Below are 57,671 nucleotides of genomic sequence, written 5' to 3'. Positions count from 1 at the left end.
GTAATCCCTTAAAGCCCTTCTCAGGTCGATGTAGCCGCTACCCATTAAGTTTCCTCCTAAGACATTAGTCGAGATTTTAGACCAGTTATAACTAATCTTAGACCATTAACCTTAATATATTGCTGATCCTCATTAACGTTGGGGAATGCCCGTGTCTGAACATGAAGAGCAGAAAGTCAGGTGCCCAGGATGCGGTAGACTCGCGCCTGCTATGAGATACTGCATATATTGTGGAACAAAGCTGCCGCAGTATGCTCCGCCCTTAGTCAGACCTGGAGAGCCTTTGCCTCCAGTACCGCCGACTGTTCCTCCTCCAACAACAAGGATGCAGGTTCAAGCCTCGTCAAAAGTGCCTCCAGCTGGTGGCGGGAAAGAGGAGGCAGCAGCTCTAATGGCTGAAATCGCGGCTTTATATGAGAGAAGAGTAGCACTTTTAGGATTGTTTCAGTCAAATCAGGTGTCCGAGAGGGTTTTTCTCAAACTGTATAGAGAATACTCGGAAAGGCTTAGCGGTCTTTTAAGCAAGAGAACTAACATGATCAATGAGTTAAAGAAGTCTCTGGACGAGAAAAACGTTAGGTTGAGTGAGATTGCAGTGTCACTTGAGGAGATCGAGATCCGTAGGAAGGTAGGCGAGATCGACGCTGAGACTTTTAGTCAGAAGTCTGAAGGGTTGAAGGCAGAACAGAAAAATCTTGAGGAATCCATAAAAGATCTTAGGGCGGAAGTTGAGGTGCTGGAAAAAATCCTCGGCCAAAAGAAAGCCGCTGATATTCTCAGCATGGAGACAAATCTTAAAGCGTTTAAAGAAGCTTTAGAAAAGTCCTTTAGAGATGGAAAGATATCAGAGGAAACATATAATATCGTTAAGCCTGGAATCGATGATACACTAAACCTTCTGGAATCCCTTACTAGGGAAAGAAAAGAAAAGGAGAAAGAATTGAGAGAAACGCTTGAAACACTTCAAACACGCTACAAGCTTGGAGAACTCTCATTAGAGGAGTTTGAAAAGACGAAGCGTGAAATACACGCAGAGATAGACAAGATATGGCAATAGCATCCAATCTTTTACTCTAGGGGTCGAAGAGTTTCAAGTACAGCTTAAGAATGTTCACCGGCCCCAACGCTTAACTTGGCTGATACCTCATGACAAGGTTTAAGGCTCTAACAGACGTCTGCGAGAGGATATCGGCAACAACACGACGCAATTTGGCAATCATTATCGCGGCGGATTTTATAAGAACGCTTGAGCCTAAGGAAGTCGAGCCTGCGATCTCCATGATGCTGGGCAGACCATTTCCGAGATGGGATCAGAGAGAATTAGACGTGAGCTGGGAAACGCTGAGCGGCATAATCAGGAATTTGATGGGTGTTAGCTGGAATGATTTTTTAGCCGCTTTCAGGGAGACAGGAGACATTGGAGCTGCATCTCAGAAACTGTTTGAGAGAGGTGTGAAGGCAAGGCAGACGGTGCTCCTCGAGAGCCCTCTCTCCATACTTGATGTTAGGCAAGTGTTCGATGCTGTTGCAGAGGCGACTGGCTCAGGTTCAAGGGAGAAGAAGGAGCGTCTTATCGAAGCACTTCTCGCACGTGCATCGCCTATCGAAGTGAAATACCTTGTGAAAATAATAATTGGGGAGATGAGAACTGGTTTCAGCGAGGGTCTAATGGAGTCAGCGGTGGCAAAGGCCTTCTCTATTCCGCTAGAGACCGTGCAAAAAGCAACGATGATAATGGGGGACATAGGGGAGGTTGCCGAGATCTGCCGGACGAAGGGCTTAGACGCGCTTTCAAGAATAGGCTTCAAAGTTTTCAGGCCTTTTAGACCTATGCTCGCTCAGACCGCGAACAGTCTAGAGGAGGCTTTGGAGGAGCATGGGGGAAAGACCGCGCTTGAGTTCAAACTTGACGGAGCGAGGGTTCAGATTCACAAATCAAAGGGGCGGGTCATGATATTCAGTAGAAGACTGACCGAGATAACGGGGAGCTTACCGGAGATTGTTCAGCTAATACGTAGGGAGATAAGGGCTGAGGAGGCGATAGTGGAGGGTGAAGTAATCGCCATCGGAAAAGACGGCAGCCCATTACCATTCCAGCATCTTATGCGACGCTTCAAAAGGATCAAAGACGTAGACTCGGTCATTGAAAAAATTCCAGTTAAGCTTTTTCTATTCGACGTCATCTCTGTTGAGGGTCAAAGTCTCATAGACATGCCCTACCATGAACGGAGAAGAAGGCTGCAGGAGATAGCCGGAGATATACCGTTGACAGAGCAGATTGTGGCTGACAACGTGCAGGTTGCTCAAAGATTTCTTAGTGAGTCGATTTCTAGAGGTCATGAAGGCTTGATGGCTAAGAGACTAGACAGCCCATATATCCTGGGTGCACGGGGCAAATTCTGGCTCAAAATAAAGGAGGTCTTGGAGCCATTAGATCTGGTGATAGTTGCGGCTGAGTATGGATATGGAAAGAGGCATAAATGGCTCTCAGACTATTACCTTGCCGCAAGAGACGAAGAAAGCGGCGAGTTCTTAACGGTGGGGAAGACGTTCAAGGGACTGACTGACCATGAGATTGAGGAGATGACGCAGAGGCTTAAAGAGATTGCATTATACGAGGATGGACATAAGGTCATCGTATCCCCGAAGATCGTTGTTGAGGTAGCATATAACGAAATACAGGAAAGCCCAAAATACAAATGCGGCATGGCTCTTAGATTTGCAAGAATAACTAGAATAAGAGATGACAAGAAGCCAGAGGAAGCTGACACAATTGGAAAAGTGAGGAGCATTTACCTAAGACAATTCGAAAAGAAGGCTCGAATCCAGTTGGCAGGATTAAACGGCGCCAAACATTATGCAGGAAGATAAGTCTTTAAACCCGCTGGTCGATTGTCCTTTAGCAGGTGGAAAATGTGGACGATGAAACAGTTAGTATTGCGAGATCTTTAGCCGTTTCAGGTGCCTTCAGGCTTGGAAAATTCAAATTGAAATCAGGCGTTGTCAGCCCTTACTACATTGACCTAGCTTGGCTTCTATCCTCTCCAGCCGACTTCAACAATGTCGTCAACATTGTTGCATCCCACATTAGAAAGGTTGCATGCTCATCGCCAATAAATAAGCTGGCGACAATAGAGCTTAAGGGCGCATTGGTCCTGCCAAGTGTTGCCTCTAAGCTGAACATGCCATGCATAGTAGTGAGGAAGGAGGAGAAAGCATACGGTTCAACTGGCCGAATTGCGGGCGGAGTGGTCGAGGAAGGCGATCGCTTCCTCTTCTTCGACGATGTCTTAACAGATGGGGAATCGAAGATCGAAGGAATGAGGCCGATTGAGTCTATGGGGGGAAGAATCGAGGCGGTTCTCGTAATAGTTGATAGAGAGCAGGGAGGCAGGGAGAGACTGGAGGGGCTCGGGTACACTGTTACCTCAATCACAACGATATCTGAAATAGTGGAAAATCTTTTAGGAATGGGTATGCTGTCTGCGGACAAAGCGGCTGAAATAAGAGAGTATGTGAGTAGTCTACGCGAGACATGAATTACACATATATGTGCGTAACCCTTTTGCCGAGAGGAAAAATAAAACATGTTCTCTACTCAAAAGTTATTTATATTAAACAGTAGACAAGGTGAGGGGAAAGGGATTAAATTGAACGTTGAGGGAAAGCCGTATTCTGCGAAAATTGGGGGGCCTACTGGAATTCACCCTTACAGTGTGAAGGTGGAGAGACGGCTCAGCGACCTTCTAGGATACTTCTCTGATGAGGAAACCGTAGGGAGGATCCTGAAGGAGGGAAAGGACCCGCTTATATACGAGGTGTATGAGATTCCACGTGAACCAGCTGAGGGGCTTTTCAACGTGGGGTGCACGGTGATTTATCCCGGGAAGATTGGCGATGAATACTACTTCACGAAGGGCCACTATCATGAGAAAGATAACACATGTGAAGTCTATCTTGGAATCCGAGGCGAAGGGCTGATTCTTATGCAGAGCCGTGATGAAGAGATTGCCCAAGCTAAGATCGAGCCGAACGTTTTGGTCTACATCCCGCCTGGAATGGCGCATCGCACAGTTAACACTGGTAAAGAAGAACTAGTTTTTCTGGCTATTTACCCGTCGGATTCAGGACACGACTATGAGACGATAAAGGAGAGGGGTTTCGCCAAAATAGTGGTTGAAGAGAAGGGGAAACCGGTCCTTAGAGACAACCCACGGTACAAAAAATACTTATGATGGAATCCTCAGCTTCGCGCCTTTTCCTTCATCCACTCATTACATATGCGGACTCCGTCGACCGCGTCTCTTGCAGCGGCATCAGCGCCTATCTTCTCCGCGAATTCAGGTGTTACCGGTGCACCTCCAATAATAATCTTTAAGCCGTCCCTTAAGCCCGCTTTTTTCAAGCTTTCTATCACATTCCCCATCTCCATCATCGTGGTAGTAAGTAGGGCCGACATGCCAAGAATGTCGGGTCTATGCGCCCTCACAGCTTCAACGAACTTTTCAGGCGTAACATCAATTCCTAAGTCGATAACCTCAAAATTTGCAGCCCTAAGCAGGGTGATGACAATATTCTTTCCTATATCGTGAAGGTCCCCTCTCACCGTGCCGATAACAACCTTGCCAGCTGACTTGAGATCTCCAGCCTTTAGGTAGGGTTCAAGTATTGTCATCCCCTCTTTCATTGTCTCCCCGGCCATGATAAGTTCGGCTAGGAAGTATTCTCCCGCCTCATACTTCTGTCCAACTATTTCCATTCCCTTAGCCATGCCTTCGACGACCGCTTTATATGCGGGTATGCCTGCAGCAAGGGCTTCCTGAGCAGCCGCCTTTACCCCCTCAATGTCCAAATTGACTATTGCATCCCTCAATTTTTGCAGAATCGCTTCTTCTTCAGGCAACTTCCCTCATCCCTGTCCAAAGTTTTCTTAATAATTCGAAGAACCATGCTTAATTATTTTTCGTCTCTTTGCCGCTCATCCATTATGGGATTATCCCAATCTTAATGCATTCTCCACTTCCCATCTTATTCAGCGCCTTCTCCGTCTCTTCGAGTCGCATCCGCTCCGAAATCAGCGGTCTTCCATTAAATCTTCCAGAAGATATAAGTTTGAAGGCTTTGTAGACTGAGAAGGGCGTATGATGGAATATTCCCTTCAATGTCAGATCCTCATAATGTATCCTTTCCGTGTCTAGCTTTATCGTTGAGCCTGAGGGGCATCCGCCAAAGAAGAGGGTTGTTCCAGCTTTTCTCGTCATTTGGACAGCCGTCTCCCAAGTTTCAGGTAGGCCGACAGCTTCTATTACGATGTCAGCGCCTAATCCATTGGTTAATTCTTTTACGCGGCTCACCTGATCCTCCTTGGAGGCGTTGATAAGTACATCGGCTCCAAGCTTCTCCGCGGTCTTCAATCTCTCCTCGCGAAGGTCTGTAACGATCACTCTTGAGGCACCCTTCATCTTTGCGAGTTGAAGGTGGATTAGGCCTATTGGGCCGCTACCTATTATCACTACTGTGTCGCCTAAGCCGATGTCGGCGGCTTCGCATCCGTTAATCGCGCATGCAAGCGGCTCAAGCAGCGCGGCCTCCTCAAATGAGACATTCTCAGGAATCTTGTACGTGTTCTGTTCAACGATGGGTGCTGGGACTAGAACATACTCGGCGAAGGCTCCGTCGACACTGAAGCCTATCAGCGTTTCCATCAGATGTTCGCATAGGTTAGGTTTACCAACCTTACAGAAGAAGCATGTGTTACAGGGGGCTGAGTTAGCAACTGAAACCCTATCACCAACGCGAAACCGACCTGCCGCCTTATCCCCCGCCTCTGCGATGATTCCAGAGAATTCATGTCCAAGGGTGACTGGAGGCTTGACTTTCGGGTGCCCCCTTTTATACATCTTAACGTCAGTGCCGCATGTCAACGCAACCTTAACTTCGACTAGAATATCTCTCGGTCCAACCTTCGGGATACCTGTATCCTCGACTTTGACGTATCCAGGGGCATGGAATCTAAATGCCCGCATCGATCTTCCCATTATACTTGTCCCAACCTTCTGGAAAGCTGCTCAAGAATTTAAGATTTAGGATCAATGCCCAGGCGTTGATACATTTTTATCGGAGAAAGATCCATTCTCGTCTAGCATACTTCTCTTTGCAGAGGACCCCAGATATCCTCGCCTCATCCATGGTTAGGCTGCTCTCAACTAACATTATTGAGAACGCTTTTTCAAACGACTTTTTCAGCCGGGATGTCACTCTCCAGATCGAGATGCTGCACCCTAGCTCATCTATCAGATTTGTTACGGGTCTTCTCCTACTACTGACATTTGAATTTTTATCCTGACTTGCTCTAGCCTTCAAGACTCTATTGAGAAGATCCAGGTCTGAGTTTACTAGGAGTGTTCCATGATGGAGTATTGTCCCCCTTCTTCTGGCCTGGGCGTTACCGGAAATCTTCTTTCCGTTAACCATTATGTCGCTTGGAGGGCTGAAAACCGCGCTTAACCCCAAATCTTCAAGAAAAGTGATGACACCGCTTACAAAGAACCTGTGGGAGCCGGCAACATCTAAACCCTTAATTGAGGGATGGTCCGCCTTGATAATTATGCTATAATTCAGGTTTCCATGGTCGTGGAACACTGTGCCTCCGCCTGAGAACCTTCTGGCAACCCTTACCCCTTCAACCTCGCATATGTCTAGATCGACCTCGGCCTCCACGCTTTGTGAGTAGCCGACAACCACTGCTTTATCATTTCTCCAGAACATGACCGTGGGCGGGGCTCTCATCTCCGCTACCGAATGGAATACAGCCTCTTCGATTGCCAAGTTCATCTCAGGCCTGTTAGGCGAAGCGAGATTCAGAAGCCTCCATTTCTCCATACCTTGCTCCATCTTTCGCATCCAGTTCCAGGTAACTATTTAATTCTAATGGTTGGTTAGTTATTATGTTATTGGATATGGAAGCGAGGTTCTTTGATGAAGGCTGTTGTGAAGGTGAAGCGTGGACCAGGAAATGTTGAGCTTATGGAAAAAGAAGTTCCAAAGGTGGGATTTGATGAAGTTTTGATCGAGGTTAAGTACACAGGTATCTGCGGCACTGACATCCACATCTATCATGACACAGCATTCTACACTCCCCCCGTTGTCCTGGGCCACGAGTATTCCGGCGTAATCGTCGAGAAGGGGAGTGGGGTTAAGGATTATGATGTAGGAGACCGTGTGACTTCTCCCGCGACAATACCATGCGGAAAATGCTATATGTGCAGGACAAACCATGCTAATCGATGCGTCGGAGACAAGCGTGTCCTTGGCTCTCATAGGGCGGACGGGACATTCGCCAAATACGTGAATGTACCCGCAAGCATCCTTCATAAAATACCTGAAAACCTGCCTTTCGATGAGGCGGCTATGGTCGAGCTTGTCGCATGCGTGGTGCGGCTCGTTTATGAGAGGGTGTGCGTTCAACCCGGGGACACCGTCGCGGTTGTTGGTCCTGGACCAGCTGGTCTAGTTGCGCTTCAGGCTGCAAAGGCGGCTGGCGCAGGCCTTGTTGTGGTAACTGGGATAAGGGCGGATAAGGAACGATTGGAGACCGCGAGAAGCCTCGGCGCGGATGTAACCGTGAACTGCGACGAAGAGGATCCTGTCGAATCGGTGAAAAGTTTGACTGATGGTTTAGGCGTCGATGTTGTTCTTGAGGCGAGCGGCGCACCTTCGGCTAGGAGGCAAGCGTTTCAGTTGGTGAGAAAATGCGGGAGAGTCGGGTTGCTTGGGCTCGGGAAACCATCAGAGATGGATTTAGACCGGATTGTTGAAGGAGAGCTTGATGTGAAAGGATCTTGGGGAACAGTGTGGACAAGTTGGCGGAGAAGTATAACGCTTCTGAGCCAAGGTAAGATTAGGCTAGCACCGTTAATAACGGCGAAGCTGCATCTTGAGGAGTGGAGTGAAGGCTTCAGGATGATTGAGGAGAGGAGAGCGCTTAAAGTTCTTCTGGCTCCATGAGAAATCAGGATGCACGCACAAATCACCAATTATCTCAGAAAAGGAGCTTTTATAAATGGCTTAAGCGAAGATTAGGGACATGTCAGGATCGGCTGGAAATCCCATATTTGACGTAGCAGTTATAGGTGCGGGTATAGGAGGGTATGTGGCCGCCATAAGAGCAGCACAGCTCCAGAGGAGCGTTGCTCTAATAGAGAGGGAGAAGGTTGGCGGAACCTGCCTGAATTGGGGATGCATACCTACTAAGACCATGCTCTCCATAATCAATCTGTTTGAGACAGCTAAGAATTTCGGCGATTTAGGGCTTAGGATGGAGGGTATAGATCTCGGCAAAGCTGCTGAGAGAAAGGATGCTGTGGTTAATAGGCTCTCAAGCGGCGTGCATTATCTGATAAAGAAGAATTCAATCAAACTCATTGAGGGCAAGGGAACTATAAAGTCAAGAGACACGATTCAAGTCTCAACCTCAAATGGAAAGGAGGAGACAATTAGAGCGAAGAATATAGTGATAGCCACGGGATCCAATGATGCCAGGCCGCCTGAGTTCAGGGTTGATGAGAAGTCAGTCTTAACAAGTCGATCAGCATTGAGTATTAGGGAATGTCCGGAAAGTCTCGCAGTGATAGGGGGAAGCATCATAGGCATCGAGATGGCCGTCATCTTCAACGGCTTAGGCTCCAAGGTTAAGATCATAGAGTCCGCAGCCTCTATATTACCCTCGTTCGATAGGGAGATAGGCGCGGCTTACCAAAGGATTCTGCGGAGGAAGGGAATAGATGTTGTAACAGGATCAAAGGTGGCGGCTGTGACCATTAGACCTGACTCCGGGGTTAGGCTGATGGTAACCTCTAACGGGTCGTCGACGGAGGTTGAGGTGGAGAAGGCATTGATCTCGATGGGAAGGAGGCCATCAACGGAGAATCTTGGTCTTGAAAATGTCGGCCTTCAAATGAGGGAGGGCTTCATATTAGTTGATAGGCATATGAGGACGAATGTGCCGAACATCTATGCGGTGGGAGACGTTACTGGAGGGAAGATGCTTGCTCATGCAGCTTTGGCAGGTGGAGTCGTCGCCGCTGAGAATATAGCTGGCTTAAACTCTGTCTTCGACCCTAAGATTATGCCTTCATGTGTTTACTGTAAACCTGAGATCGCCTCTGTCGGCCTTTCGGAGGAGGAGGCGAAGAGTCAGGGCTATGATGTCGCGGTTGGCAGGTTTCCGATGCTGGCCAATGGAAGAGCCCTATCGCTAGGCGAGTCTGAGGGCTTTGCGAAGATCGTATGCGATAGGAAGACAGGCGAGATCTTAGGCGTCCATCTGATAGGCCCAAATGTTACCGAAGTGATAGGTGAGGCTAGCTTAGCCATCAAGCTTGAATGTACGGTTGAAGAGCTGGGAAGCCTGATACATGCCCATCCAACTGTTAGTGAGACGTTAATGGAGGCTGCAAGGGCTGCGGTGAACAAGGCGATACATGCCTAAGATGGTTTGATACTTCAGCAATAGGAATCTTAAGAGGCATCTGGACATGTGTGAGAGGAGATGATAAGGCGCTTTTCAGTCTAAATCAACTCTGGTAGGATCTTATGAATGAGTATTTCTATGTTGTCGACGAGAATGACAATGTTATTGGATGTGCGAGTAGGGAAGCGTGCCACTCGGGATCGGCTCTTATCCATAGATCCGTATACATCTTCGTGTTGAACAGTAAGAATGAGCTTTTCATTCAGAAGCGTTCTATGACAAAGGATCTTTACGCCGGTTATTACACGGGATCTGCAACTGGACACGTTGACTATGGAGAGGACTATGAGACCGCGGCTAAAAGGGAGTTGAGAGAGGAGCTTGGCATAGATGCGCCGCTGAGGATGATAGGTAAGGTTAAGAGTTTCTCTGAAACGGAGCGTGAGATCTCCGCCCTTTTCATCTGCCACTATGATGGCGAGTTAAAATACAATAGGGATGAGATTGTTGAAGGTTTCTTTCTCAGCTTAGACGAGATAAAGCGGTTTATAGAAAGTGGAGAGAAGAAATTTGCATATGGGTTTAAGGTGGCATTCAAAGAGCTGTTAAGGCATATTGGAGCCGACAAAACCTAAAAAGATTAAGCCCGTTATATTAAATGCTGGTTAGAGGGCTATTTTTTGGCCGGGGACGTCTTTCTCCTTCTACATGAGAGAGTAAGGTCGGCTCTTAAAACCTTCGGGATATCCGAGCCTACTGAGCCACAGGCAGAGGCAATCCCCGCGATACTGCGCGGCGAAAATGTCTTACTGGTCGCCCCCACAGCAAGCGGCAAGACAGAGGCTGCCCTGCTCCCAGTATTCTCAAAGATCCTTTTAGATGATGAAAGAAGGGGGATCTCCGCCCTTTATATAACTCCGCTTAGGGCTCTAAACAGGGATCTGTTTGGAAGAATAACCAAGTGGGCTGATCTATTAGGATTCACGGTTGAAGTCAGACATGGAGACACAACGATCAAAGATCGCCAGAGGCAAGCTAAGAAGCCGCCTGACATCTTAGTAACAACCCCTGAGACATTACAGGCTATTCTGCCCGGAAAACTGATGAGGAATCATCTGAGAACCGTGAAATATGTGATCGTGGACGAGGTTCACGAGCTGGCTAGTGATAAGAGGGGAGCCCAACTTTCAGTCGGCTTGGAAAGGCTTGCCATCCTAACTAGCCGAGAGTTCCAGCGGATCGGGCTTTCAGCCACTATCGGCAACCCTGAGGAGGTAGCGGCGTTCATCGCAGGATCTGAGGGTAAAATCAGAACGGTAACAGTCTCGCTTCCAAAGAGCTGGAGCTGCTTCATAGAGCATCCTGCCCCCGTTGAGGAGGATTATGAGCTCGCTGAAGAGCTGAAGACTACGCCTGAAGCGGCGGCGCGAATTAGAAGGATTGGAGATCTAGTGAAGAACCATACGTCTACTCTGGTCTTCGTTAACAGCAGAACCAATGCTGAGATGCTTGGCCACCATCTGACCCGTATATCCCCGGACATTGCAGTTCACCATAGCTCTATCTCAAGGGAAGAGAGGGAGGCGATCGAAGATATGTTTAAGAGGCGAATGTTGAAGGGCCTTGTCTGCACAAGCACGATGGAGCTCGGCGTAGACATTGGCCATGTTGACCTGGTAATACAGTACCTGTCGCCTAGGCAGGTTTCTGCTCTTATCCAGAGGGTGGGAAGGAGTGGGCATAGGCTGGATTTGACGTCGAGAGGCGTGATCATTACGGCATGTCCAGACGATGCCCTGGAGTCGATAGCTGCCATCCGACTTGCCGTGAGAAAACTCGTGGAGCCAATAAAAATCCATGTAAATGCGCTTGACGTCTTAGCCCATCAGATTGCTGGGCTCCTCCTAGATCTAAGCGAGAGTAGGATTGATGAGGTATTCAACATTGTTAGGCGTGCATATCCATATAGGGGGTTGCCAAAGGATAAATTTCTTGAAGTTGTAAGATATCTTGCCCATTTAGGCCTGATAAACGTGGATGGAGATGTTTTGAGGAGGAGATGGAGGACTAGGCGCTACTACTACGAGAACCTCTCGATGATACCTGATGAAAGAAGATACCCGATTATCGATGTAGTGACGGATAGGAAGATAGGGACCTTGGGCGAAGAGTTTATGGCTTTGAGGGCTAGAATAGGCTTAAGCTTCATATGTAAAGGCAGGGTCTGGCGGATAGTTCAGATAGAGGATGAGACCGGCGATGTTTATGTCGTCCCCTCAGATGATCCTATAGCGGCGATACCCGGATGGGACGGCGAGATGATTCCTGTGCCTTTCCGGTTGGCGCAGGAGACAGGTAGACTCTTGGAAGAAATTGCTGAGGAGCTTAAGCTGGCCACACGTGTTGAAGAGGTGATTGAGAATCTAGCCGATAAGCTTTCGGTTGACCCCCATGTTATATGTGACGCTGTGGGAGAGGTTGATGAGCATATAAAACGTGGTATGCCGCTTCCCACCCATAGACGTATAGTTATAGAGGCATTCGACCGGTTTCTGATAGTTCACGCATGCTTTGGAGACGCTGTCAATCTGACTTTAGGATGCATATTCGACTCGGTCCTCTCGGATCATGAATTGATTGTAGGTTGGTGGAACGACTCCTATAGGATCTTAATTGAGACGCCGCGAGGAGTTGAACCATTCGTACTTGATAGGGTCTCATCCCTAATCTTTAATCTGTCGGATAATGATGTCAAAAAAGCTTTCGAGGAGTATCTGGAAGCCCGGTTCCCCTTTGCTGATAGGATGAAGTTTGTCGCTGAAAGGTTTGGGGCGCTACCGAGGGGTAAGATTCTCGGCCCGAAAAGGCTTGCTGAACTCCCTAAAAGGTTCAAACGGACCCCGATCTATGATGAAACGCTTAGAGAGGCAGCATTGGAGAGGGTGGATCTCGAGTCCGCAGTGAAGGTTATCTCCTCTGCAAGGTCTGGTGACATAGCGGTTGAGAAAATATGGGTGAGGGAGGCACCTTCACCGCTCGCCTACCACATCCTAGCTAAGTACTCCGATCTCTCTGAGATGATGGCTCCCAAGCATGTTCTCATCAAGAATGTTGATAGGATGAGACGTGCGATCGAGGCGCGCGTGGTCCAGCTGTTCTGCATCTCCTGCGGGGAATCGTCGGGCAGGGTTAGGGTGAGAGATATCCCGGAAAGGCCTATCTGCGAAAGATGCGGCTCAGGGTTGATAGCCTGCCTCAAGAAGGGGCAGGATCCGACGCGGCTCAAGGGCATCCTTTCTCGAAGGATGAGCGGGGAGAAACTCGGCGATGATGATGTTAAGGAGCTGAGCAATGCGAGGAGATCCGCTGATCTCGTTCTCAGTTATGGAAGGAGGGCCATAGTTGCACTTCAGGTTTTAGGCGTCGGCCCAGAGACTGCGTCAAGGATCCTGGGAAAAATGTGGGTTGACGAGAATGAATTCTACATAGATCTGCTTAGGGCGAAGATACGGTTTTTGAGGACCAGAGAATACTGGGAAGACTAGGATATTAAATGTTATTCCTTTATAGCTCCGAGGACAAGTGCAAGCAAAGCCATTCTGACGATGACGCCGTTTCTCACCTGCTCAAAATATTTCGCGAATGGTGTTGAGTCTACTTCGACTGTAATCTCATCAACCCTTGGAAGCGGGTGCAATATTATTAAGTCCTTTTTCGCGGCTCTAAGAACCTTAAGGTCAACGGCATATGAACCTTTAACCTTCTCATACTCTGCAAGATCCGGGAACCTCTCCTTCTGGATCCGTGTAACGTAGAGGACATCTGTCTCCGGCAGGACTTCTTCAATCTCCTCGTACTCTGCCACTTTTATCTTGTCACTTATGCTTTCCAGGACTTCACGCCTCATCTTCAGTAGGCTTGGCGAGACAAGATTCAGCGTCACATCGTATAATGAGAGAGCGTAAGCAAGGGAGTGAACTGTTCTTCCATATCGTAGGTCCCCCATGATCGTCACGTTCAGGCCGTCAATCTTCCCCTTAGCCTTTATGATCGTGTAAAGGTCAAGTAGCGCTTGAGTTGGATGCTCCTCTGCGCCTGAACCGCCATTTATAACAGGGATCGTTGTATACTCCGCAGCGTATCTAGCCGCGCCCTCTAAAGGATGCCTTATAACGATGACGTCTGAATATTTCTCTACCACCCTCACAGTGTCGGCTAGTGTTTCTCCTTTGTGGATAGAGCTGACTCCGGGTTCGTCAAACCCTAAGACGTTTCCCCCCAGTTTATACATTGCCGTTTGAAAGCTTAGCCTAGTTCGTGTGCTCGGCTCGAAGAATAGGGTTGCCATTATTTTCCCCTTTAGCATGTCTGAGCCCTTTTCCGCCAGAGGCTCAAATGTCTTAGCCATTTCAAGAATGTAGTCGATCTCCTCACGTGTGAAGTCCTTTATTGAGACTATGTCTCTGTTAACAAAGTTCGGTTTAGTCTCCATCTTTGCGTCAACACCTTGATTAGGAGAATATTGCGGTATGGAAATTTAAGCCTTAATTATGCAGAATGCGAATACTCGCCTCACAAACGTCATTGTCTGAGCGTATTAATTGTTAGGATAGTTTTTTATTTTGTTAACGACTAGTTAAGTTTGGCGGATTCAAAATGTCTAGAAGGACATTAAGGGTTTCTAAGATAAAGAATGGCACCGTCATCGATCATATAACGAAGGGGCATGCTCTCGACGTAGTAAAGATCCTGGGAATTAATGGGCACTCATGCAAGGTTGTATCGATAGCGATGAATGTTCCTAGTGGGAAACTAGGCATTAAGGACATTGTCAAGATTGAGGGACGCGAATTGAATCCTGAAGAGGTTGACAGGATCGCTTTGATAGCGCCTCATGCAACCATAAACATCATCAGGAACTATAGGGTCGTAGAGAAACAGTCTGTGAAGCTCCCCCAAGTTTTATGCGGGATCGTCAAATGTACCAAGCCATCATGCATATCGAATAGTAGGCACGAGCCTGTCAAACCCATCTTCTACGTTGAGAAAGATGAACCGTTGAGGTTAAGGTGCCACTACTGCGGCAACATACTCGAGAAAGAGGATGTTCTCCAACAGTTCTAGCCTTCGACCTGCTTCTGACAGTATGAAGTGAAGCGTCTTGAAGCACATCCTTCTCTTAACTGGTAGGCCGGGTGTAGGTAAGACGACTATTATCTTTAATGTTGCCGAAGCCCTAAGGGCTAGAGGATTTACTGTTGGGGGCATGATTAGCCGTGAAGTCCGTGAAGGCGGAGTTAGAGTCGGGTTTAAGATCTACGACATTAGAGGCTCAAGAGAGGGGTGGCTTGCCCATTTCGAGCGGAAGTCTGGTCCCAGGATTGGCAAGTATGGGGTCTGCCTTGATGATCTTGAGAGGATCGGCGTGCAGGCAATCTTTGAGGCGGTTAAGACTGCAGACGTAATTGTGATCGATGAAATAGGGCCTATGGAGCTTTACTCTAATCGGTTCAGGAACGCTGTATCAGCGGCTATGGAGAGCGGGAAGATTCTCGTTGGAACCATCCATTATAGAGTATCCGATCCATTTGTTGCGGATATCAGAAGACGGAGAGATGTTAAGATAATTGAGGTTGACGAAGAGAACAGGGTAAATCTAGTAGGCGAAATCATGGATGAAGTTCTGAATTACCTACAGCCTAAGGATTCTAGTTAGGAGAGTCCTTGTTAATGTTGATTGGCGGGGTTGACGATGCTGGGAGGGGCGCGGTTATCGGGCCTCTGGTCATTGCTGGTGTAGCTATTCAGGAGAGTGATCTCCACAAGATCGTTAGCTTAGGCGTAAAGGATTCGAAGCTTCTTTCGCCAGCTAAAAGGAGTTCTCTCGCGGCTGAGATCAAACGTGTCGTTGAAGCCTACAGTGTGGTCAGACTGGCGCCTGCCGAGATAGACGCTGTTGTTGAGAAAGGCGGTAGACTATACCGTCTTAATAGACTTGAGGCACGGGCCATGGCGAGGGTTATAATGGAACTCAAGCCCCAGATAGTCTACGTTGACGCCTCAGACGTTTATCCGGAGAGATTCAGGGATCATATAGCAGAGAATATTCCTTTTGATGTGCATATAATATCCGAGCATAAGGCAGATAGGAACTATCCAATCGTGTCCGCGGCATCCATCATTGCGAAGGTTGACCGTGACTCTATAATCGCCGAGTTGAGGAGGGAGTATGGCGACTTCGGTTCCGGCTACGCGGCTGATCCTAGAACTGTTAGGTTCCTTGAGGATTGGGTTAGGACCCATGGATCTTTTCCAGAGTTTGTGCGTAAGTCTTGGGATACGGTCAAGAGAATAAAGGGTTCCTATGACCCATCGCAGCGTAGACTAATCTAAATCCAAGGAGGACATATGAACATATTTTTGCTGCCAAAGGCTGAGTTAACGCTTCGTCGTTTCTTGAAATAGTTTCCTAACAGCTGAGATTCTAGCCTTCTGTGCTAATGTATCGGTGCTCACAATATCTAGAGCATCTTCTGGACACCATTCAACACATTTTGGTTTGCCGTCACAAAGGTCACATGTGAACACAACTCTCTTTTCAGGGTGTATCATAATCGCACCATAGTCGCATGCTTCAATACACCATCCACAGCCATTGCACTTGTCTTCATCCACCAGAATGATACCTGTCTCCTTCGATTGAGTTAAGGCGTCTCTTGGGCAGGCGGTAACGCATGGTGCATTCTCACATAACCTGCACGCCAAGGACATGTTTATAAGCGAGTCAAGGCGGACAACTCTTATCCTAGACTTCAAAGGATTAAACACCTTTTCCTTCTCGTATGAGCATATGTACTCACAGACACAGCAGCCCACACATTTTTCAGGATCTGATGAAACGAATTTCCTAGCATGTATAGATGCCATTTTTGCTTTCCTCACTTCTTGATTTTACCTTCAACAATATATGCCAACTCATCCATCTCAAGTTCATTGAGCTTATCTGGTGTTGGAATTCCATCTCTAGTCCATCCGCGGTGGGCGTAGTAGTCGTCTAGCATGAAGTCAAGTTCCTCTTGGGAGATATAGCTGCCCTTCGACACACAGTTGTCTGGAATCGGGGTGCTCATCACTTTTGGCGGCAGATGATCATCTTTTCGTGTGAATCCTTCTCTAATGTTGAAGAGCCTCCCCAAATTGTTTATTCTTTCACCAGCTCTCCTCATCTCTTTAGGGGACATTTCTATTCCCGTTACTAAACTGTAGTATCGTGCTAGATCTTCAAATTCCTTATAGTATACGCCCCTAGAAAATTTGCAAACCATTAGAGAATCAATGATCGTGTAGAGATCCTCTATATCTATGACGTATTTTGAGCGGCCCTTCTCCACTTTAAACCTGTCCACAGCCCCCTTAAGATCTATTGCGTAGGCACCATGCCGGTTATGATCAGCTCCCCGAAATGAAACCGCATAGCCTATGGCCGCAGTCTTTAGACCTCTAATATCATAACCAGTCATCTCAAGCCCCTTGATATGGTTGGCATATTTCTCTGCGCCCTTGCCTATCTTTTCAGCCGCCCTCTTCACCCCCTCCGCCAAAATGTCGCCTAATCCCTCACGCTTTCCTATCTTATGCACCATCTCAATCATGGCTTCCGCATTCCCGAAACGAAGTTCTAAACCTCCTGTATCATTCTTTGATAAGATTCCATGCTCATAACAGTCCATCGCGAAACCTATAATGTTGCCTGTAGAAAGGCTGTCCAACCCATAGAGATTGCATAGCTCCATCGCTTTTATTATTGCGTCAAGCCTGTCCACGCCGCAATGTGGACCAAAAGCCCAGAGCGGCTCGTACTCGACCCGCGTCGTAGTCCCCTTATATGGGCCTTCAGATACTATTGCTAAGTGCTCACATCGCATGGCGCAGGATGAGCAGCCTACGATTTTGGCAACGAACTGTTTATTCAAGTATTCTCCACTCACCAGCTCGGCGCCCTCAAAAGTGGCATTCGTGAAGTTCCTTGTCGGCAAAGCGCCGAGGGAGTTATGCACAAGAACATTAAGCGGGGTCCCAAGTGTACGGTATTTTTCAGTTGCAGGCCCCCTCATTCTCTCATGAAGCATCTTAACGAACTCTAGGAACTCTTCAGGCTTTGCAACCGCTATGTCTTTTGTTCCGCGGACCGCAATTGCCTTAAGATTCTTAGCGCCCATTACTGCTCCAAGGCCTGTACGACCTGCGGCTCTAGTCTTGTCATTCATGATGCATGCTACACGTGCCAGTTTTTCTCCAGCCGGTCCTATCGCTGCTACCCTAACATAGTAGTCTCCCAGATCTTCTCTTATCATGTCTTCTGTCTCTTGCGGGGACTTTCCCCATAATGCCTTTGCATCCATCAGTTGGACGTTATCATCATCTATCCATACATAGACTGGTTTTTCCGCTTTTCCCTCAAATATGACAGCGTCATATCCTGCTCTCTTCAACTCTGTGCCGAAGAACCCATGAGACTTTGACTCGCCAAGCCCGCCTGTGAGGGGAGACTTAGAAACGAAGGCATGCCCATTTCCCCCAGTAGGAGCGATTGTCCCGCTTAACGGACCCGTTGTAAGAATAAGCGGATTCTCTGGACTGAAGGCATCCACCCCGGCTTTTGAATTCTTAATCAGCAGATACATTCCAAGCCCGATTCCGCCAATATACCTCTTGGCCACAACCTCTTCTAATGGACTTAAGGAAACTTTACCATTCGAGAGATTTATGCGTAGAATTTTACCTGCATAACCGTACACTTACGCTTACCTCCACGCCAAGATTGTGTTCCCGCTCAGATATTTAACATTTTTAGAGACTCTTTTCCCCTTCCTTAGACTTCGCATATTCATTGAGCCATCTTGCAACTTCTCTTAGCACCGGATGATCTGAAACGTCTATTACTGGGATCTCTAAACCGCTTACTTTGATCGACGAGGAATATTTAGGCATCAGGGTGAAATTAACTGAACTCCAGAATACTCTGCCCCTGAGATAATTATCCATAAGATCATTCGTGTCAGGCGCCAATGGGAAATAGATGAAAAGCACACCCTCAGCCCACTGCGCCATCACCGGCAAGCCGGAGTGGATTATCTTTGCGAACATTTGGCTCAATCGGTCATTTGAGAATTGGAAGCAATCAAGTATTACAATTTCCTTTGCTGGTTTGTAGATGACCTTCACAGTTTCTCCTCTTGACTCATTCTGAATTCTCTTTCTTCGACCCTTCTGCTCTCCCCTTCCATTGTCGGAACCCAATTCATGTCTCCTCGCATTAGAAAGAATCTTTCGCTTAAATTTGTTTCTCCAATCATTTCGGGTGTTAATTGGTTACTCGCTTGCTAATCATCGGCTAACATCTCAAGTTTATGAAAAGAGATAAATAAAATCGCAGATATTAACATTTGTGTATAAATAGCCTCGCAATTATACAAAAATTATACGGAAGCGGTATATATGTCTACACATCTAGATGAATTAAAATTTAGATTGGCCACCGTTGAACTTCTGAGGATCGCGAAGAGCACAAAAAAATTCACTTATCGGGAGCTATCTGAGAAGACAGATCTGCCCGTCACAGTATTAAGTAGGTATGTTAAGGGGCATGTTCTGCCTAATATGGAGCGGGCGCGGGCCCTCTGGGACTCCCTCTACAAACTTGTCGGTCTTGAAACAGAGTTTCGTAAGAGGATAAAATTTGACAGTGAAGGATACTTTGACAATACATCCATAATCGGCGACATAAATCTGCTTAGGCAAGCCTCAAGTTACGTATTGGCTAAGTTCGCTGGAAAACGGATCACGAAAGTATTGACAGCTGCAGTTGACGGTGTGCCTCTTGCAACGATGGTTGCGAATACGTTGGCCGTGAACCTCGTCGTGGCAAAGCAGAGCAAAGAGGTTGGAGTCCCATCATTTCTTGAAGAAACCTACACTCTCGCCGGATCCGGTTTCACGGTAACCCTCTATATACCACGGGACTCGATAAAAAGAAGAGACAGCGTCCTAATTGTAGATGATGTCATAAAAAGCGGTGACACCCAATCGGCGTTATTAAACTTGGTGAAGAAGGCGAAGGCAGAAGTTTCCGGGGTTTTCGCAATGATAGCGGTTGGCGACTCTTGGAAAGAAATTTTAAGTAAAACGCATGATTGCCCTGTGGAGGTAATACTAAGATTATAAGACCTAACAATTAGATGTCAACGTGTTTTTTCCTTTTTCTTCCATCGTAGATTCTTGCTTCTACACTTTCTACATTTCTTAGCTGTAGGAGCATTTCTAACTCCGCATTCTCGGCATATCTTTAAGTTCAACCTCTTTTTTTGAGCTAAGCTTCTCTTGAACGGATCAGTTATCGGCATCTTTTCCTCTCTTCTTTTGTTATTGCTTCCTCTTCCCTGAAAGAAAGAAATCAATATATATCTTTTGGTTGAGAAAGATTGGATCAAACAAAAACGTACCGCAAGGTATTTATTCACGAAATGGAAGGTTAAGTCTGCAGCGTATTAAAAAGCAAAGAAGAGGAGGCGGTGAAATGGCAGAAAGCAATTCAGTGCTGATTGGACGTAAGCCCGTAATGAACTATGTCCTCGCATGCATCACCCTGTTTCACAGCGGAGCTAAAGAAGTCAACATCAAGGCAAGAGGACGAGCGATAAGCAGAGCCGTCGATGTTGTCGAGATCACTAGGCGAAGATTTCTACCAGACGTTAAGGTACGCAACATCACAATCGGTACGGAGCAGGTAACGGCAAAGCAAGGCGGCGAGGGGGGCGAAGCGTCCACAAACGTCAGCACAATAGAGATAACATTGACGCGTTAAAGCGAAGGCTCGCATATGCCCCATCACTCCTCCTTTTTCTGGGAGGGGAAAAACTCGCGTGAAAGCGGAGATATGTCAGTTTTGCCTAAAAAGTGGAATCCTATGTTCAAAATGCAATGAAAAAGTAAGGAAAGGTGAAGTAAGTAAGCTAGACCTTGAGATAGGTCGCCTTCTCGTCTCCCTTGAAGAACAGTATCCGCCTCTTCAAAGCGTCTATTTCCATAAAAGCGTTGAGGCTGATGGGCTTATAGCCATATTCGTTGGGCAGGGAGATATTGCAAAAATTCTGAGTTATGGCGGGAAAATAATAAAACATCTTGAGCGGGCCACTAACAAATCGATAAGGGTTCTTGAATACAATTCAAGCGAGAGAAAATTTCTTGAAGATCTTTTCGCACCAATGAGTATACTCACCATTAATAGGATATGGCTGCCTGACGGGACAATGGAGACAAAAGTTGTTCTAAAAGGCAAAGAGAGAAGAGAAGTAACGAGACAAGCGAAAGCATTGGCAATGATTGCAAAAAAGGCTCATGGTATTTCCCTTCGGATAGAGTTCGCCGACTAGGACGGAAATTTGGAAATGACAGGCGGCAAAGAAGAAAACTGGCATAGAACACATTATTCGACTGATATTACTCCAGAAATGGATGGCTCCGAAGTTATTGTACTCGGCTGGGTGAGAGAAATCCGAAATCTTGGCGGAATAAGATTTATTGTTCTGCAGGATAAGAAAGGGAAAATCCAGGTAACAGTCTCAAAGAATGAGGTTGAAAGGGAAGTCATGGAGAAAACGGATTCACTACATAGGCAAGACTGTATAGGTGTAAAAGGCACCGTCAAAAAGATGGATAAAGCTCCTAGAGGGGTTGAGTTAATACCAAAAAGCATCAAGGTATTAGGAGTAGCAAAGCACCCTCTTCCCATTGACATTTCCGGAAGAACCCCGGCAGAAATCGATGTCAGATTAGATTCGAGAGCACTGGATTTATGCAGTGATAGAAATCAAGCGATCTTCAGAATTCGGCATGTGGCTTTGCAGACAATCCGCAATTTTTTATCAGAAAATGGGTTCTTAGAGGTACATACCCCTAAAATAATTGCTTCGGCGACAGAAGGCGGAGCAGCCCTCTTTCCAATACTATATTTTGAGCGTGAAGCATTCTTAGCGCAGAGTCCACAGCTGTATAAGGAGGAATTGGTAATATCCTTTGAGAGGGTCTTTGAGATTGGTCCTGCATTCAGGGCAGAAAAATCACATACACGGAGACACATCACAGAGTTTACATCGGTCGACATTGAAGAAGCTTTTGCAGACGCTGAGAAGGTTATGACTTTAGCTGAAGAACTTATCCGCAAACTTTGCATCGTAATCAATGAGGAATGCCGAGAAGATCTCCAAATATTAAAAAGCAGAGTTGAAATACCTGAGGTTCCATTTAAACGCTTAACGTATGATAAGGTCATCGAGGAGCTGAAAAAAGAAGGTGTTAAGATAGACTGGGGAGAAGATATTCCAACAGTAGCTTTCAAAGTTTTGGGTAAACTCCATCCATACTTCTACTTCATAACAGACTGGCCTAGCAGGCTCAAACCCTTCTACATCAAGCCTCGCGATGATAATCCTCAACTGAGCGAAGGTTTTGATCTTATGTGGCGTTGGATAGAGATCGCATCTGGTGGTACACGTGTACATAACAAGGATCTTCTAATCCAGAGGCTTAAAGAGCAGGGCTTACAGCCTGAATCGTTCAAATATCACCTTCAATCTTTCGATTACGGCATGCCGCCACACGCCGGATGGGCCATAGGCCTTGAGAGGCTTATCATGATGTTGACTGGTATTAAGAATATTAGGGAAGTAATCTTCTTTCCAAGAGACAGGTTTAGACTGACACCCTAATCTTCTGTTAGAAGCCTGCTTCGACCGGAAATTTCGGCTTCATAAACTCTCTGAGAACGACAGTTGCATATGATCCTTTCTGAAGTGTAAAGCTAAAGTGAACTTTAACCTCTCGCGTTTCACGGTCAACCTCCCCAGGTGCGTGGAAGTTTAATATAGGACTCAAAGCTCTCCTAAATCCTCCCGCCGCACTAATCTCAAGCATCTTCTCGACGCGGAAAGATTCGTGGGTGACCCCCTCCTCTTCGAGTACATCGTTCTCGATCTCCCCTTGTATTCCACCAGAAAAACACCGTCTAAAACCAGGCAGCGGTAAACAGACCGCCATCCTACCCTTTTCAACGCCATCTCTTATTCGCGTTATGTTGCTTGCCATCGTTTTCTCATAATTGCCTGTTGGTAGCCCCTTATCATCTAAAATAACAACGTAATCTCCCTCCTGCACCTCCCTAAGCGGGATAGATCTTTTCATCCTTTCGCTGAGAAAGCGGTTGAAGAGAAATGACTGATAGGCATGAATGAAGATTACCCTTATTTCTCTCGGCAACCTTCTGAATGCCCCTAGGAAGTCGCCTGGATATTTAGCAAGATGCGTCAACATTAACCTCTCATACACCAATCTCCTCGGGAACAATTTAAGTGCCCCCCTGAAGTCTCTCGTATCTTGCAGGTATCTTCTCGCCTCACTTACATTGTGTGATTCATAGGGGCTCGTGGATGAGAGATAGAGAAGCGCCGCCCTCTCCCACTCATTCCTGAGGAGAAGGTAGCCTACCAGATGCGTAATCGGTCTCACCGTTCCAAAACGTTGGTGGCCGAAGAAGTTCGGTATCCCTCCAAAATCGTCAAGTTCCCTTTTTATCTTCTCAATTCTCTTAGATGTGGTTGTTATGTGGCACTTTATTGATCGCACATTAATCCTAAACCGGTTGCCAAAAAGATTTTTTGGCGAAATCTTTTCTGAAGAAGATTTAACTGGGTAAACTCTTACATCATCATTTAATCTGAGATCTGAGATCTTCTTAGGTGAGACTCCTCCTATACTTATGTATTGTCCTGTTAGTGCTTGAGCATCTTTTAGGCCTGCAAAACCTATCTGATCCACAGGTATGTTGAGTGCCTCTGCTATTCTACGAACGGCGGAAATAGTCTCCCAACCATTCTTAATTAGGAGGCATATTACATAGCGATCAAGCGCGAAAGGCGTCTGCGGCGGGTTGGTGTCTACTGAAGCTATGGAGCCATCGGTTAATATCTCTTCAACAATGAAATCCTCATTCGAGACGCGTATTAATCCCCCAATTCCCGGAGTCTTTGAAGCATAGGCTTCTATTCCAAGTTTTACCTCGATATCAGGCACTTTCAAATCGTTAGCCTCAACCCTTTTCAGTAGAGTGGAAGATTACCTGTTATCTTGTCGATGAAAACTGTTGGGGCCGGACCTATGCCCAAAGCTGTTATTGTGTTAGGCGGGACTTCAGTTAAACCCATATCGGAAATAAGCGAAGCTGGGAGCCCAGATTCCCGTGCCTTTCTTTCTAGTTCAAGTAGTTCTTCTACAGAAGAAACCTTTAAAACAATCTTGCATTGCCCTTCCTTCATCCATTGATCCACCCACGAGTTATTCATTTTTCTCGCCTCCTCGCAGGCTGAAACCGATGCGTGACAAGCTTGAGCGGCCGCCTTCCCGCCGCTCATCTTTAAATCTGCTCTTAAAACTATGACCTGCTTAAACTTGAATTCGCCTTTCTTGCTTCCTTCCAACATGGACACCAACCGGCACAAAATAGTATGCAAGATACATTTAACCGTATATCCCATCATATTAGAAAGAAATATTTGAGGGGCAAACACTCTGTGCATATCTGGACATTTGATAATAGGTTCGCATGCGCCCAGACCCGTGAATATAAAGTATGAGAGTTGGAATTCCGATTTGATTAGGAAGATGAGTATTAGCCAAGCAGGTCTTCCGGACGCGGGCTCAGGGTGATTGGAAGTGGATTATGAATCCCTCTGGGAAGTCATGTCTAAAACAATCACTGAGCTCCGCAAAAAAGGAGAAATAATACCCGCGAATGTTATAGCTGATCTGCGGTCAGCAAAGACTATGATTGAGATCTCAAAGGTTAGCGCGGCTCATGTAGATAATCTATCCAAGATAGAGGAATATTTGGGCAGAGTTGAGGCTTTCATCTTGCCCGCAGCGAAAAAGGTTCTTGGCGAACACTACTGCGAAGATATTTATTGCAAGATTTTAGAGGCATACAAAAGCACCAAGCCATTTTCCACCGTAACCCAGAGAAAATTTCCTGTAGGAATACCAAGAAATAAAAAGTGGATAAGATTAAAATCCTCAGCGGAGATCCCCATGGAGAAAGCTATTGAATTATCCGATAAGTTTGGATTAAAGTTTATAATTGAAGATGGTGGCAGAATCATAATTTTCGGCGATGAGGATAAACTCAAATCTTTTCTAGAGGAGGTTAAAAATGCCTACCTATGATTCAAAATGCTGTCTTAAAATATTATTTTCCCCTAATTTGAAATAGCGGGGCGTCATGATGCCTTATATCAAAAAAATCGAAGTGAACGGTTTTAAAACCTTCGGCAAAAAAACCACTTTGACATTTGATAAAGGTTTCACGGTTATTACTGGACCGAATGGCAGCGGAAAAACGAATATTATGGATGCTATTCTCTTTTGTCTGGGAGAATTAAGCGTAAAAAGGCTTAGAGCAGAGAATTTTGCTGGACTAATTTACAAAGGGAATTCTGAATCTAACGTTAAAAACAAAGGGAAGGCCAAAGTTACTATTCAGTTCGATAATGGAGACGGTCATATACCCATCGATACTAGCACCATCACGATTTCTAGAGAAATAGATCAAAATGGACAGAGCATCTATAGGCTTAATGGGAGAAAGGTATCTCGAACATATCTTATGGATACTCTTTCGTTGGCAAGCATAAGTCCTTATGGGCATAATATTGTTCTTCAAGGAACTTTGACTAGACTTGCTGAGATTTCATCTGTAGAAAGGAGAAAGATAATTGAAGATCTTATAGGAATCGGACAATATGACGCTGAAAAAGCTGAAGCTCAGACCAAGCTTGACGCGGCTAACGTGGCCATAAAGACTGCAATGGGACAGATCGGTGAGGTTCAGAAAAGAATAGAATCGCTTGAGAAGGAGAGAAATGATCTGCTTCGCTCCAATCTTATTCAAAATGAGATTAGGCTTTTCGAGGCTGTAAAACTTTCAAATGAGATAGGAAAAATCCAGGAGAAAATAAGGAAAATCTCGACTGAAATCACCGTGCTTGAGGAAAGGATTTCAAAGATAAGGGAAGAAAGAGAAGCATTACGGGCTAAACGCCGCTGCATTGAAGATGAGTGGAGAAGATCGGGCTTAGAAAAGATTGAGGAAGGGCAAACTCGACTTCTCAAAATACAGATAGAAATCGGCGAGATCAGATCGAGAATAACCGAGATTTCAACAAAGATTTCCTCGGCCAGATCATTTCTACATTCACTTATCAAATTGAAGGAGGAAAACTCAGCAAAAATCGAGTCTCTAAAGAAAGAAATAACCATGGCAGAGGAGCGAATAAAAGAATTAACAGATGAACAAGATCGTCTAGTTAAGGAAATAGAAGCGAAAGAGAAAGTCTACAATGATCATCTTAATGAGGCCTCAAGACAGAGAATGCTTATTCAGGAGAGATCAGAGAGGAAGAGCAAAATAGAGGAAAGAATAGACAATCTACGAAGGGAGATAGTAGCGGTTCAAAAAGTCCGCTCCGACAGTAAGTCCAAGATCGACGTTTATGATGAAAGAATAAGGAACCTTGAAGAGAAAAAAGATGAGATCACCTCCTTAATTGGTAAGCTCGAGGAATCGCTTTCGCATCTCATAGCCATACAAAATGATCAGGCAAGTCATCTCAGTAACCTACAGTCAATTCTAGAAAAGGAAGATAGAAGGAAGAAGAGCCTCGAATCTGAACTTAAAGAGGCGGCTGAAATAGCAGAAATAGCAAGTGAAGCGTATGTAGAATTCGAAACAAGGAAAAACCTTATCCGCCAAATAAACACGGAAGAAGAGACGATTAGGCATATAGAAGAACTTGGCAAAATGGGTGTTATAGAAGGAATCCATGGCCGCCTCAGAAATTTGGTCAGAATCAAGAAAGGCTACGAAAAAGCTGTGGAGGCCGCCGCTGCAGGATGGCTTGAATCACTCATAGTTAGAGACCTAAGCGTTGCCTTCACATGCGCTGAAACTCTAAAACGCCTCAAGCTTGGAAGAATAAAGATTATTCCACTCCAAGGGATCACCCCGAGAAATAATGCGGTTACAACCATGAATTCAGGGATTGACGCAGCCGGTTTAGAGAGAATTGTTAACTATGTAGAGTATTCCAAAGAGTATGAACCTGCAATTCACTTCGTTCTAGGCGATACACTATTAGCAAGGAATGAGAGAGACGCGATCGAAGCTTCTCGCAGGGGTTATCGATCAGTCACGCTAAATGGGGATCTATATGAAGCTGGAGGAGGAGTTGAAAGCGGTTTTTTCAGAGCTCCTATTGATCTCTCTTCACTGGTTCCAAGCGAAGCGACACTGAAAGCCCTTGACAGGGCTGTCAGTGCATTGAAGGAAGTCCTTACTAGAAGGAGCTTAGATATTGAAGAGATGGAAGCGAGAGCTAGTGAGATCCAAAAAGAAATAACTAAAATAGCTGAGTCGCTTGGCACCGTCAAAAATGAGGTTGAACGAACTAAGAAAAGCATTCAGCAGTCTAAAGCGAACCTCAGCCGTATTGAAAAGAATATAGACAGTCTCCGAAGCCTTAAGGAAGAAGAAAAAAGGCAAGTTGAAGAATGTGAAAAGAGGCTTAGTGAACTGGCTGCAGAAGAGGAGCAGTTGCGGAAGGAACTTGAAGACCTGAGAAACGACAGGGAAATTGACGGTGTGCATCTTAAGGAAGAGGAACTGGAATCGCTCAGAAACGAATTGATGAGTCTAAAGGAAAAACTCGGTACGGTCAGAACTGATATTTCATCTATTCGGTCCAGAATAGATGACGTTTTAAAAGTTATGCTTGAGAATGCTGTTCGACAAGTTAGAGAGGCGACGAACAGAATTTCCATAACAGAGAGAGAAATTGATGAATCAACAAAAGAGAAAGAGAACTTACTAAACGAGATTAAAAAACGTGAAGAAGAGAAGGAAATGCTTTTAACTTCCCTTATTAACGCGAAGGAGCAGACTAAGAGTTTTGCCGCGGAAATGGAGGCTGTAGACACTAGACTAGGAATTCTTGACAAAGAATATGAGGAGACTGACAAACTTCTTGATGAACTTAGACTTAACCTTCAGACATTAAATCTGCAGGCTAGCCGGCATATTGAGCAGTTGAGGGATTTGGGGTATAATGAGCCGTTAATGATTACTCCGGAACAAGTTGAAGAAGCTGAGATGCTTATAAGGCAGATGAAGCTGGAGCTGGCAAGTATTGGCGCGGTAAATCAACTCGCATTGTCTCAATACGACGAGCAAATATCGAGATATAAAGAACTCTCATTACGCATGAATGAGATGGAGAAGGAAAAGATCGCGATTGAGAATTTCATCCAGGAGATAGAGAAAAAGAAATATGATGCGTTTATGGAGGCGTATAACAAGATAAACGACAAGATAGACAGATATTTCTCCAGACTTACAGGCGGCGGAAAAGCTTCTCTAAGGCTAGAGAACCCTGATAACCCATTTGAAGGCGGAGTTGACATGGTAGTCCAATTCGTAGGCAAACCGCCAATACTTGTAAGCGGAGCAAGTAGCGGCGAACGTTCAGTTTCCGCTGTAGCGTTTTTGTTCTCACTCCAAGAATTTTCACCAGCCTCTTTCTACCTTTTTGACGAAATTGACGCGCACCTAGACGCCTTTCATGTGGAGAGACTGGGTGAGCTATTAGCTGAAGAATCGGATAAATGCCAATTCATAGTAATAACATTAAAACCGGAGATGGTGAGCAAGGCAGACAGAATCTATGGAGTTTATGGGCATCAGGGGATGTCTCAGGTAGTCTCAACAACATTTAAGGGAAAAGTGTAACTATGGAGAAAAAATTTGACAAGCCCTTTTATCTTTTACCGCCATGGAATATACTTTTCAATCCTGAATTTCTGGAAAGAGTTAACCCATGGGACATTGACCTCACATTCCTTCTCTCCTCATTTCTATATGAAATGCAAAAAAGAGGAATGTTCGATTTCAGAGCGTCCGGGGTGGCGCTTGATTCTTCCGCAACCGTGTATCTAATGAAGTCCCGTCTTTTACTGGAGCTTGAGAAACCCCCGAACAAGCCTGAGCCGAAAGACGGATTTATACCTCCACCATTAATCCTCCCAATCCGATATGAATTAACAACTACAACAATACAGAATCTACTTCAGGCTTTAGAGGAGGCTTTAAAAACTGAGAAATTCTTCACTTTAAGGGCTCCGCTCAAGGATGTACTGCCCCAGAGACCAGAGGTCATCCCAGTTCTCAGCGTTTATTTGATGGAAATTGAGGAGCAAATGGAAAACCTTATGATGAGGATCCGCCTCCTAACCGAAAAACATCAGGTAATCTCATTTTCAGAGCTTGTAAAAAATATGGATCTGCTGGAGAAGATAAGAATTTTCATCATAATTCTGTTCCTGGCTCACAAAAACAGGGTCAACATCTGGCAAGTTGAAGGCTCAGACGAAATTTTTATAACACCAGTGGGAGAGAGGGGAGGAGATGAAGGCGGCACAACCAAGTGAACCCTTGGAAAAAAGTAACGAAAAGATGAAGGAAGAACTTGCCCTTATTGAGGCGGCTCTTTATGTAGCCGGTCGACCGTTGGACCTAAGAACAATCGGACGAGTACTTGGAACCAAATCTCTAAGAAAAGTGCAAAGTCTGGCGAGGACTCTCATGAACGAGTACAAGCGCCGCGAGACAGCTCTAGAAGTGCTGGAACTAGAAGATCAAAGATTCGTACTCCAACTAAAAAGCATCTACTCCCCAAGAGTTAGAAAGTTGGCTCTAAGACCGCTTCTCTCAGACGGGCCCCTAAAAACTCTTGCATACATCGCATATAGGCAGCCTGTCCTGCAGAAGCAAGTGATCGCCGTCCGAGGGAAACACTCCTACGACCACATTAAACAGTTGATCAGCATGGGACTAGTTGAATATGAAAAGAAGGGGAAAAATAGAGTATTGAAATGCACTCAATATTTTGCTGACTATTTCGGCCTAAGCCACGACCTAACCATTATGAAGCGTCAATTACGCAGAATATTCAAGAATGCCGTTAACGAAAATACTGAAGACACAGACCCAAAGGATGAGAATACCCCCCGTTAAACTTATATCAAGCAACTCTTTTCCTACATGCCCTGAGGAGACAACATTGTCAGTGTGGCATGGAGATCTACATAAAAAGAAGGCAGGAGGAGGAAGAAGAAAGCCGTATAGGAAGAAGAGAAAGTTTGAGACAGGATCCTTCCCAACCGAGACTACTATCGGGGAAGAAGAAAGGAAGAAAGACCGCAGAAGGGGTGGAAACACCAAAGTCCGTGTTGTAAGCGCAAGATGGGTGAATGTCTCGGATCCGTCGACGGGCAGAACAGAGAAGGCAGAGATAAAGAGAGTGCTAAGAAATCCGGCCAACGCCGAGTACAATAGAAGAGGCGTAATAACGAAGGGAACAATTATAGAGACGAGTCTTGGAACAGCCCAAGTTACTTCGAGACCCGGCCAATCCGGCGTTATAAACGCCGTATTGATTAACAAGTCAGAGGCAGGATGACGCCCAATTTCCAAATATAGCATTTATTGAATTGGGGTAGTTCAAAGATGAGAAGACGGGACGCCGTCATCATCTGGCCTTCTTATTTCGATGCGAATCTAACAAGATCTGAAGGAAGAAGAATCCCCAGAGGATTAAGCATAAATTCGCCTACATTATCTATGCTTGAGAAGGCTGTTAGGAATCTTGACTATAAATACACTCTTGTCGCGGATGCCGCACACCCCAGGCTTCCATGGAAAAGGACAGGCTTCATCCTAGTCAATGGGGCGAGGCGGAAAAGCCAAATCCTTAGAGAGATCGCGAAGAATCTCTCAAAAGAAGCTCACATATGAATTTTAAATAAGAAACGTTTAAATAAGAAACTACGGTTTTCATTATCCGAACCTTAACTTTTAAGGAGCAACTGTCGGCTTGAGGAGAATCGGACGAGTCCTTCACATCGGTCCGAGCGGGAAAGCCATCGTGAAAGCCGACAGGATTCCGCGTATTGGCGATATAGTTGTTGATGAAAAGAAGAGACGAGTCGGCGTAGTTTCCGACATTATTGGTCCGACATGCTCACCCTACGTCGAAGTAGATGTGAAAATTAAGAAGCCGGAAAACCTTGTAGAGAAAGTTTTGCATGTTTTGCCTCAATCAAAAGAGTCTGTGAAGGGAAGAAGGAAATGAGCTTAGAAAAAAGATCCTCAATTTCAGGAAGTATTAAGGAGATTCAGAGGTGCCCAGAATGCGGCGGAATCAGACTAATGAGAGATTATGAGTCCGCAGAAGTCGTATGCATGGAATGCGGCTTTGTCGTAGACATGAAGATCGCTGACCATGGACCCGAATGGCGAGCATTTGACAATGAACAGAGAGAAAAAAGGGCCAGAGCAGGCGCCCCAGTCACATTCACAATTCATGATAAAGGACTCTCTACGATGATCGATTGGCATGACCGAGACATTTATGGAAAAAAGCTGGATGCAGGGCAAAAAGCACAGATTTACAGGCTGAGAAAGTGGCAACGAAGGATAAGGGTTTCCGATGCAATGGAAAGAAACCTTGCGTTTGCTCTCTCAGAAATAACAAAGATAGCAAACAACCTCTCGTTGCCTAAGAATATATTTGAGACGGCCTCCGTAATATATCGCAAAGCCGTTAAGGAACGACTTATCCGTGGAAGATCGATACAGGGAATCAGCGCAGCATCCGTTTATATAGCCTGCAGGCAGTGCGGACTTGCAAGAACCCTTGACGAGATAGCCAAGTCATCGAATATAAGTAGAAGAGAAGTTGGGCGAAGCTACCGGTTTCTCGTGAAGGAACTGGGATACCTCATACCTCCAGTTAAGGCGCATCAATATGTATCAAAATTCTCCAATCAGCTTACCATGCAAGGGAAGGTGGAGGAGATTGCGAATAAGATTTTGACGGCTGCAAAAACTCTTAAACTCACCTCAGGTAGGGGTCCAACTGGAATCGCAGCAGCTGCAAGTTACATAGCATCGGTTCTTGTCGGCGAACGGAGAACACAGAGGGAAATAGCTGAGATCGCGAAGGTGACTGAGGTAACCATCAGGAACAGGTATAAGGAACTCGTTGAACACTTGTTATTCGTGATGGAACTATAAGGCGCGTCATTCAATCCAATTGATTCTTGACGTCCATTATATGTTTGCTTATTAAACAAGTCTTGATATGATATGATGGGAAAAGGAAGGCTTGAACTCTTTTCTGACTTTTTCTACTGGTTCGCCAATCACCCGTATGTTATTGGGGTCGCAGATCCCCAATCCCTTCTTGGCGGCTAGTGCAATATGTCTCACTTTTTTAGGATCGAATCCCATGATAAGTGCGCTTATAGTGTCGACTGCCACAGGATCTAACCCTGCGATAATGAGATCCATTTTTACTGGTTTTTCCGCTAATTCGTATCCCTCGCATCCGACTATACCATCTATCACTGCGAGTCTGGGTTTTAAGAGCGAAGCGAGATCCGCTATTTTTTCATGCAGGTGATTATGTATCTGCTGCTTTGGCTGGACGACACCCATGAGATTTTTTAGACTTAAGGTTACCCCAGCAGCCCTATGAAGCTTAAGTTTAGGGACGCTGATTACTGCGCAGTTAAGGGCAGTCTTACTGATTCTAACCTTTTCAAGAGCTAATGGATCTGGGACATCAGCAATTATATACTCGTCATGGTTTAAGTCTATAAGTTCAACATTCCACTTCTTCGCGACTTCATCAACACCAGCAACCTTATACGCTCTCATAGTATCCGATAAACCGCTTCCCTCACCTATCACCATATTTCTGAAGCCTCTTTCGGACAAGAACTTGACAACACCCTCTATAACTCTAGCGTCAGTCGTTACCCCCGTGGATGGTGGCCGATCGTTAATGTAATTGGGTTTTATCAGAATTTTTTCCTCCTGTCCGAAGGCCTTATCCGCGCCCAATTTTCCTAAAGCCTCTTCAACCATCTTGACTGGATCGTCGCCACGTAGAACAACAACCTCAGACATTACCAACACCTCTAACCCTCTTGGGTATGATAGTCTACACATTATTAACCTTAATGATTCAAGTCCGATGGGATGCCTTTTGTCACCTATACAATTGAATATGCCCTGCGACAAGTTTTTAAGAGATCACTAGAAAAATGTAATGCAGAAGGGGAGATTCAATGACTAAAAACAAATCTGCTGGGAAAGTATGCGGATTGATATGCAGCCTTCTAATCGCTCTGACCTTGAATCTCGACTTGATTGCAACAATGAGGTTAACAGCCAGTCAAAATGGCAGGTTGATAAATATTATACTTGCAGATTCCGCCTTATCCACAAGCACACGCGTCATGGAGAGGCTTGGAAGGGGGCTTATCGCGATCTATTTGGGTGGAGGAAAAGTCTATGTGAGCTGGCGCCTCTTAGGAACAGATCCTTCAAACATCGCATTCAACCTTTATAGAAGGACCAGCGACGGAAGCGTAATAAAAGTTAACAGCGCACCAATTGTTAACACAACGGATTTCACAGATTCAAATGTCAATATAGATCTCTCTCCAACCTACTTTGTCCGTCCAATAATAGGCGGCATTGAGCGTGAGGCAAGCCCCGAAGCAAGTGTCATTAAAAGCAACTCAATCTCTATTCCTCTAAGCCAAGATGCAAGGAACTTTCAAGGTCAAGTTCAAGGAACCCGCATGATTGGCGTGGGTGACCTCGATGGGGACGGGGAATACGATTTCGTGGTAAAGAGGGGTGATCAAGATATAGACCCCTCACAAAGTACTGCACCAATCGAAACCTACAAGCTTGAGGGATATCTAAGGGACGGCACATTTCTTTGGAGAGTCGATTTGGGACCAAATATTAGGCCGGGAATATGGTACTCGCCCTTCATCGTTTTTGATCTTGACTGCGATGGAAGGGCTGAAGTTGCAACAAAGATTGGCGAGGGCGCTGAGATCCTCACCTCAGACGGCAAGCTTATCAGGATAGGGGATGTTAACGGTGATGGAAGAACAAACTACGCGAATACCGAAGGAAGAGCTTTGGAAGGCCCAGAATTCTTTGTGATCCTCGACGGGCTTACTGGGCGCATACTCGCAATGGAAAATTGGATTGAGCGGGGAAGCGTAAGCGACTGGGGCGATAGTTACGGAAACCGTTGCGATAGACACCTAATGGGCGTCGCCTATTTAGATGGTTACATGCCAAGCCTCCTCATCATGCGCGGCACATACACTAAAATGTATATCGATGCGTGGAACTGGAGAAACGGAACGCTAACAAAAGTTTGGAGATGGTACAAGCCCTCAGGCGGCGGCGGATTTCACAATATACGTGTAGGCGACATTGACGGTGACGGAAAAGACGAGATAGTATATGGAAGCATCGCCGTAGATCATAACGGTGCAACCATGTGGGAGACAGGTGAAGGGCATGGAGACAGAATGCACATGACCGATATCGACCCGACACGCCCAGGACTAGAGATATGGTACGTCCAGGAGGCAGCGCCAAACTATGGTATGCACCTTAGAGATGCGCGAAACGGATCGCTGATATGGGGAATAAGGGAGACAAGAAATACCGATGTGGGACGCGGGTTGGCAGCTGACATTGATCCACGCCATTACGGGCTGGAATGCTGGGCATCAGTTGGCAATCTTTACAACGCTAAGGGGCAGAACATAGGAACGAGGCCCGCTGTTTGCAACTTCGCCATATGGTGGGATGGAGATCTCTTGAGGGAGCACTTGGACGCTACAACGATCGCGAAGTGGAATTATCTCGGGGGTGCAATGAATACGATCTTTACCGCTCCGAAAGGCGATGTGGGATCAAGAAATGCCCCGATGGGTTACGGAGACATCCTAGGAGACTGGCGTGAAGAAGTCTGGTATGGCGGTAGTAGGGAATTCATCATATACATAACTACTACTCCCGCTGAGACTAGAATGACGACACTGATGCATGACTCAGACTACAGAACAAGCGTCGCATGTGAGACAATGGGATACATGCAGGCTACACAGCCAAGTTTCTATATAGGCGCAGTCCAGCCTGAGACCCGCCCTGATGGGCCATCATTGCCTTTAATGGAGATAGTTATAGCTGCTGTTGCGGTCTCCGCTGTCTCCGTGGCTGTGATCTTAAGGATGAGGAAACGGCTCTGACAGCGATAAACGCGGCATAAGTCCTTCCATTATTTATGATCCTAGACCCTTGATGTTGATCATGAGGAGGAAAGACCGCAAGACAGAAAACGTATCTCTATCACATCCTTTATATTTACGAAGGATATGAATAGTAAGGTTTAGAACCGTCTTGGTGAATTCATGAAAAACAAGGCAGGAAACACGTCATGAATAGATTTGATTGCGTTTTATCCGCTATACTTCATGAGGAACCACATGTGACACCCCAATCGATCGGCTTCACAAACGAGATGGCGCGCGCGAAGTTTGTTCCCTTCTTACAGACAACTATGCCTCCAAAGGGTGTGGAGCTTGAGAGTGAGGTTAGTAGAGCAGTCTGCGAAATAACTGCGGCAGGCCTCAAGAAGATCGATGATGCATTGAAGATAGCTGAGTTTATGGATAACTTTATAATATGGGTTGGCGGCGGCGGGTTCCGGATAAAGAGGACGATTGAGACGGGGTCTGAATGGAATATTATAGAGTGGGAGACAGGGGCAAAATGGAGGGTTGGAACATCCAAAATCGTATGGGCACGCCAATATATAGATTACCCGGTAAAGAATGAGGATGACTTAGAGAGTCTAGAGCTTCCAGACCCAGATGACCCGTCAAGATATGAAGGCATCGAAAAGGCCATAAAGTATGTTGTTGAAAGAGGATTCTTCCCATCATGTGACATAAACGGGTTCTTCTCGGGGGTCTGGTATTTTCTTAGAGGCCCACTAGAAGTCTCCCTCAGGGATATGTATCAACGAAGGGAGTTCTTCAAGAAGCTGATCGCAAAAATGGGCGAGTTCAATTTGAAGGCTGAGAAGAATCTGCTTGAAAGGGGCGCAATGATGATAGGATGGCCCGATGACCTAGGGTATAGACAGGGGCCGTTCATGAATCCAAAGCTTTACGAAGAGATAATTTATCCCTGGCATGTAAAGGCTATAGAACTGGCCCACAAGTATGGCGCATTTGTGAATATGCATAGCCATGGAAAAATCGATAGCTTGGTCCCATTATTTGTGAAAGCCGGATTGGACGTTTTGAACCCTATAGGCCCCACTGACAACATGAACCTACAAGCATTGAAGGATGATTATGGAGACAGGCTATGCCTACTGGGCGGTCTAAGCAAGAATATTGGGCTTATGGGAGCGGATGAATTGAGAGAGCATCTTCTTGACAGACTCAGAATTGGTTCTCCAGGCGGAGGATTCATACTGGGCTCCGAAGGCGACATACCAGTTGAGATGAGCCTAGAAAATTTTGAGCTCTTCATTAATCTAAGCAAGAAGTATCGAAGGAATAGGCCTAATCCTTGAATTGCCAGTCTTCCCGGAACCGTTTTTTCAATCTCAATTTTTAAATGCAAGCATTGCACATATGAATATTCTCAACCGAGCGAACTCATGGAAAGGGAAAAGCAAGATGGACTATGTCGAATTCATACAGAATAAGGCAAATTTGCTAAGGCTTCACAGTTTAAGATCAACTGCAAAAGCAAAATCAGGCCATCCGACCAGCTGCCTATCATGTGCAGAAATAGTAGCGACCCTTTACTTCAAAATAATGAGATTTGATCCGAGTAAAATAGACTACCTAGACAATGACGAGTTCATATTGTCTAAGGGGCACGCAGCACCCGTACTCTACGCTGCTTTAGCAGAAGCTGGCGTGATACCGAAAGAGAAGATCATGACGTTAAGAGAGTTATCATCTGAATTGGAAGGTCATCCGGTTCCAAGAGTAAAGGGGATAAGAGTTGCAACTGGATCCTTAGGACAGGGATTATCGATCGGGTTGGGTATGGCTTATGCTAAAAGGCTTCTCGGAATCGATAGAAGGGTCTACGTGCTTTTGGGGGACGGAGAGATGGCTGAGGGATCGGTGTGGGAGTCGATAAACTATGCGGGGAAACTTGGACTCTCAAACATTACAGCGATACTTGATATGAATAGGCTGGGTCAGAGTGGACCGACAATGTATGAATGGAACTCGAAAGAATATGCGGAAAGGATACAAAGCTTCGGTTGGAATGTGTCGACTTGTGATGGGCATGATGTTCAAGATCTCATCGAGAAACTTGAGGAATCAAAAAGGTCGGATAAACCTTCATTCATCATCGCTAAGACGGTAAAGGGTAAGGGCGTAAAATTTTTGGAGAACGTTGAGGGCAGGCATGGAACACCTCTGAGTCAGGAGGAGCTTGAAAAGGCCGAAAAGGAGATTACGCCAATGATATGGGAGGCTGAGATGCAACCGGAAAACCATATTAAGGCTAACATGCAAGTTGAGAAAAGGATTCAAGTTTTCCCAGTCCAGGCCAATTACCAGATTGGCGACATGGTGGCAACGAGGGAAGCGTTTGGGAAAGCGCTTGTAAAGCTTGGAGAATTAAATAGTAGGATGATTGTTCTCGACGGGGACGTAAAGAACTCGACATTCACAACCTACTTCTTTGAAAAATTCCCAGAAAGGAGCCTACAATGCTACATTGCTGAACAGAATATGATCGGGATTGCAGTGGGCCTTCAGACCCACGGATTCGATGTCTTTCTATCAACATTCGCATGCTTCCTGACAAGGGCGTTCGACCAGATAAGGATGGCATCATACTCAAGAGCAAACCTAAAAATCGTGGGGTCCCATGCCGGGGTCTCAATAGGCGAAGATGGACCCTCACAAATGGGCCTAGAGGACTTAGCCATGTTCCGCTCAATAATAAACAGTATCGTTCTTTATCCATGCGATGCTGTTAGCACAGAGAAGCTAACAGGGCTTATGACAAGTCATGATGGAATCTCATACTTAAGAACTACAAGACCGAAAACACCAGTCATATATAGCAATGATGAAGAATTCAGGATTGGCGGCTCAAAAGTTCTGCGGCAGAGCAAAAAAGATAAAGCCACAATCGTCGCCGCAGGCATAACAGTCCACGAGGCCCTGAAGGCATATGAGAAATTGAGGGCTGAAGGATTGAATGTCAGGGTCATTGACTGTTATTCCATAAAGCCTCTGGACAGAGAAAACCTGAGAAAAGCATTTGAAGAGACGAGACACGTCATAACTGTTGAGGATCACTATCCGGAAGGGGGACTTGGAGAGGCCGTAGCCTCAGCAGGCGTAATGCCCCATATACTTGCAGTCAGAAAAATGCCGCATTCCGGCAAGCCTCAAGAGCTCTTGGCTGAGCAGGGAATCGACTGCGACGGCATAGTTAGGGCCGTGAAAGAGATTCTGGAGTAGCTATCCCTTAAAGAATAGCCAGCCTTTTTCCTGTCCCTTAAACCTTATAAGGCAGTACCTCCCCCTTAATTTTTGCCCATAAATATTTACGACGATTTCATTATCGCTCCACTTTTCTTCCTCATAGAAGCCTTTATCCCATATCTCAACCGTTCCGGCTCCATACTCCCCTTCAGGAATCACTCCCTCAAAATCGGCATAATCAATCGGATGATCCTCAACTTCAACCGCTAACCTTTTTACACCCTTTTCAGTCGGCGGCTCCTTTGGAACAGCCCAACTTTTAAGAACCCCCTCCCTCTCAAGCCTGAGATCATAATGTAAATGTGTTGCCTGATGTCTCTGTATAACATAGATTTTTTTGCCTTCACCTCTCTCCCTAATCTCGCCCATAGGCTCACTTGTCCTTTGGAAGTCTCGTTTTTCTCTATATTCCCGCAATGACACAGAATAGAATGAGGATTAATACTTTTATAAAGTAATCGCGGCTGGCATAGAATTCCACAGAACGATTAGGGGCGTCTGACATAAAATCTTTATTTAGCATTCCCATTTTACTCATGGAGCAGCTATTTTGGAGACGGCTTGAAAGATTGGATGAGATAATAGGTCGCGGAACATGGTATGACAAGATAGCGTCTGAAATCGTTAAGAGGGAGAAAGAGCTCGGAAGAAGCTTGGACAACATCAGAGTGGAGAGTGGGGTTGCAGCCTCCGGCATTCCCCATATTGGGAGCCTAGGAGAGGTGACGCGAAACTATGCCGTTTCACTGGCACTCCGCGAGCAGGGTCAAAACTCTGAATTCATAGTTTTTTCAGACAATAAGGACGGTCTAAGAAGCGTCCCCCGCGGCCTTCCAAGATCAATGGAGAAATATGTAGGCTTCCCGGTGACCGACGTTCCGGATCCTTTCCAGTGTCATGGGAGCTATGCCGATCACATGGTTAACCTTCTCCTTGAAGCATTGGATAAGATTGGCATAGAGTACAGATTTATGTCCGCAGCTGAAGCCTATAAGGGAGGACTACTCAACGATGAAATAACCCTCATACTTGAAAAGGCTTGGAGAATAGGTGAAATCGTTAAAGAAGAGACTGGACAGGAAAAGTACATGAAGGTTTTGCCGTACTTTCCAGTCTGTGCATCCTGCGGCAGAATCTATACGACAGTAGCGTATGAGTTCCACCCTAAAGAGCGTCGGGTCTCCTACATCTGTGAGGGAATGGAGGTCAAAGGCAGGTGGCTTGAAGGATGCGGATATGAAGGCGACGCAAAGTACGAAAAGGGAGAGGGCAAGTTAAGCTGGAAGGCAGGCGAGTTTGCGGCCAGGTGGCGGGCATTAAAAATTAGATTTGAAGCCTACGGCAAGGATCTTGCTGACTCCGTCGCCGTCAATGATAGAATCTGCCGCGAAATACTTGGTTATGAGCCTCCAATGCACGTTCAATACGAGCTTTTCTTAGATAAGAGCGGTAAAAAAATATCGAAATCTGTGGGCAACGTATTAACTCCTCAAGTCTGGTTCAGGTACGGTTCACCCCAATCTCTAGTTCTCCTAACCCTGAAACGCTTTGTCGGAACTAGGCAGATTTCTGTAACAGACATACCCCGATACATGGACGAGCTCGATCAACTTGAAGATTTATACTTTGGAAGGAGGAAAGTGGAGGATCAAAAAGAAAGCATTAAGATGAGGGGCTTGTACTGGTACTGCTTCCTCGCCAAGCCGCCTGAAAAGCCTAGTGTGCATGTTCCATACAATGTTCTTACCTGCTTGGCAAGGGTTGCCCCGAAAGGTTCGGAAAAATCCTTCATTATTGAGAAACTGAGAAACTATGGATATATCAGAGAGCAATTCACACAGGAATTGGAAACTCGCATTAACTATGCGTTAAATTGGGTTCAGGATTTCAAAGAAGAACCAGTAATCTCTGTCGATATAAGCCCATCAGAGAAGAAGGCGGTCGAAGAGCTCGCCAAAATAATCCAAGAAGAGGATGACGCACAGAAAATTCAAACCGCCGTATTTAATGTAGCAAAGTCGAACGGTATCCCCCCTAAAAGGTTCTTTGAAATCCTCTATCTTCTTCTGATAGGTTCACCCTCAGGCCCAAGGTTTGGTCCATATGTGTTAGATATAGGTAAGGAAAACGCCGCCAAACTCTTAAAGAGCAGACTGCAAGAAAAGTCTTAGCATACTTAATCCTATTCTCAGACATGAATTGTGCGGATTTCCGAATAGGTAATGGGATAGGTTTATTATTACAAAGCATAAAACACCTTTAAAGCGGCAACTCTAGGAAGATCTTTGAGCAAAATGTTGGAGATAGATGGAAGTCAAAAAAGCGGAAGTGGAACTATTCTTCGCCTATCAATCGCCTTATCAAGCATACTTGGACAACCGCTCCACATACGTAATATCCGAAAGAAAAGAGACCCTCCTGGACTGAGACCTCAACACCTGGAGGCGGTCCTTACAGCCGCAAAACTATGCGATGCCAAAGTTGAGGGGGCAACCCTAGGTTCAGAAGAACTATGGTTTGAACCTGGTTCAATTAGAGGCGGAAAAATTACTGCTGAAATAGGAACAGCGGGAAGTATTCCCATGCTAATAATGACCGTTCTCCCAATGTGCATGTTCGCGCAGAATCCAGTAAGCTTGCATATTTGCAAAGGGGGCACGGATGTTAGAAACTCTCCAACCATCAATTATTTGAAGTATATCGTTTTTCCAATGTTAGACCGTATGGGATTAAAGGCCTCGTTAGACATACTTAAATATGGTTATTATCCAAGAGGGATGGGAGAAGTCATCTTAAACGTATACCCTAAAAAGAAACTTAGCCCAATACATTTAGAAGAATTTGGAGAAGCCAGATGTGTAGAGGGAATATCGGTCTGCACTTACTTGGCTGACAGAAGAGTTGCAGAACGGCAGGCCAAGGAGGCACAAAGGCTTCTAGCCGCCAGAAATTACGACGCAAGCATACAGATACTAAATGATTTTTCGAACCCTCTTCAGAAAGGAAGTTCAATAGTCCTTTGGATGCGGACAGATCGTGACGCTTTACTAGGAGCAGATGCCATTGGGGAGATAGGAAAGTCAAGCGAAGAAGTCGCTCGCGAGGCGGTCGCAAACTTGATTGCGGAGGCCGACGCCAAGGCTACTGTAGACATTCACCTCGGCGACATCCTTATACCATACATAGCATTCACAGAGGAATCCTCATATAAGGTTAGGTCAATCACAGATCATCTGGAGACAAACGTTTGGTTAACTTCGATGATTCTAGGAGTCGATTTTAGGATTGAGAAGGAAGATGGGCTGTTCAGGGTTGTAAAGATCTGAAATATCGGTAGATGAGACGAAAATGGTCTCTGCGAGGGTGAGAGGTATATACTCGACTGCCCTAACGAAGCTGCTGCTCGATAATAACTTTCAGATCTCGGACCCTTCTGATGCAATAAGGAGGCGATTTAATCTTGAACCGCGGAAAGAGATGGAAGCGGACATCAACATATGGGACAGACTTGATAGACAGGGAGTGAATGTTACAGGCGCATCAGCCTCAATCAAGGAATTTGTTCAAATTCTCAAATCAACGTTAATCGACGCGGTCTATAGATGGGAGATCCCGCCTATAGGAGGGTACCCCACAGATATGCCTGAGACCTTTGAACCTGAGCTCTCAATCCATGATAAAGGCTCAGGTCTTAGTGGCTTTGCACATTTGAGCGTAGAATTTCCATCATCTTCGAAAAGAAGGATGGATAGTTTAAGAGCCGAAGTCACACCGACACTGGACGGCCACCACTTTTACAAGGCCTGTGGAGGGAGAATAGCCCAGCTGCTTGAGACCGCGGAAAAAATGTTGGAGAAAAATTGTCCAAGAGATGAAGTTGAGTCGCTCTTCGCGGAGACCGTGAGAAAGGAGTTTCCAAATAAGGGATCCCTTATCAGAATAGAGCACGTCAAGATCGACGGAAAAATATTCGATCTCGGCCCGGCTAGAATAATCGAGATTAATGATAAAAATGGCAAGATCACCCTTCAAAGATCATTTTCAAAGACAGGCATATATGACGGTCTTGGAGTTCAAAAGGAGCCGGGGGACATAGGTCTAACAGAAATCAAGATGGGAGATTGGTCATTTGTAACAAAATATTTTTCAAGTGAACAGAGAGAGAAGGGCGCATATATCAATATCAACACACCCGTAGAGGTTTATCCTGGAAGAATCAGGTATGTGGATCTTGAAGTGGATATTTGCGTCTGGCCGAATGGAGAATTCAAAGTATTAGACGTCGACAAATTCGAGGAGTACATCCATGCAGGCTATCTTTGTCAGAGAATTAAGAATACCGTTGAGAAAGAGATAGAGAAGGTTGTTACCTTGATAGGTCAAGTCTTTCCAAATTAAAGAGATGAACCATGAAGCATAGGAGAAAAACTTTGCCGCGGCTCCAATTTTTCGTCTCCGGAACATAAATTTGGATGAAATTTTAATCGGCGCCGGGTCTATGAACCGTAAATATTAAGTTTCCCATGACAATAGGTTATTCTCGATTTTATAGGGGAAAAACTAATTTGAGGTTAGCCTTCGAGTTCGAGGTGCCAAGCTGGGACCAAATATATGATATGCTTCTTGGCCTGGCTGACAAGATAAAGCAGGATCGTTACCGCCCAGATATAATTGTCGGCATCTCAAGGGGAGGCTGGCCGCCTGCGAGAATAATGTCTGATCTTCTTGGCAATCCCGAACTGGCCAATGTCAAGGTTGAGTTTTATGAGGGAGTAGGTAAGACGAGAGAGGTGCCTGTGATAACGCAGCCTATCTCCGTTCCAGTGAAAGAGTCCCGCGTTCTCTTGATGGATGATGTTGCTGATACTGGAAGGAGCCTTAAACTTGTGAAGGAACGTGCTGTTAAGTGCGGCGCAAGAGAGGTTAGAACAGCGACAATTTACTACAAACCTTGGAGCATAATTAAACCCGACTACTACATGATGGAAACGAGAAAATGGATTGTCTTTCCATGGGAGAGAAAAGAGACGGTGAAGCAACTTTTAAGGGAATGTAGAGAAAAATGTCTTCCAATCGATGTGCTTAAGCAGGAGCTCCTAAAAGGGGGCATGAAGCCCGAGCTGCTGGAACGCCTCCTAAGGGATGTGATCGAGGAGGAGCAATTTGGAGGAAGCGAAATTCTCTGATTGGCACATTCTAATCGAGGGCTTCAAGAACGTTAATGTAAGCGACCCAAACGCATTATTTAACCAGGTAAGCAAGAATTCGAAAGAATGCTACGTACAATTTTTTAATGCTGACTTAATCGCAGGAGCGGATCATCTGCGCTTTGCATTCTTAAACGCATTAAGAAACATTGAGACGGGAAGAAGAATTTCGAAGAACATTTCAGTTGAGACTCTTGTATTTGCCTCTGCTCAGCGGCAGATAAGCCGCGCAATAGAAATTTTGGGCGTCACAAAAGAAACTTCACGGGTCGCTGTCATGGTAATCTCAAAAAGCCGTGAAAGGGCATTGGAAACCCTTGGCCTCCTATCGAAATTACTAGGTGGCGAAAGATCTGGAAGCGTAATCGAATTGACAGAAGACAAATACGACAACATTAAGAAGATTTTCAACATAAGCGACGATGAGATTCAGTCCGCCTTGAGGACAACAAAAGAAGAGGCGCTGAAAAATTTGATTATAGAGCACATCGCTATATTAGCGGCTCTGCGATGAGACCCTCTCCTTCGAGACTGAGAGAATATCTTCTGGGACTATTACCGAAACCCCTGTCAGCCGGCCCAGTATTTCTATTAGGAGGATTTTCTGCGGATTTTCGAGGTCGACTTTCCGGTCTATAACTTCAGCGGCCGCTCTTATTATTTCTCCAGACTGAAGATCAGTGTGCCTCTTCTCAACTGTTACACGAAAAGTTTCGGTTGGACCTATCTTTTCAACGAGCCGTGAGCATGCCCTTCTGATCTGATCCAGATCTGTTCGAACCACAATTTCTATGGGTATAAATCTAAGCGTGTAACGGAAATCTTGAGGCCTATCCCTAAGTCTCTTCCTCAGGTTCTCAATCACTTTGAATGAGTCCAACGCTGTCTTTGCAACAACAAGCCCCGCCACCTCGCTTCTTTCGACTAAAGGATCCTCATCGCCTAGCTCCCTCAGAAGAAACCAGATCTCGCTACACGCATCGCTTTCCAGTCCTCTCGGCGTCGAAACCAAAAGATTGAATTCATCGAGCGCCATTTCAAATTTTTCCTCCAAACCGAAATGAGTTATTTGTATTCACATCTAACGATCGGATCATATTTAATTATTTAAGAGCAGGCAGGGATAATAAGTAAGCGTAAATTGGCAAACAAAATTCCCTTTATGGTCAGTTAAAGTGGTACATGTGTCACAGCTTATGCTCCACGCCGTCGCCACACATCATCCCAAAATAGTTTTTTACCAATCCCCATATTTATACTATTTTACCCTCTACTTTTTAGTCGGCGATGAACATGTTTATTAGTTCGTCTCTGACAAAAAAGTTCTGGCAGGTTACGGTAGTTGAGAATCGCGATAATTGACAGGGATAAGTGTAAACCGCAACGCTGTAATCATGTTTGCCATAGTTTTTGCCCAATGGTGAGAAGCAGGATTGAAGCAGTACGCATCGAGGATGGAAAGCCCTTAATCTCCGAGACTCTCTGCACTGGATGCGGCATCTGCGTTAAGAAATGCCCATTCAAAGCCATCACCATAGTTAATCTCCCTGATGAACTAAAAGGTGAAGTCACGCATTGCTTCGGACCAAACGCCTTCAAACTTTTTCGTCTGCCCACACCATTACCAGGTCAAGTCGTCGGGTTGCTTGGACAGAACGGAATTGGAAAATCGACAGCGATCAGGATACTTTCCGGCGAACTGAAACTCAATCTAGGCAATCCAGAAGCAGCGCCCAGCTGGGAGGAGATAATCCAGTATTTTCGAGGCTCAGTCCTGCAAAATTACTTTCAAAAGATGAGTAATGGAGGAGTAAGGGTTGTTCACAAACCCCAATATGTCGATAAAATACCAAGGGTTGTTGGCGGAAAAGTCTCCGACCTACTAGAGAGAATAGATGAGAGAGACGTGCTTTCAGAGATCTCAAAGAGACTTCAGCTGGACGTGATATGGGATAGGCCGATCGATGTTTTAAGCGGGGGCGAGTTACAGAGAGTTGCAATCGCAGCAGCCATCTGCAGAGAGGCGGACATATACCTCTTCGATGAACCATCAAGCTATCTGGACGTGAAACAGAGGCTTGAGGCGGCGAAGGCGATCAGGAGCCTTAAAGAAGAGAATAAGATGATCGTCGTAGCTGAGCATGATCTAGCCGTCCTAGACTATCTTTCAGATTATGTCTGCCTATTCTATGGGAAACCCGGGGCCTACGGCATAGTCTCTAACATCCACGGAGTGAGAATTGGAATCAACATTTATCTTGACGGATTCATTCCAGATGAAAACATCCTCTTTAGGAAAGAGCCTATACGATTCAGGGTTAAGCCTCCCTCATCATCTGTTTCCGCGGGCGGCATCCTATTAAAATGGGGGAGGATGCGAAAGATCTATGAAGGATTTGTATTGGAGGTTGAGCCTGGAGAGGCTAGGCAAGGAGAGGTTATCGGAATCCTTGGGCCAAATGGAATTGGAAAGACAACTTTTGTTAAGCTTCTGGCTGGACTGGAGAAGCCTAACTTAGGCACGTCCCCGTTGGAGAATAAATTGAGCGTGAGCTATAAGCCCCAATATATCTCCTCCGACTATGAGGGGACGGTTGAAGATTTGATGAGGGATATTGCGAAAGAGGAGTTCAACACGAGCTGGTTCCAGACGGAGATCTTGCAACCACTCAACATTGGTTTCCTGCTGGATCATTCTGTGAAGGAGCTGAGCGGCGGGGAACTGCAGAGGGTAGCCATAGGCGTATGCCTTTCGCGAAAGGCAGACTTGTACTTGCTGGATGAGCCTAGCGCGTATCTAGACGTTGAAGAGAGATTAGCGATGGCGAGAACTGTTAGAAGGATAGTGGAAGATAGAAACGTCACAGCATTCGTCGTCGAGCACGACGTGGTTGCACAGGACTTCCTCGCGGACCGCCTAATGATATTTAAGGGTGAACCTGGGGTTAAGGGGATAGCCGAATCGCCCACTACTATGCTTGACGGAATGAATAGATTCCTAAGGGATATGGACATAACTTTCCGCAGAGATCCCTCCACAAAACGGCCTAGAGTTAACAAGGAAGGCTCAAAACTTGATAGGCACCAAAAAAGTATTGGTCAATACTATTATTCCAGCTGAATGAATTCTTGAGGCATTTCCCATAACATCTAATTTTTAGCTTAAAGTGCTAAGTAGAATGGGGGAAATACTAATAAGATCTAACGACTCACTGAGTAGAAGCAATCTAAGGGTGTAATACAATTGGAGAAGGTTAGAACCCCTATAGCCATCATAAACTTCAAGACCTATATAGAGGGTACAGGAAAAAGAGCGATCGAGCTTGCTAAGATGGCTGAAAGAGTAAGCCTAGAAACTGGCGTCTGCTTCGCTGTGGCACCGCAGCATGTGGACATATTTAGTGTAGCCAGAAATGTTGATATCCCAGTCTTCGCTCAGCACATTGACCCAATGCCTCCAGGAAGCTATACCGGCCACATTTTACCTGAAGCCGTTAAGGAGGCAGGTGCAATAGGCACATTAATAAATCATTCCGAGCGGAGACTTAAGCTGGCGGACATCGACGAGGCAGTAACAAGAGCGAGGCAAGCTGGTCTGGCATCAACTGTATGCACGAATAATGCTCGTGTAAGCGTTTCCGCAGCGGCCCTAGAGCCGGACATGATTGCCGTTGAACCGCCTGAGCTCATCGGGACAGGCATACCTGTTTCGAAGGCGAAACCGGAAGTCGTGACTAGCACAGTTGAATCTGTGAGAAGAGTTAATTCGAAGGTTATCATTTTATGCGGAGCTGGCATAACCAATGGGGAGGATGTAGCCGCGGCTTTAAGGCTTGGAACAGAGGGGATACTGGTCGCAAGCGGCGTGGTCAAATCAAAAGACCCATATAAAGTCATGCTTGAATTCGCTGAAGCCATGACCGGTAAAAAATAGGCATCGAAGAAGAGTGATGGATCTTTAGCCTATAAGCAAGCTTTCCACGAACCCAGACGGCTTTTCTCGCCATTTCGCATGGTCAAAGCATTTAAACGTTTACTCCTGAATCATTAATTGATGAGGATTGTGACGGGGAGCACTGTTTTTGCTTACGAGACTAAAGAAAACCTTCGAATCGTTGATTAAGAGTGAGGCTGAGATAGCGCATAGGTTACATTTGAAGCCGAATCACATAAGCCTCATAGGCTTTTCGCTTGGAATTCTAGCGGGCATCTCATACTGGTTTGCCGGAGCAAGCAGGTTAAATCCCAGCCTATATGCGGCCAGTCTCCTATTGGCTGCCGGGTTTCTGCTTCTATCAGGTTTCTGCGATGCATTGGACGGTGCATTGGCTAGGCTGTACGGTGAAGAATCGGTAACCGGAGGTTTCCTAGATTCTCTCCTTGATCGATATGTTGAAGCCTCGCTAATCTCAGGCATAATACTGGGCGGATTATGCGATGTACTTTGGGGGTTACTTGCATTGGTAGGCTCGATGCTGACGAGCTATACGCGAGCAAGATCAGAGGCTGCAGGTCTACCTATGGAGAAAATAGGCATCTTTGAAAGGGCTGAAAGGCTTCTTGCCATATTAGCCGGAACATTTATTGGCATCGGATTTCCTGAGGCGCTAAACTATGTAATTATAGGATTGGCATTCCTGACAAACCTAACAGTTCTTCAGCGGTTACATTACTTTTTTAGAAGCGCGAAGAGAAGGGGTCAGACAATAAGAATGAAAGTCGAGGTTTAGCGGGTGCTTTTTCTCAGCTCTTTAGCCCTAACCTTAACAATCCCACGGTGGACTGCGCAGGAGACACAGTAGTATTGTGTCGTAGCGTAAGTTGGCAAATATGCTCCTTTCTGCCTAAGTTCCTTAGAGAGAATAGGATCAACGAATGAGAGTCTACGTGTCGTCTTCTTAGCCTTATCCCTGGGAACAAGCTCTCCGCAGCCGCTACACTGAACAACACTACTTCTCCCCTTCTGCCCCTTTGAGCGCCCCCTACTCTTCCGCTTGTTAGGCATAGTTTTCGTGACCACCTATCCGTTTGGTTGATATAAAGATAAGACACAAATATATTCTTATTCTTAAGAATCATGGAAATTTGACATGTTCGATATAGTTACCGTCGGAAATTTCTCCATAGACCATATATTTTTGCCGCAGAATTGGCGGGCGCGACGCAGACTAGGAGGCTCCGCCACGTATGTCTCACTCGCAGCCAAGAACTTAGGCTCAAATGTCTCAGTGGTTTCTAAGGTAGGAGAGGATTTCCCTCAGCGGTATATTCAATGGTTGAAGAGGCGTGGCATTGACCTATCGAGTCTCCAGATAATAAAGGGGGATTCGACTACTAGATATCTACTCTGCTACAGCGAAACTGGCATGAGAAGACTAATCCTTAAATGTAAAGGTCCCGTCATAAGAGATGAGGAAATAGAGTCAGTTTCTGAAGCAAGAGCCCTTCACATTGCGCCCATAGCCGGTGAAATATCGTCTACAGCGCTGCGTAGAGTTGTGGGCAGGGGCATGATTGTCTCTGTTGATCCGCAGGGCTTTCTACGCAGCTTCATGCAAGGAGGCGAGGTATATCTTGAGGGCCGCTTCGGATATGAAGCCTTTAGAGGGGCGGACATAATTAAGGCATCTGAGGATGAAGCCGAAGCGATCACAGGAACAACGGATTTGCAGAAGTCAATAGATATACTCTCCGATGCCGATGTGAGAATTATCATGGTTACTAGAGGAGTAAGCGGCTCGATCCTGAGGTTATATGACAGAACATATCTGGTTCCAGCGGCGGAGCCTAGAAAAGTCGTTGACACTACGGGCTCTGGCGATGTTTTCATAGGAGCCTTCTTGGCTGAGTATGTTCGAGGAGAAGATATACTCTGGTGTGCATCAGTTGCATCCGCTGCCGCTTCGTTCATAATCGAAAAGGTCGGTCCGTCGGGGTTCGGATCTAAGAAGAGGATTTATGAACGAGCGACCACTGTTCATGATAAGATAGAATTATTATAAGGGGTTGTCGAGCCTGTTTGCGGCATAACTGATGATTTGCTGCGTGCGATCAGGTTAAGAGGAAAACATGCATAAAATTAATACTCATGAAAAGACTGCTCCAGCCTCAATCATATTTTAGAAGCATCTACAAGAAGCAAACTAGAACCCTCGGTTTTCAAGCGTCAGACATCGAGGAGTGGTTGCTTTGGAGGCCAAAACTTAGATGTAAGTTAGCGGAGCTTCTAAATCTCCCCGAAGGATTCAAGATTAACTTCAAAGTTGTTTCGGAGGTAAGCCGCCCAGGTTTTCTTATGCAGAAAGTACTCATTGAGACGAGACCTCATTTATGGGCGCCCCTCTACATCCTCATACCCGAGAATATTAATGGCAAGGCTCCAGCTGTCATCGCGCTCCATGGCCACGGATATGGAAAAGATGAGATTTCGGGCATAACGGAGGAAGGAAAATTCCGGGACAGCCCCGAGGGCATCTATAAAGATTTTGCGGTTCAACTTGTTAGGATGGGTCTTTTAGTTGCGGTTCCAGACCAGTTTGCATTTGGGGAGAGAAGAAATGTTGAAGATGTTAGGAAGGGAAGGAGGAATAACTCTTGCCATCTAGCGACCGTCTGGGCTTTTATGCTCGGATCCTCTATGGTCGGGTTTAGAGTATGGGACGTGATGAAAATAATAGATTATTTACAGCAGAGAAGCGAGGTTGACGCGAGGAGAATAGGCGGGATGGGATTATCCGCTGGCGGAACAACATTACTATATGCTTCGGCCATTGATGAAAGGATCAGGGTTTCAGTCCTAAGCGGGTCTTTCTGCACATTCTTCGATAGTATACTCGCAATGAACCATTGCATCTGCAACTATGTGCCAGCATTGTTGATGTATGCAGAAATCTACGACATCGCCTCGTTGATTGCGCCGAGACCCTTACTTATAGAGGCAGGCATTAATGATCCAATCTTTCCCATAAATGGGGTGCTTAAGGCCTATTTGGAGACGAAAAAAGCTTATCATCTCCTCAATGTTGGGGAGAGACTGGCCCTAGATTTATTCGATGGTGGTCATGAGGTAAGCGGCTGCAAAGCCTTTCCATGGATTATGAAGTGGCTGTCAATCGAAGAACCGGACATACTGCTGATGCCTATGTAAAGCGATGAATGATTTTCTGCAGTCCTTAATTGCATGAGTCGACTTTTGTGCGCATAAAGTTTCTGGAAAACTCTTTTAAGGTGAATAATCAACAGTTAGTTTCTCAGTAGCCTAATAGAATGGCGGTTAAATTGGGCAGAGTATCTAAAGGGACAATATGTAGCGTGGAAAACTGTGAGAAGGAGGCTGTAAGATCGTTACCTCTAGAAAATGTGACCTCTGCAGGTATCAAAGTGCAAATGGCGAGACGCGTATACCTTTGCAAAGACCATTACAAGGAGTATAAGAAGGCTACTAGAAAAGATAGAATGGTGGATAAGTGGCGCTACAGGTTACAGTAGGCAAATCATTTAAGGAGCCCCTTTCGCTCCGCATAATAAAAGATCGACCATGCTGACTTGTGGACCCCTCCCCCATTTTTCACAGATTCTTTAAATATTATTCGACTCCAGTTTGGGATGGGTGCAATAAAGATGGCTGAATTTCTGATTCTTACCCCACACATTGGAGGGGATCCGAAAAGGGAGAGAGTTATTATGGAGGCCGTAATCGAGGCTGCTGAAGTCTCCGGCATAAGCAGAATTGTTAAGAGGAGAGGGAACGTTTACAGCATAGGCGTTTATTTATGTCATGAAAGTGGAAAGTCACTTCTATATAATGACTGGGGAAGAGAATGGGACAAAGAAAGTATTTTTAATCTAATAATCTCCTCTCTTAGGCTATCTAGATCGGCAAGACCTATTGATCAACTGGTGCTCTCAGTCTCCTGAAGCCGGCTGTTCATCTTACGTCCAGTCGAACAAAAAATCTTTATTCTAGGATTAAGCATAAGACTGGTTGCTGCATGGTCCCAATGGGGCTTACCTATTGAGAATACTTCAACTTCACTCAGACTTCATTGAGTATCGCCCAATCAAGAAGGAGATACCCTCAGCCGAGGAGTGTAAAGAGGAGACCAGCAGAATAGAGGAGCTAGTAGTCCTCTTCACCTGTGTTGAAAAAGGGGATTCCCCTCAGACAGCGAGAGAAGCGATAGATCAGGTTAAAGGCTACCTGGACCAGGTAAAGGTTAACAGGATTCTCCTATACCCATACGCTCACCTTAGCGGCGAACTTGCAAGTCCAAGCGATGCGCTCAGTATTCTTAAGGAGATGGAGGCATACGCCAAAGAAAAGGGCATCGAGACCTATCGTGCGCCGTTCGGATGGTGCAAGCAGTTCTCCATATCGATCAAGGGCCACCCGCTTGCGGAACAGTTTAAAACTATATCTTCCGGCGTTAAAAGGGAGGCTGAGGTTGTATCCAAGGCCTTAGAGGCTGAGGAGAAACTGAGGTCTTATTGGTATATCCTCAAGCCTGATGGCGATCTCATTCCAGTTGACGAGTTCAATTTTACTGGGCATGAGAATCTCAAGAAGTTTGCAGAATATGAAATTTCTAAGGTGAGAGCGGTCCAGCAGGTTCCTCCGCATGTAAACATTATGAAGAGACTTGAGTTGGCGGATTATGAGCCCGCAAGCGACTCGGGGAACTTCAGGTGGTATCCTAAGGGTAGGCTCGTCAAGTCTCTTATTGAACGTTACGTCACAGAGAAGGTGATAGCATATGGCGGGATGGAAGTTGAAACGCCGGTAATGTATGATCTGGAACATCCAAGCCTAGCGAGTTATCTACATAGGTTTCCCGCACGGCAGTACATACTAAAATCTGACGACAAGGAGTTTTTCCTGAGGTTCAGCGCATGTTTCGGTCAGTTCCTGCTGGCGCATGACGCGCAGATCTCCTATCGCCAACTGCCACTAAAGATCTATGAGTTGACGAGATACAGTTTCAGGAGAGAGAAGAGCGGTGAGCTTGCCGGGCTGAGGAGGCTTAGGAGCTTCACAATGCCAGACTGCCACGCCCTATGCGCGGATATAAACCAAGCGAAAGAGGAATTTGTAAGGAGGTTCAGGCTGAGCCTTGAGACTCTTGAGGGTCTTGAGTTGACAAGAGATGATTGCGAGTTGGCCATAAGATTCACCAAGGATTTCTATAAGGATAATAGGGATTTCATAGTCTCGATTGTGAAGATCTTCGGGAAACCGGCTCTGGTAGAGATGTGGGAGGAGCGATTCTTCTATTTCATCCTGAAATGGGAGATAAACTTTGTTGATAGTCTCGGCAAAGCCTCCGCCCTCTCAACAGACCAGATAGACATAGAGAATGGGGCCAGATATGGAATAACATTTGTCGACGAGAAGGGCGAAAAAGTGAATCCGCTGATCCTTCATTGCTCACCAAGCGGAGCGATCGAGAGGGACATATACGCAATTCTGGAAAAGGCTTACATGGATCAGCAGAACGGCAAGGCCCCGATGCTGCCACTCTGGCTCTCCCCGACCCAGGTGAGGATTATCCCGGTGTCCGAAGAGTTTTATGGCGATGCTGAGAGTATTGCGATTAGGATCTCTGAGGAAAGCATTAGAGCTGACTGGGATGATAGGCAGATGACGATGCAGAAGAAGGTTAGGGAGGCTGAGATGGAGTGGATCCCCTATATCGTCGTCGTCGGAAAGAGAGAGGTGGAGACCGGAAATCTTGCTGTTCGAGATCGTCGTCTAAGTAGGGCTGGGCAGTCCAGTAGAATAAGAATGATGAAACTCGAAGATCTTATTGCTGAGATAAAGAGTATTACGAAGGGAAAGCCCTTCATGCCACTTTCTCTGCCCATGGCCGTTTCTAAGAGACCGCGTTTCTATGGATAGATACAGTCTCATCCGTCCTCGATAGAAAAAGAAAAATAAATTTGAGGATTATCTAGATCCAAGTGTGAGGTGCATCTTTTGTCAGAGAGAGAACCGCTCGTCTATATAGATGGCAAGTATTATCCAAAGTCTGAAGCCAAGATATCGGTGTTCGACCATGGTCTCCTTTACGGCGACGGCGTTTTTGAGGGGATAAGATCGTATAATGGCATAGTCTTCCAGCTGAAGGAGCATATAGACCGCCTCTACAATTCAGCCCGCGCGATCATGCTTGAGATTCCATTAAGCAAGGAAGAGATGATTCAAGCCGTCCTTGAGACTTTAAGGGTGAATGGGCTGAGGGATGCTTACATTCGCCTAGTAGTCACGAGAGGTGTTGGCGATCTAGGCTTAGACCCGAGGAAATGCCCCCGACCAACCATAATAATCATCGCGGTTCCTATGCTCAAACTTTACGATGACGAGAAGAGGAACCGCGGCATGAGCATGATAATCTCTTGGACTAGGAGAGACCCTGTCGACGCTACAACCCATGAGATAAAATCGTTGAACTACTTGAACAGCATATTAGCCAAGATCGAGGCTAACAATGCTGGGGCAGATGAGGCCATAATCCTAGACACGCATGGATGCATCTGCGAACCTACAGGCGAGAATATATTCATCGTGAAGGATGGGAGACTGTTCACGCCTCCCCCCTCAAGCGGCCCCCTCTGCGGGATCACGGCGAGCGTAGTGAAGAAGATTGCTGAGAAACTCGGCTACCCAGTCATCGAGAGGGCAATCACGGTGGCTGAGCTTTACAGCGCTGATGAGGCATTTATGACTGGAACCGCCGCGGAGATCATGCCGATAAGAGAGGTGAATAAACGTGTTATTGGAGAGGGCAAGATTGGACCTGTGACGAGGAGGCTGCTTGAAGAGTTCTATAAGGTTGTGAGGGATCCCTCTCATGGGATACCAATTGAGAGGACAATATAGAATTGAAGGTTCTTATTCTGACTGAGAGGGATATAGAGCCTTTACTGTCAATGGAGGAGACTATTAAGGCTGTAGAAGCGGCCTTTAAAGAGAAGGGCCTGGGACATGTACAGATGCCATCAAAGCAGTTCCTGATATATGATAGGTACGGCGGCGACCTTAGATCGATGCCATCTTATCTTGAGAGGCTAGACATATCCGCAGTTAAGATTGTGAACTCCCATCCTGACAACCCAGTGAGGCACGGTCTTCCAACGGTCATGGCAACAATAATCCTGATCGAGCCTAGAACTGGCATGCCGCTAGCGATAATGTCTGGAAACCGAATCACAGCGGTGAGAACAGGCGCAGCCGGAGGTATTGCCGCAAAATATCTGGCAAGGAAAGAACCTAAGATTGTAGGTCTCGTCGGTGCTGGGACGCAGGCCAAAACCCAGCTGCAAGCTCTTCTCACGGTTTATGAAAGCCTAGATGAGGTGAAAGTTTGGAGTAGACCTGACTCAACGAGGGAGAAACTTATTGAGGGGATAATCGAGGCGTACGCTGATTTTGTGAAGATAACCCCGGTCGAGAAAGTTAGAGAAGCTGTAATTGGAGCGGACATTGTTGTTACAACAACGCCGTCTAGAAGACCAATCGTTTCGTACGAATGGGTGTCAGAAGGACAGCATTTTTCATGTATAGGTGCAGATGCGCCTGGTAAGGAGGAGCTAGACCCGAAGATCCTGAAAAACGCCAAGATTGTTCTTGATGATTGGGAGCAGGGTCTCCATTCAAGCGAGGTTAATGTCCCCTATTCTAGGGGGTTAATATCTGAGAGAGACATCTGGGGCGATATTTGCGAGGTGGTAGCTGGTCTTAAGGATGGAAGAACATCGGACCGAGAAATAACGGTCTTCGCCTCGTCTGGTTTAGCCATCCAAGACGCTGCAACTGCGAAACTCGTCTACGATAAGGCAGTGTCCGCTGGCATTGGCCAGTACATCGATTTTATGTGAGGGGTAAAAAATGGAGGCCAATGTTCATAAAATGTTGATGCAGGATTTCTCAAGTTCATTAAAGATTTAACTTATTGTTTGAGGTGGATAAATGTCTAAGGGGATCCGCATTCCATTCTGGAAGATGCATGGGATAGGGAATGATTATGTGCTAATAGATAATAGGTCGGGGCTTCTGGCTGAAGAGATTCTCAGCAATGTTGCACGCTGTATCTGCAGGAGGAGATTCTCCATAGGGGCTGACGGGCTTCTTCTAATTGAACCCTCACAGGTGGCGGATGTCAAGATGAGAATATTCAACGCTGACGGAAGCGAAGCGGAGATGTGTGGAAATGGGATAAGATGCTTCGCTAAGTATTGCTACGAGAATGGGATAGTTCAGAAAGAAGAAATCTCTGTGGAAACGCTTGCTGGGGTTAGAAGGGTCTGGCTGGAAACGGAGAAGGGGAAAGTTCTATCAGCAACTGTTGACATGGGTAAGCCTATTTGGGAGAGAGAAAGGATACCAGTTCTGGGGAAAGGTAGGTTTATAAATGAGAGCCTAAAAGTGGACGGAGCCCTGTTTAAGGCGACATGCCTCTCCCTAGGGAACCCGCATTGCGTAATATTCGTCGACAACGTTAAGGATTTTCCCGTCGAAAAAATCGGGCCGAAAATTGAGAATCACCCTATTTTTCCAAGCAGAATCAATGTGGAGTTTGTTCAGATCTTGAAGATGGATGAAATCAGTGTGCGCGTTTGGGAGAGGGGTGTAGGGGAGACCCTGGCATGCGGGACAGGGGCCTGCGCCTCAGTCGCGGCCGGGAACGCCATAGGAAAATTGGGGCCAAAATGCATTGTCCATCTGCTCGGCGGAGACCTAGCTATTGAGTATAAAATTGAAGGCATATTAATGAGGGGTCCTGCGGAGAAGGTGTATGAGGGAGTAATCTTGTTATAAACATAAGAAGGCAAGAATTTCAACGTATCCCTTGCATTAAGGATCTGGAATTGATCAAGACTTTTTGTGATATACTGTTGAGAAACTTAAGAGGATGGCCATAAGGATCTAAAAGCTGGAACTCTGCGAATTGCGCTGATGATTGGAACAGTAACCAAAATGGAGATGATGATTGCAATACAGTCTTCTATGAATGAGTCAATGGCCCCGGCTGCGAAGACATAGTATAAGGCTTCTTGGGTCAGCCCAAAGATCGTGTAAAGATTCAATGGAACCAGGAGGAAGATTCTTGCAAGAGCATCTGTGACGGTGCCGATGAATGAGATTAGCGGAATGGCTATGGTTAGGCGCCTATAGTTATCCCAACTAACATTTTTCATCATTCTGGCAATCGGATAGATCAAGACGAGTGCTATGATAATATCAATGATCGCCCAGAGGGGAAGCGATCTTCCTATTGGGTGCATGAAATAGGCTAGAAGCATAAACGCGTAGAGGAGGAGGACCCCGCGCCATTTGCCTCTGGCTAAGAATCCAGTAGCAAGTACACCTATAGGCTCAGCGACTATGCCGAAGACCAGGTATTCATTGGGTCTGATGGATCTGGCGATGGCCCCTCCTATCAGCGCGGTAAATGCCCCAGCATATGGACCAAGTATGATTCCCTCAAGTGGTTCAAGATAGATGGCCCAGTTTCTCCAGAGCCCAAATGACATTAAATATAGAATGGCATGTAATGAGGCAAAGACAGCGATGAGCGCCGCGAATCTTGAGGGGATCATAACAGCCCAATAGGTATAGTTAATAAAAAGTGTTATTGATAAGAATGGGTTGTTGCCACCTGTAAGAGGCATCAAAGTGCATGGTTAATCCGCATATACCATGCCGAAAATATTAGGCTTAGAATACAGGGTTGCAACCAATATTTTAAATACATGTTATGCCTGAATATTTGATCATGGACTTAAAGGAAAAACTGTTCAAGCTTTGCTCCTCTTTTGGGTACAAGCGTTACTTCACGCTACTCATGTTCATAACCGAAGGAATGGCATGCATAAACATAGTATTTATGTTTCTATTCAGGGAGTTCTTGGCGGCTATAATTTTATGCGGTTTCATAGCTCTAATCTTCACGGTGATAACGATGGGGCTTCATATACTTGTTCGCATTGAGGAGACGAGAGAGTGGATGGCGGCGGAGAATATACAGAACAGCGCTAAGAAAATGGCATGAGCAATGAATAGTTTAACCTTGAAGACTTTTTTACCAGTATCAACGTGAAGGGGCAACATCATATTATTATAGCCGCTGATTTAACGAACTTTAGCCGTCCATTTCGCATGCTGAACGATTTTTAGGCGAGCTCAGAGGATGAAAGACTATTTAGAAGATCGCATAAAGTTCTTAGCGAATGGTGTGGAGCTGAACCAGCATGATTAAGATTACTTATCTTGGGGCTGGAAGCGGCTTCGTCCCAGTTCTCAGTAAGGACATCTTCCAGATTCCTGGGCTTGACTGTGGGGAGCTATGTCTCGTAGATATTGATCCGGAAAGGTTAGAGCTTTCTCAGAAGGCAACGGAAGTGGTTAATGAGAAATT

Annotated in this window: 60 protein-coding genes (1 of these 60 running past the window's edge); 44 read left to right on the top strand and 16 right to left on the bottom strand. The window is 45.9% G+C overall.

Annotated features, from left to right (window positions below):
• Positions 1-45: the 5' portion of a hypothetical protein gene (locus tag NZ952_03650; GenBank protein MCS7120280.1), read on the bottom strand. 330 nt of this gene lie to the left of the window's left edge; only the first 45 of its 375 coding nucleotides appear in the window; it begins with the start codon at positions 43-45; its stop codon lies beyond the left edge, outside the window.
• A 106-nt stretch (positions 46-151) separates the two neighbouring features.
• Here NZ952_03650 and NZ952_03645 point away from each other — a divergent pair, with 106 nt between their 5' ends.
• From NZ952_03645 to NZ952_03630, 4 genes are all read left to right on the top strand, one after another.
• A complete protein-coding gene (locus tag NZ952_03645; GenBank protein MCS7120279.1) occupies positions 152-1,057 on the top strand; it encodes a hypothetical protein in 906 nt (301 codons plus the stop codon).
• Between the two features lie 89 nt (positions 1,058-1,146).
• A complete protein-coding gene (locus NZ952_03640) occupies positions 1,147-2,871 on the top strand; it encodes an ATP-dependent DNA ligase (GenBank protein MCS7120278.1) in 1,725 nt (574 codons plus the stop codon).
• Positions 2,872-2,915: 44 nt separating this feature from the next.
• Complete coding sequence (locus NZ952_03635; protein ID MCS7120277.1) at positions 2,916-3,539, top strand: hypothetical protein; 624 nt, start codon at positions 2,916-2,918, stop codon at positions 3,537-3,539.
• A gap of 111 nt (positions 3,540-3,650) precedes the next feature.
• Complete coding sequence (locus tag NZ952_03630) at positions 3,651-4,235, top strand: cupin domain-containing protein (GenBank protein ID MCS7120276.1); 585 nt, start codon at positions 3,651-3,653, stop codon at positions 4,233-4,235.
• A gap of 8 nt (positions 4,236-4,243) precedes the next feature.
• On the opposite strand, the gene NZ952_03625 is transcribed toward NZ952_03630, so the two are convergent.
• The 3 genes from NZ952_03625 to NZ952_03615 all read right to left on the bottom strand — a co-directional run bounded on the left by NZ952_03625 (position 4,244) and on the right by NZ952_03615 (position 6,882).
• On the bottom strand, positions 4,244-4,903 hold the full coding sequence (locus NZ952_03625; GenBank protein MCS7120275.1) for a corrinoid protein: 660 nt from the start codon (positions 4,901-4,903) through the stop codon (positions 4,244-4,246).
• 82 nt (positions 4,904-4,985) lie between these two features.
• On the bottom strand, positions 4,986-6,038 hold the full coding sequence (locus NZ952_03620; protein ID MCS7120274.1) for a zinc-dependent dehydrogenase: 1,053 nt from the start codon (positions 6,036-6,038) through the stop codon (positions 4,986-4,988).
• Positions 6,039-6,114: 76 nt separating this feature from the next.
• Entirely contained in the window at positions 6,115-6,882 is a 768-nt protein-coding gene (locus tag NZ952_03615; GenBank protein ID MCS7120273.1) for a lipoate--protein ligase family protein, read from the bottom strand.
• Positions 6,883-6,978: 96 nt separating this feature from the next.
• Between NZ952_03615 and NZ952_03610 the strand changes: the two genes are divergently transcribed.
• The 4 genes from NZ952_03610 to NZ952_03595 all read left to right on the top strand — a co-directional run bounded on the left by NZ952_03610 (position 6,979) and on the right by NZ952_03595 (position 13,017).
• Complete coding sequence (locus NZ952_03610; protein ID MCS7120272.1) at positions 6,979-8,007, top strand: alcohol dehydrogenase catalytic domain-containing protein; 1,029 nt, start codon at positions 6,979-6,981, stop codon at positions 8,005-8,007.
• Positions 8,008-8,086: 79 nt separating this feature from the next.
• Positions 8,087-9,490: a dihydrolipoyl dehydrogenase gene (gene lpdA, locus NZ952_03605; GenBank protein MCS7120271.1), complete on the top strand. Its 1,404-nt coding sequence runs from the start codon at positions 8,087-8,089 to the stop codon at positions 9,488-9,490.
• A 104-nt stretch (positions 9,491-9,594) separates the two neighbouring features.
• Positions 9,595-10,107, top strand: coding sequence for an NUDIX domain-containing protein (locus NZ952_03600; GenBank protein MCS7120270.1), 513 nt, complete (start codon positions 9,595-9,597; stop codon positions 10,105-10,107).
• Positions 10,108-10,152: 45 nt separating this feature from the next.
• Positions 10,153-13,017: a DEAD/DEAH box helicase gene (locus NZ952_03595; protein MCS7120269.1), complete on the top strand. Its 2,865-nt coding sequence runs from the start codon at positions 10,153-10,155 to the stop codon at positions 13,015-13,017.
• 11 nt (positions 13,018-13,028) lie between these two features.
• Here the strand turns inward: NZ952_03595 and pyrB are convergent, their stop codons facing one another.
• A complete protein-coding gene (gene pyrB / locus NZ952_03590) occupies positions 13,029-13,964 on the bottom strand; it encodes an aspartate carbamoyltransferase (GenBank protein MCS7120268.1) in 936 nt (311 codons plus the stop codon).
• Between the two features lie 164 nt (positions 13,965-14,128).
• On the opposite strand from pyrB, the gene pyrI reads away from it, so the two are divergent.
• The 3 genes from pyrI to rnhB are packed head-to-tail and all read left to right on the top strand — an operon-like array spanning position 14,129 to position 15,865.
• Positions 14,129-14,596 (top strand): aspartate carbamoyltransferase regulatory subunit, encoded by a 468-nt coding sequence (pyrI, locus tag NZ952_03585; protein MCS7120267.1) that lies wholly within the window; start codon positions 14,129-14,131, stop codon positions 14,594-14,596.
• A 37-nt stretch (positions 14,597-14,633) separates the two neighbouring features.
• A complete protein-coding gene (locus NZ952_03580; protein MCS7120266.1) occupies positions 14,634-15,188 on the top strand; it encodes an NTPase in 555 nt (184 codons plus the stop codon).
• A 14-nt stretch (positions 15,189-15,202) separates the two neighbouring features.
• Positions 15,203-15,865 (top strand): ribonuclease HII, encoded by a 663-nt coding sequence (gene rnhB, locus NZ952_03575; GenBank protein MCS7120265.1) that lies wholly within the window; start codon positions 15,203-15,205, stop codon positions 15,863-15,865.
• A gap of 45 nt (positions 15,866-15,910) precedes the next feature.
• Here rnhB and NZ952_03570 read toward each other — a convergent pair whose 3' ends face one another.
• Genes NZ952_03570 through NZ952_03560 form a run of 3 tightly spaced genes read right to left on the bottom strand, consistent with a single transcriptional unit; the run spans position 15,911 to position 18,772 of the window.
• Positions 15,911-16,399, bottom strand: a complete 489-nt coding sequence (locus tag NZ952_03570) for a 4Fe-4S dicluster domain-containing protein (GenBank protein MCS7120264.1) — start codon at positions 16,397-16,399, stop codon at positions 15,911-15,913.
• 11 nt (positions 16,400-16,410) lie between these two features.
• The gene (locus tag NZ952_03565; GenBank protein ID MCS7120263.1) at positions 16,411-18,270 is read right to left on the bottom strand and encodes an aldehyde ferredoxin oxidoreductase family protein; all 1,860 of its coding nucleotides are present in this window, start codon (positions 18,268-18,270) and stop codon (positions 16,411-16,413) included.
• A 52-nt stretch (positions 18,271-18,322) separates the two neighbouring features.
• Complete coding sequence (locus NZ952_03560) at positions 18,323-18,772, bottom strand: hypothetical protein (protein MCS7120262.1); 450 nt, start codon at positions 18,770-18,772, stop codon at positions 18,323-18,325.
• 198 nt (positions 18,773-18,970) lie between these two features.
• On the opposite strand from NZ952_03560, the gene NZ952_03555 reads away from it, so the two are divergent.
• A complete protein-coding gene (locus NZ952_03555) occupies positions 18,971-19,696 on the top strand; it encodes a phosphoribosyltransferase family protein (protein MCS7120261.1) in 726 nt (241 codons plus the stop codon).
• 17 nt (positions 19,697-19,713) lie between these two features.
• Here NZ952_03555 and NZ952_03550 read toward each other — a convergent pair whose 3' ends face one another.
• On the bottom strand, positions 19,714-19,875 hold the full coding sequence (locus tag NZ952_03550) for a 50S ribosomal protein L40e (GenBank protein ID MCS7120260.1): 162 nt from the start codon (positions 19,873-19,875) through the stop codon (positions 19,714-19,716).
• A 173-nt stretch (positions 19,876-20,048) separates the two neighbouring features.
• Here NZ952_03550 and albA point away from each other — a divergent pair, with 173 nt between their 5' ends.
• From albA to aspS, 3 genes are read left to right on the top strand one after another with little or no spacing between them, the layout of a single operon-like run.
• Complete coding sequence (albA, locus tag NZ952_03545) at positions 20,049-20,336, top strand: DNA-binding protein Alba (GenBank protein ID MCS7120259.1); 288 nt, start codon at positions 20,049-20,051, stop codon at positions 20,334-20,336.
• 58 nt (positions 20,337-20,394) lie between these two features.
• On the top strand, positions 20,395-20,904 hold the full coding sequence (locus NZ952_03540) for a hypothetical protein (protein ID MCS7120258.1): 510 nt from the start codon (positions 20,395-20,397) through the stop codon (positions 20,902-20,904).
• A 15-nt stretch (positions 20,905-20,919) separates the two neighbouring features.
• Positions 20,920-22,239: an aspartate--tRNA(Asn) ligase gene (aspS, locus tag NZ952_03535; protein ID MCS7120257.1), complete on the top strand. Its 1,320-nt coding sequence runs from the start codon at positions 20,920-20,922 to the stop codon at positions 22,237-22,239.
• Between the two features lie 7 nt (positions 22,240-22,246).
• Here the strand turns inward: aspS and truD are convergent, their stop codons facing one another.
• Both truD and pth2 read right to left on the bottom strand, forming a co-directional pair.
• Complete coding sequence (gene truD / locus NZ952_03530) at positions 22,247-23,599, bottom strand: tRNA pseudouridine(13) synthase TruD (protein ID MCS7120256.1); 1,353 nt, start codon at positions 23,597-23,599, stop codon at positions 22,247-22,249.
• A gap of 26 nt (positions 23,600-23,625) precedes the next feature.
• The gene (gene pth2, locus NZ952_03525) at positions 23,626-24,003 is read right to left on the bottom strand and encodes a peptidyl-tRNA hydrolase Pth2 (protein ID MCS7120255.1); all 378 of its coding nucleotides are present in this window, start codon (positions 24,001-24,003) and stop codon (positions 23,626-23,628) included.
• Positions 24,004-24,238: 235 nt separating this feature from the next.
• Here pth2 and NZ952_03520 point away from each other — a divergent pair, with 235 nt between their 5' ends.
• From NZ952_03520 to NZ952_03485, 8 genes are all read left to right on the top strand, one after another.
• On the top strand, positions 24,239-24,745 hold the full coding sequence (locus tag NZ952_03520) for a DUF2096 family protein (protein ID MCS7120254.1): 507 nt from the start codon (positions 24,239-24,241) through the stop codon (positions 24,743-24,745).
• Between the two features lie 55 nt (positions 24,746-24,800).
• Entirely contained in the window at positions 24,801-28,361 is a 3,561-nt protein-coding gene (locus tag NZ952_03515; protein MCS7120253.1) for a chromosome segregation protein SMC, read from the top strand.
• A 2-nt stretch (positions 28,362-28,363) separates the two neighbouring features.
• Positions 28,364-29,059, top strand: coding sequence for a hypothetical protein (locus tag NZ952_03510; protein MCS7120252.1), 696 nt, complete (start codon positions 28,364-28,366; stop codon positions 29,057-29,059).
• The gene (gene scpB, locus NZ952_03505) at positions 29,037-29,645 is read left to right on the top strand and encodes an SMC-Scp complex subunit ScpB (GenBank protein MCS7120251.1); all 609 of its coding nucleotides are present in this window, start codon (positions 29,037-29,039) and stop codon (positions 29,643-29,645) included. Before NZ952_03510 ends, scpB begins: the two co-directional genes overlap by 23 nt.
• 46 nt (positions 29,646-29,691) lie before the next feature.
• The gene (locus tag NZ952_03500; protein ID MCS7120250.1) at positions 29,692-30,090 is read left to right on the top strand and encodes a 30S ribosomal protein S8e; all 399 of its coding nucleotides are present in this window, start codon (positions 29,692-29,694) and stop codon (positions 30,088-30,090) included.
• Positions 30,091-30,137: 47 nt separating this feature from the next.
• Complete coding sequence (locus NZ952_03495) at positions 30,138-30,425, top strand: signal recognition particle protein Srp19 (protein MCS7120249.1); 288 nt, start codon at positions 30,138-30,140, stop codon at positions 30,423-30,425.
• A gap of 79 nt (positions 30,426-30,504) precedes the next feature.
• The gene (locus NZ952_03490) at positions 30,505-30,762 is read left to right on the top strand and encodes a Gar1/Naf1 family protein (protein MCS7120248.1); all 258 of its coding nucleotides are present in this window, start codon (positions 30,505-30,507) and stop codon (positions 30,760-30,762) included.
• Positions 30,759-31,706 carry a transcription initiation factor IIB gene (locus NZ952_03485; GenBank protein MCS7120247.1) on the top strand — a complete coding sequence of 316 codons (948 nt, stop codon included), beginning with the start codon at positions 30,759-30,761 and terminating at the stop codon, positions 31,704-31,706. The genes NZ952_03490 and NZ952_03485 overlap by 4 nt, the downstream gene beginning before the upstream one ends.
• 51 nt (positions 31,707-31,757) lie before the next feature.
• On the opposite strand, the gene NZ952_03480 is transcribed toward NZ952_03485, so the two are convergent.
• Positions 31,758-32,603, bottom strand: coding sequence for a DUF362 domain-containing protein (locus tag NZ952_03480; GenBank protein MCS7120246.1), 846 nt, complete (start codon positions 32,601-32,603; stop codon positions 31,758-31,760).
• Positions 32,604-32,764: 161 nt separating this feature from the next.
• Between NZ952_03480 and NZ952_03475 the strand changes: the two genes are divergently transcribed.
• The 3 genes from NZ952_03475 (at position 32,765) to NZ952_03465 (ending at position 38,026) form a co-directional block, all read left to right on the top strand.
• Positions 32,765-34,762 carry a rhamnogalacturonan lyase gene (locus tag NZ952_03475; GenBank protein ID MCS7120245.1) on the top strand — a complete coding sequence of 666 codons (1,998 nt, stop codon included), beginning with the start codon at positions 32,765-32,767 and terminating at the stop codon, positions 34,760-34,762.
• 188 nt (positions 34,763-34,950) lie between these two features.
• Positions 34,951-36,099 carry a uroporphyrinogen decarboxylase family protein gene (locus NZ952_03470; protein MCS7120244.1) on the top strand — a complete coding sequence of 383 codons (1,149 nt, stop codon included), beginning with the start codon at positions 34,951-34,953 and terminating at the stop codon, positions 36,097-36,099.
• Positions 36,100-36,205: 106 nt separating this feature from the next.
• A complete protein-coding gene (locus tag NZ952_03465; GenBank protein ID MCS7120243.1) occupies positions 36,206-38,026 on the top strand; it encodes a transketolase in 1,821 nt (606 codons plus the stop codon).
• Here NZ952_03465 and NZ952_03460 read toward each other — a convergent pair whose 3' ends face one another.
• A complete protein-coding gene (locus NZ952_03460) occupies positions 38,027-38,467 on the bottom strand; it encodes a 3'-phosphoesterase (protein ID MCS7120242.1) in 441 nt (146 codons plus the stop codon). It lies immediately after the preceding gene.
• A 152-nt stretch (positions 38,468-38,619) separates the two neighbouring features.
• Between NZ952_03460 and lysS the strand changes: the two genes are divergently transcribed.
• The 5 genes from lysS to cgi121 all read left to right on the top strand — a co-directional run bounded on the left by lysS (position 38,620) and on the right by cgi121 (position 43,771).
• Positions 38,620-40,221 (top strand): lysine--tRNA ligase, encoded by a 1,602-nt coding sequence (gene lysS, locus NZ952_03455; GenBank protein MCS7120241.1) that lies wholly within the window; start codon positions 38,620-38,622, stop codon positions 40,219-40,221.
• 123 nt (positions 40,222-40,344) lie between these two features.
• Positions 40,345-41,376, top strand: a complete 1,032-nt coding sequence (rtcA, locus tag NZ952_03450; GenBank protein ID MCS7120240.1) for an RNA 3'-terminal phosphate cyclase — start codon at positions 40,345-40,347, stop codon at positions 41,374-41,376.
• 22 nt (positions 41,377-41,398) lie between these two features.
• Positions 41,399-42,448: a DUF402 domain-containing protein gene (locus tag NZ952_03445; protein MCS7120239.1), complete on the top strand. Its 1,050-nt coding sequence runs from the start codon at positions 41,399-41,401 to the stop codon at positions 42,446-42,448.
• 167 nt (positions 42,449-42,615) lie between these two features.
• Complete coding sequence (locus tag NZ952_03440) at positions 42,616-43,236, top strand: phosphoribosyltransferase (GenBank protein ID MCS7120238.1); 621 nt, start codon at positions 42,616-42,618, stop codon at positions 43,234-43,236.
• On the top strand, positions 43,214-43,771 hold the full coding sequence (gene cgi121, locus NZ952_03435; protein MCS7120237.1) for a KEOPS complex subunit Cgi121: 558 nt from the start codon (positions 43,214-43,216) through the stop codon (positions 43,769-43,771). Before NZ952_03440 ends, cgi121 begins: the two co-directional genes overlap by 23 nt.
• On the opposite strand, the gene NZ952_03430 is transcribed toward cgi121, so the two are convergent.
• Positions 43,754-44,293 (bottom strand): THUMP domain-containing protein, encoded by a 540-nt coding sequence (locus NZ952_03430; GenBank protein MCS7120236.1) that lies wholly within the window; start codon positions 44,291-44,293, stop codon positions 43,754-43,756. The genes cgi121 and NZ952_03430 overlap by 18 nt on opposite strands.
• Before the next feature lie 306 nt (positions 44,294-44,599).
• Here NZ952_03430 and NZ952_03425 point away from each other — a divergent pair, with 306 nt between their 5' ends.
• From NZ952_03425 to NZ952_03415, 3 genes are all read left to right on the top strand, one after another.
• On the top strand, positions 44,600-46,378 hold the full coding sequence (locus NZ952_03425; protein MCS7120235.1) for a ribosome biogenesis/translation initiation ATPase RLI: 1,779 nt from the start codon (positions 44,600-44,602) through the stop codon (positions 46,376-46,378).
• 123 nt (positions 46,379-46,501) lie between these two features.
• The gene (gene tpiA, locus NZ952_03420; protein ID MCS7120234.1) at positions 46,502-47,191 is read left to right on the top strand and encodes a triose-phosphate isomerase; all 690 of its coding nucleotides are present in this window, start codon (positions 46,502-46,504) and stop codon (positions 47,189-47,191) included.
• A 148-nt stretch (positions 47,192-47,339) separates the two neighbouring features.
• Entirely contained in the window at positions 47,340-47,987 is a 648-nt protein-coding gene (locus NZ952_03415; GenBank protein MCS7120233.1) for a CDP-alcohol phosphatidyltransferase family protein, read from the top strand.
• On the opposite strand, the gene NZ952_03410 is transcribed toward NZ952_03415, so the two are convergent.
• The gene (locus NZ952_03410; GenBank protein ID MCS7120232.1) at positions 47,984-48,262 is read right to left on the bottom strand and encodes a 30S ribosomal protein S26e; all 279 of its coding nucleotides are present in this window, start codon (positions 48,260-48,262) and stop codon (positions 47,984-47,986) included. The two genes, NZ952_03415 and NZ952_03410, sit on opposite strands and share 4 nt — an antisense overlap.
• An 85-nt stretch (positions 48,263-48,347) precedes the next feature.
• Here NZ952_03410 and NZ952_03405 point away from each other — a divergent pair, with 85 nt between their 5' ends.
• From NZ952_03405 to dapF, 8 genes are all read left to right on the top strand, one after another.
• A complete protein-coding gene (locus NZ952_03405) occupies positions 48,348-49,259 on the top strand; it encodes a carbohydrate kinase family protein (GenBank protein MCS7120231.1) in 912 nt (303 codons plus the stop codon).
• Between the two features lie 86 nt (positions 49,260-49,345).
• Positions 49,346-50,404 (top strand): alpha/beta hydrolase family protein, encoded by a 1,059-nt coding sequence (locus NZ952_03400; GenBank protein ID MCS7120230.1) that lies wholly within the window; start codon positions 49,346-49,348, stop codon positions 50,402-50,404.
• A 131-nt stretch (positions 50,405-50,535) separates the two neighbouring features.
• The gene (locus NZ952_03395; protein MCS7120229.1) at positions 50,536-50,745 is read left to right on the top strand and encodes a hypothetical protein; all 210 of its coding nucleotides are present in this window, start codon (positions 50,536-50,538) and stop codon (positions 50,743-50,745) included.
• Between the two features lie 132 nt (positions 50,746-50,877).
• Positions 50,878-51,174, top strand: coding sequence for a hypothetical protein (locus tag NZ952_03390; GenBank protein MCS7120228.1), 297 nt, complete (start codon positions 50,878-50,880; stop codon positions 51,172-51,174).
• Between the two features lie 97 nt (positions 51,175-51,271).
• A complete protein-coding gene (locus NZ952_03385; GenBank protein MCS7120227.1) occupies positions 51,272-53,152 on the top strand; it encodes a threonine--tRNA ligase in 1,881 nt (626 codons plus the stop codon).
• Between the two features lie 78 nt (positions 53,153-53,230).
• Positions 53,231-54,133, top strand: a complete 903-nt coding sequence (gene ilvE / locus NZ952_03380) for a branched-chain-amino-acid transaminase (GenBank protein MCS7120226.1) — start codon at positions 53,231-53,233, stop codon at positions 54,131-54,133.
• A 2-nt stretch (positions 54,134-54,135) separates the two neighbouring features.
• The gene (ala, locus tag NZ952_03375) at positions 54,136-55,131 is read left to right on the top strand and encodes an alanine dehydrogenase (protein MCS7120225.1); all 996 of its coding nucleotides are present in this window, start codon (positions 54,136-54,138) and stop codon (positions 55,129-55,131) included.
• Between the two features lie 91 nt (positions 55,132-55,222).
• Entirely contained in the window at positions 55,223-56,071 is an 849-nt protein-coding gene (gene dapF / locus NZ952_03370) for a diaminopimelate epimerase (GenBank protein MCS7120224.1), read from the top strand.
• Between the two features lie 86 nt (positions 56,072-56,157).
• Here dapF and NZ952_03365 read toward each other — a convergent pair whose 3' ends face one another.
• Positions 56,158-56,853, bottom strand: coding sequence for a hypothetical protein (locus tag NZ952_03365; protein ID MCS7120223.1), 696 nt, complete (start codon positions 56,851-56,853; stop codon positions 56,158-56,160).
• 176 nt (positions 56,854-57,029) lie between these two features.
• Here NZ952_03365 and NZ952_03360 point away from each other — a divergent pair, with 176 nt between their 5' ends.
• The gene (locus NZ952_03360; GenBank protein MCS7120222.1) at positions 57,030-57,305 is read left to right on the top strand and encodes a hypothetical protein; all 276 of its coding nucleotides are present in this window, start codon (positions 57,030-57,032) and stop codon (positions 57,303-57,305) included.
• Between the two features lie 199 nt (positions 57,306-57,504).
• Positions 57,505-57,671: alpha-glucosidase/alpha-galactosidase (locus NZ952_03355; GenBank protein MCS7120221.1), on the top strand; the 167-nt coding region annotated here is incomplete at its 3' end.

It is taken from the genome of Candidatus Bathyarchaeota archaeon (assembly GCA_025059045.1).
GTDB lineage: Archaea > Thermoproteota > Bathyarchaeia > Bathyarchaeales > DTEX01 > JANXEA01.
The sequence above is the reverse complement of the archived record's forward strand: the minus strand, read 5'-3'. Positions and strand labels throughout refer to the sequence as shown.

Excerpts from the sequence above, each read along its gene's own strand:
- NZ952_03640 (MCS7120278.1), top strand. The coding sequence starts at position 1,147 with ATGACAAGGTTTAAGGCTCTAACAGACGTCTGCGAGAGGATATCGGCA.
- NZ952_03620 (MCS7120274.1), bottom strand. The coding sequence starts at position 6,038 with ATGGGAAGATCGATGCGGGCATTTAGATTCCATGCCCCTGGATACGTC.
- NZ952_03615 (MCS7120273.1), bottom strand. The coding sequence starts at position 6,882 with ATGGAGAAATGGAGGCTTCTGAATCTCGCTTCGCCTAACAGGCCTGAG.
- NZ952_03610 (MCS7120272.1), top strand. The coding sequence starts at position 6,979 with ATGAAGGCTGTTGTGAAGGTGAAGCGTGGACCAGGAAATGTTGAGCTT.
- lpdA (MCS7120271.1), top strand. The coding sequence starts at position 8,087 with ATGTCAGGATCGGCTGGAAATCCCATATTTGACGTAGCAGTTATAGGT.
- NZ952_03600 (MCS7120270.1), top strand. The coding sequence starts at position 9,595 with ATGAATGAGTATTTCTATGTTGTCGACGAGAATGACAATGTTATTGGA.
- pyrB (MCS7120268.1), bottom strand. The coding sequence starts at position 13,964 with ATGGAGACTAAACCGAACTTTGTTAACAGAGACATAGTCTCAATAAAG.
- pyrI (MCS7120267.1), top strand. The coding sequence starts at position 14,129 with ATGTCTAGAAGGACATTAAGGGTTTCTAAGATAAAGAATGGCACCGTC.
- rnhB (MCS7120265.1), top strand. The coding sequence starts at position 15,203 with ATGTTGATTGGCGGGGTTGACGATGCTGGGAGGGGCGCGGTTATCGGG.
- NZ952_03570 (MCS7120264.1), bottom strand. The coding sequence starts at position 16,399 with ATGGCATCTATACATGCTAGGAAATTCGTTTCATCAGATCCTGAAAAA.
- NZ952_03555 (MCS7120261.1), top strand. The coding sequence starts at position 18,971 with ATGTCTACACATCTAGATGAATTAAAATTTAGATTGGCCACCGTTGAA.
- NZ952_03550 (MCS7120260.1), bottom strand. The coding sequence starts at position 19,875 with ATGCCGATAACTGATCCGTTCAAGAGAAGCTTAGCTCAAAAAAAGAGG.
- albA (MCS7120259.1), top strand. The coding sequence starts at position 20,049 with ATGGCAGAAAGCAATTCAGTGCTGATTGGACGTAAGCCCGTAATGAAC.
- aspS (MCS7120257.1), top strand. The coding sequence starts at position 20,920 with ATGACAGGCGGCAAAGAAGAAAACTGGCATAGAACACATTATTCGACT.
- NZ952_03515 (MCS7120253.1), top strand. The coding sequence starts at position 24,801 with ATGATGCCTTATATCAAAAAAATCGAAGTGAACGGTTTTAAAACCTTC.
- NZ952_03510 (MCS7120252.1), top strand. The coding sequence starts at position 28,364 with ATGGAGAAAAAATTTGACAAGCCCTTTTATCTTTTACCGCCATGGAAT.
- scpB (MCS7120251.1), top strand. The coding sequence starts at position 29,037 with ATGAAGGCGGCACAACCAAGTGAACCCTTGGAAAAAAGTAACGAAAAG.
- NZ952_03495 (MCS7120249.1), top strand. The coding sequence starts at position 30,138 with ATGAGAAGACGGGACGCCGTCATCATCTGGCCTTCTTATTTCGATGCG.
- NZ952_03485 (MCS7120247.1), top strand. The coding sequence starts at position 30,759 with ATGAGCTTAGAAAAAAGATCCTCAATTTCAGGAAGTATTAAGGAGATT.
- NZ952_03480 (MCS7120246.1), bottom strand. The coding sequence starts at position 32,603 with ATGTCTGAGGTTGTTGTTCTACGTGGCGACGATCCAGTCAAGATGGTT.
- NZ952_03475 (MCS7120245.1), top strand. The coding sequence starts at position 32,765 with ATGACTAAAAACAAATCTGCTGGGAAAGTATGCGGATTGATATGCAGC.
- NZ952_03470 (MCS7120244.1), top strand. The coding sequence starts at position 34,951 with ATGAATAGATTTGATTGCGTTTTATCCGCTATACTTCATGAGGAACCA.
- NZ952_03465 (MCS7120243.1), top strand. The coding sequence starts at position 36,206 with ATGGACTATGTCGAATTCATACAGAATAAGGCAAATTTGCTAAGGCTT.
- rtcA (MCS7120240.1), top strand. The coding sequence starts at position 40,345 with ATGTTGGAGATAGATGGAAGTCAAAAAAGCGGAAGTGGAACTATTCTT.
- NZ952_03445 (MCS7120239.1), top strand. The coding sequence starts at position 41,399 with ATGGTCTCTGCGAGGGTGAGAGGTATATACTCGACTGCCCTAACGAAG.
- NZ952_03430 (MCS7120236.1), bottom strand. The coding sequence starts at position 44,293 with ATGGCGCTCGATGAATTCAATCTTTTGGTTTCGACGCCGAGAGGACTG.
- NZ952_03410 (MCS7120232.1), bottom strand. The coding sequence starts at position 48,262 with ATGCCTAACAAGCGGAAGAGTAGGGGGCGCTCAAAGGGGCAGAAGGGG.
- NZ952_03405 (MCS7120231.1), top strand. The coding sequence starts at position 48,348 with ATGTTCGATATAGTTACCGTCGGAAATTTCTCCATAGACCATATATTT.
- NZ952_03400 (MCS7120230.1), top strand. The coding sequence starts at position 49,346 with ATGAAAAGACTGCTCCAGCCTCAATCATATTTTAGAAGCATCTACAAG.
- NZ952_03390 (MCS7120228.1), top strand. The coding sequence starts at position 50,878 with ATGGCTGAATTTCTGATTCTTACCCCACACATTGGAGGGGATCCGAAA.
- dapF (MCS7120224.1), top strand. The coding sequence starts at position 55,223 with ATGTCTAAGGGGATCCGCATTCCATTCTGGAAGATGCATGGGATAGGG.
- NZ952_03365 (MCS7120223.1), bottom strand. The coding sequence starts at position 56,853 with ATGATCCCCTCAAGATTCGCGGCGCTCATCGCTGTCTTTGCCTCATTA.
- NZ952_03360 (MCS7120222.1), top strand. The coding sequence starts at position 57,030 with ATGGACTTAAAGGAAAAACTGTTCAAGCTTTGCTCCTCTTTTGGGTAC.